General features: G+C 70.9%; 41 protein-coding genes and 4 pseudogenes (2 of these 45 running past the window's edge). 32 read left to right on the top strand and 13 right to left on the bottom strand.

Annotated features, from left to right (window positions below; translation table 11 throughout):
* Positions 1–250, top strand: partial view of a hypothetical protein gene (locus ACIQPR_RS34500; protein ID WP_403656423.1) — the end only. It extends 614 nt beyond the left edge of the window; only the last 250 of its 864 coding nucleotides appear in the window; its start codon lies off the left edge, out of view; the stop codon is at positions 248–250.
* Between the two features lie 127 nt (positions 251–377).
* Here ACIQPR_RS34500 and ACIQPR_RS34495 read toward each other — a convergent pair.
* From ACIQPR_RS34495 to ACIQPR_RS34485, 3 genes and pseudogenes are all read right to left on the bottom strand, one after another.
* Positions 378–1,355 (bottom strand): annotated as a pseudogene (locus ACIQPR_RS34495) (dihydrolipoamide acetyltransferase family protein); the annotation flags it as partial.
* Positions 1,356–1,532: 177 nt separating this feature from the next.
* Positions 1,533–2,501, bottom strand: a pseudogene (locus ACIQPR_RS34490) (alpha-ketoacid dehydrogenase subunit beta); the annotation flags it as partial.
* Position 2,502: 1 nt separating this feature from the next.
* A complete protein-coding gene (locus ACIQPR_RS34485) occupies positions 2,503–3,633 on the bottom strand; it encodes a thiamine pyrophosphate-dependent enzyme (protein ID WP_403656420.1) in 1,131 nt (376 codons plus the stop codon).
* Positions 3,634–3,904: 271 nt separating this feature from the next.
* Between ACIQPR_RS34485 and ACIQPR_RS34480 the strand changes: the two genes are divergently transcribed.
* The 10 genes from ACIQPR_RS34480 (at position 3,905) to ACIQPR_RS34435 (ending at position 30,229) form a co-directional block, all read left to right on the top strand.
* Complete coding sequence (locus ACIQPR_RS34480; protein WP_403656417.1) at positions 3,905–5,203, top strand: cysteate synthase; 1,299 nt, start codon at positions 3,905–3,907, stop codon at positions 5,201–5,203.
* Positions 5,200–12,843 (top strand): amino acid adenylation domain-containing protein, encoded by a 7,644-nt coding sequence (locus ACIQPR_RS34475; RefSeq protein ID WP_403656414.1) that lies wholly within the window; start codon positions 5,200–5,202, stop codon positions 12,841–12,843. The genes ACIQPR_RS34480 and ACIQPR_RS34475 overlap by 4 nt, the downstream gene beginning before the upstream one ends.
* A gap of 6 nt (positions 12,844–12,849) precedes the next feature.
* The gene (locus ACIQPR_RS34470; protein ID WP_403656411.1) at positions 12,850–19,176 is read left to right on the top strand and encodes an amino acid adenylation domain-containing protein; all 6,327 of its coding nucleotides are present in this window, start codon (positions 12,850–12,852) and stop codon (positions 19,174–19,176) included.
* 84 nt (positions 19,177–19,260) lie between these two features.
* Positions 19,261–23,187 carry an amino acid adenylation domain-containing protein gene (locus ACIQPR_RS34465; protein WP_403656408.1) on the top strand — a complete coding sequence of 1,309 codons (3,927 nt, stop codon included), beginning with the start codon at positions 19,261–19,263 and terminating at the stop codon, positions 23,185–23,187.
* 66 nt (positions 23,188–23,253) lie between these two features.
* Positions 23,254–23,481 (top strand): MbtH family protein, encoded by a 228-nt coding sequence (locus tag ACIQPR_RS34460; protein WP_403656406.1) that lies wholly within the window; start codon positions 23,254–23,256, stop codon positions 23,479–23,481.
* 44 nt (positions 23,482–23,525) lie between these two features.
* On the top strand, positions 23,526–24,245 hold the full coding sequence (locus ACIQPR_RS34455) for a thioesterase II family protein (RefSeq protein WP_403656403.1): 720 nt from the start codon (positions 23,526–23,528) through the stop codon (positions 24,243–24,245).
* Positions 24,246–24,319: 74 nt separating this feature from the next.
* Positions 24,320–25,144 carry an SDR family oxidoreductase gene (locus tag ACIQPR_RS34450; protein WP_403656400.1) on the top strand — a complete coding sequence of 275 codons (825 nt, stop codon included), beginning with the start codon at positions 24,320–24,322 and terminating at the stop codon, positions 25,142–25,144.
* 144 nt (positions 25,145–25,288) lie between these two features.
* Entirely contained in the window at positions 25,289–27,919 is a 2,631-nt protein-coding gene (locus ACIQPR_RS34445) for an amino acid adenylation domain-containing protein (RefSeq protein ID WP_403656498.1), read from the top strand.
* A 94-nt stretch (positions 27,920–28,013) separates the two neighbouring features.
* Positions 28,014–28,613 carry a TetR/AcrR family transcriptional regulator gene (locus tag ACIQPR_RS34440; RefSeq protein ID WP_403656397.1) on the top strand — a complete coding sequence of 200 codons (600 nt, stop codon included), beginning with the start codon at positions 28,014–28,016 and terminating at the stop codon, positions 28,611–28,613.
* Positions 28,610–30,229 carry a CocE/NonD family hydrolase gene (locus ACIQPR_RS34435; RefSeq protein ID WP_403656394.1) on the top strand — a complete coding sequence of 540 codons (1,620 nt, stop codon included), beginning with the start codon at positions 28,610–28,612 and terminating at the stop codon, positions 30,227–30,229. The genes ACIQPR_RS34440 and ACIQPR_RS34435 overlap by 4 nt, the downstream gene beginning before the upstream one ends.
* Before the next feature lie 149 nt (positions 30,230–30,378).
* Here the strand turns inward: ACIQPR_RS34435 and ACIQPR_RS34430 are convergent, their stop codons facing one another.
* Positions 30,379–31,896, bottom strand: a complete 1,518-nt coding sequence (locus ACIQPR_RS34430) for an alpha/beta hydrolase domain-containing protein (RefSeq protein ID WP_403656391.1) — start codon at positions 31,894–31,896, stop codon at positions 30,379–30,381.
* Between the two features lie 228 nt (positions 31,897–32,124).
* Here ACIQPR_RS34430 and ACIQPR_RS34425 point away from each other — a divergent pair, with 228 nt between their 5' ends.
* Positions 32,125–32,619 (top strand): hypothetical protein, encoded by a 495-nt coding sequence (locus ACIQPR_RS34425; RefSeq protein ID WP_403656388.1) that lies wholly within the window; start codon positions 32,125–32,127, stop codon positions 32,617–32,619.
* 300 nt (positions 32,620–32,919) lie between these two features.
* On the opposite strand, the pseudogene ACIQPR_RS34420 reads toward ACIQPR_RS34425, so the two are convergent.
* Positions 32,920–33,210: pseudogene (locus ACIQPR_RS34420) on the bottom strand (SDR family NAD(P)-dependent oxidoreductase); the annotation flags it as partial.
* A gap of 814 nt (positions 33,211–34,024) precedes the next feature.
* On the opposite strand from ACIQPR_RS34420, the gene ACIQPR_RS34415 reads away from it, so the two are divergent.
* Positions 34,025–34,348 carry a pYEATS domain-containing protein gene (locus ACIQPR_RS34415; protein ID WP_403656495.1) on the top strand — a complete coding sequence of 108 codons (324 nt, stop codon included), beginning with the start codon at positions 34,025–34,027 and terminating at the stop codon, positions 34,346–34,348.
* Positions 34,349–34,390: 42 nt separating this feature from the next.
* Here ACIQPR_RS34415 and ACIQPR_RS34410 read toward each other — a convergent pair.
* Together ACIQPR_RS34410 and ACIQPR_RS34405 are read right to left on the bottom strand one after the other, a co-directional pair.
* Positions 34,391–35,074, bottom strand: a pseudogene (locus ACIQPR_RS34410) (transposase); the annotation flags it as partial.
* Between the two features lie 65 nt (positions 35,075–35,139).
* Positions 35,140–36,123, bottom strand: coding sequence for a DUF5937 family protein (locus ACIQPR_RS34405; protein WP_403656385.1), 984 nt, complete (start codon positions 36,121–36,123; stop codon positions 35,140–35,142).
* 141 nt (positions 36,124–36,264) lie between these two features.
* Between ACIQPR_RS34405 and ACIQPR_RS34400 the strand changes: the two genes are divergently transcribed.
* The 3 genes from ACIQPR_RS34400 (at position 36,265) to ACIQPR_RS34390 (ending at position 38,704) form a co-directional block, all read left to right on the top strand.
* The gene (locus ACIQPR_RS34400; RefSeq protein WP_403656382.1) at positions 36,265–36,714 is read left to right on the top strand and encodes a peptidase inhibitor family I36 protein; all 450 of its coding nucleotides are present in this window, start codon (positions 36,265–36,267) and stop codon (positions 36,712–36,714) included.
* A 504-nt stretch (positions 36,715–37,218) separates the two neighbouring features.
* Entirely contained in the window at positions 37,219–38,007 is a 789-nt protein-coding gene (locus tag ACIQPR_RS34395) for a class I SAM-dependent methyltransferase (protein ID WP_403656492.1), read from the top strand.
* A gap of 565 nt (positions 38,008–38,572) precedes the next feature.
* The gene (locus tag ACIQPR_RS34390) at positions 38,573–38,704 is read left to right on the top strand and encodes a hypothetical protein (protein ID WP_403656379.1); all 132 of its coding nucleotides are present in this window, start codon (positions 38,573–38,575) and stop codon (positions 38,702–38,704) included.
* Between the two features lie 557 nt (positions 38,705–39,261).
* Here ACIQPR_RS34390 and ACIQPR_RS34385 read toward each other — a convergent pair.
* Positions 39,262–39,657, bottom strand: a complete 396-nt coding sequence (locus ACIQPR_RS34385; protein WP_403656375.1) for a luciferase family protein — start codon at positions 39,655–39,657, stop codon at positions 39,262–39,264.
* A 434-nt stretch (positions 39,658–40,091) separates the two neighbouring features.
* On the opposite strand from ACIQPR_RS34385, the gene ACIQPR_RS34380 reads away from it, so the two are divergent.
* From ACIQPR_RS34380 to ACIQPR_RS34370, 3 genes are all read left to right on the top strand, one after another.
* Positions 40,092–40,679: an RICIN domain-containing protein gene (locus tag ACIQPR_RS34380; RefSeq protein WP_403656372.1), complete on the top strand. Its 588-nt coding sequence runs from the start codon at positions 40,092–40,094 to the stop codon at positions 40,677–40,679.
* Between the two features lie 147 nt (positions 40,680–40,826).
* Complete coding sequence (locus tag ACIQPR_RS34375; protein ID WP_403656369.1) at positions 40,827–42,080, top strand: sensor histidine kinase; 1,254 nt, start codon at positions 40,827–40,829, stop codon at positions 42,078–42,080.
* A gap of 24 nt (positions 42,081–42,104) precedes the next feature.
* Complete coding sequence (locus tag ACIQPR_RS34370; protein WP_403656366.1) at positions 42,105–42,782, top strand: response regulator; 678 nt, start codon at positions 42,105–42,107, stop codon at positions 42,780–42,782.
* Positions 42,783–42,871: 89 nt separating this feature from the next.
* Here the strand turns inward: ACIQPR_RS34370 and ACIQPR_RS34365 are convergent, their stop codons facing one another.
* Positions 42,872–43,921: a LacI family DNA-binding transcriptional regulator gene (locus tag ACIQPR_RS34365; RefSeq protein WP_403656363.1), complete on the bottom strand. Its 1,050-nt coding sequence runs from the start codon at positions 43,919–43,921 to the stop codon at positions 42,872–42,874.
* Between the two features lie 231 nt (positions 43,922–44,152).
* Here ACIQPR_RS34365 and ACIQPR_RS34360 point away from each other — a divergent pair, with 231 nt between their 5' ends.
* The 10 genes from ACIQPR_RS34360 to ACIQPR_RS34315 all read left to right on the top strand — a co-directional run bounded on the left by ACIQPR_RS34360 (position 44,153) and on the right by ACIQPR_RS34315 (position 53,243).
* Positions 44,153–45,103 carry a dihydrodipicolinate synthase family protein gene (locus ACIQPR_RS34360; protein ID WP_403656360.1) on the top strand — a complete coding sequence of 317 codons (951 nt, stop codon included), beginning with the start codon at positions 44,153–44,155 and terminating at the stop codon, positions 45,101–45,103.
* A gap of 7 nt (positions 45,104–45,110) precedes the next feature.
* Positions 45,111–45,980: an ABC transporter substrate-binding protein gene (locus tag ACIQPR_RS34355; protein ID WP_403656357.1), complete on the top strand. Its 870-nt coding sequence runs from the start codon at positions 45,111–45,113 to the stop codon at positions 45,978–45,980.
* A gap of 32 nt (positions 45,981–46,012) precedes the next feature.
* Positions 46,013–46,732 (top strand): amino acid ABC transporter permease, encoded by a 720-nt coding sequence (locus ACIQPR_RS34350; protein ID WP_403656354.1) that lies wholly within the window; start codon positions 46,013–46,015, stop codon positions 46,730–46,732.
* Positions 46,729–47,484, top strand: a complete 756-nt coding sequence (locus tag ACIQPR_RS34345) for an amino acid ABC transporter ATP-binding protein (protein ID WP_403656351.1) — start codon at positions 46,729–46,731, stop codon at positions 47,482–47,484. Before ACIQPR_RS34350 ends, ACIQPR_RS34345 begins: the two co-directional genes overlap by 4 nt.
* A 29-nt stretch (positions 47,485–47,513) precedes the next feature.
* Positions 47,514–47,786, top strand: coding sequence for a (2Fe-2S)-binding protein (locus ACIQPR_RS34340; protein WP_403656348.1), 273 nt, complete (start codon positions 47,514–47,516; stop codon positions 47,784–47,786).
* Positions 47,779–49,188, top strand: coding sequence for an FAD-dependent oxidoreductase (locus tag ACIQPR_RS34335; protein ID WP_403656345.1), 1,410 nt, complete (start codon positions 47,779–47,781; stop codon positions 49,186–49,188). The genes ACIQPR_RS34340 and ACIQPR_RS34335 overlap by 8 nt, the downstream gene beginning before the upstream one ends.
* Entirely contained in the window at positions 49,185–50,345 is a 1,161-nt protein-coding gene (locus ACIQPR_RS34330; protein WP_403656342.1) for an NAD(P)/FAD-dependent oxidoreductase, read from the top strand. The genes ACIQPR_RS34335 and ACIQPR_RS34330 overlap by 4 nt, the downstream gene beginning before the upstream one ends.
* A 12-nt stretch (positions 50,346–50,357) precedes the next feature.
* Complete coding sequence (locus ACIQPR_RS34325) at positions 50,358–50,738, top strand: gamma-glutamylcyclotransferase (protein ID WP_403656339.1); 381 nt, start codon at positions 50,358–50,360, stop codon at positions 50,736–50,738.
* Between the two features lie 41 nt (positions 50,739–50,779).
* A complete protein-coding gene (gene hydA / locus ACIQPR_RS34320) occupies positions 50,780–52,210 on the top strand; it encodes a dihydropyrimidinase (protein WP_403656336.1) in 1,431 nt (476 codons plus the stop codon).
* 346 nt (positions 52,211–52,556) lie between these two features.
* Positions 52,557–53,243: a hypothetical protein gene (locus tag ACIQPR_RS34315; RefSeq protein WP_403656334.1), complete on the top strand. Its 687-nt coding sequence runs from the start codon at positions 52,557–52,559 to the stop codon at positions 53,241–53,243.
* A gap of 109 nt (positions 53,244–53,352) precedes the next feature.
* Here ACIQPR_RS34315 and ACIQPR_RS34310 read toward each other — a convergent pair whose 3' ends face one another.
* The 3 genes from ACIQPR_RS34310 to ACIQPR_RS34300 form a co-directional block, all read right to left on the bottom strand.
* Positions 53,353–53,850 carry a DUF6624 domain-containing protein gene (locus tag ACIQPR_RS34310; protein ID WP_403656331.1) on the bottom strand — a complete coding sequence of 166 codons (498 nt, stop codon included), beginning with the start codon at positions 53,848–53,850 and terminating at the stop codon, positions 53,353–53,355.
* Positions 53,851–53,958: 108 nt separating this feature from the next.
* Positions 53,959–54,327: a DUF4440 domain-containing protein gene (locus ACIQPR_RS34305; RefSeq protein ID WP_403656328.1), complete on the bottom strand. Its 369-nt coding sequence runs from the start codon at positions 54,325–54,327 to the stop codon at positions 53,959–53,961.
* A 116-nt stretch (positions 54,328–54,443) separates the two neighbouring features.
* On the bottom strand, positions 54,444–55,040 hold the full coding sequence (locus ACIQPR_RS34300) for an NADPH-dependent FMN reductase (protein ID WP_403656325.1): 597 nt from the start codon (positions 55,038–55,040) through the stop codon (positions 54,444–54,446).
* A gap of 112 nt (positions 55,041–55,152) precedes the next feature.
* On the opposite strand from ACIQPR_RS34300, the gene ACIQPR_RS34295 reads away from it, so the two are divergent.
* On the top strand, positions 55,153–55,989 hold the full coding sequence (locus ACIQPR_RS34295; protein WP_403656322.1) for a helix-turn-helix domain-containing protein: 837 nt from the start codon (positions 55,153–55,155) through the stop codon (positions 55,987–55,989).
* Between the two features lie 146 nt (positions 55,990–56,135).
* The gene (locus ACIQPR_RS34290; protein WP_403656319.1) at positions 56,136–56,273 is read left to right on the top strand and encodes a hypothetical protein; all 138 of its coding nucleotides are present in this window, start codon (positions 56,136–56,138) and stop codon (positions 56,271–56,273) included.
* Between the two features lie 111 nt (positions 56,274–56,384).
* Here the strand turns inward: ACIQPR_RS34290 and ACIQPR_RS34285 are convergent, their stop codons facing one another.
* Positions 56,385–57,212 carry an alpha/beta fold hydrolase gene (locus ACIQPR_RS34285; protein WP_403656317.1) on the bottom strand — a complete coding sequence of 276 codons (828 nt, stop codon included), beginning with the start codon at positions 57,210–57,212 and terminating at the stop codon, positions 56,385–56,387.
* A 65-nt stretch (positions 57,213–57,277) separates the two neighbouring features.
* On the opposite strand from ACIQPR_RS34285, the gene ACIQPR_RS34280 reads away from it, so the two are divergent.
* On the top strand, positions 57,278–57,671 hold the 5' portion of the coding sequence (locus ACIQPR_RS34280; RefSeq protein ID WP_403656313.1) for a MarR family winged helix-turn-helix transcriptional regulator. 62 nt of this gene lie beyond the right edge of the window; the window shows 394 of its 456 coding nt (coding positions 1–394); it begins with the start codon at positions 57,278–57,280; the stop codon falls past the right edge of the window.

Genomic DNA, 57,671 nt, shown 5'->3' with positions numbered 1-57,671 from the left:
CACGGACACGTCGGCGACTTTTGAATTGCCGGATGATTGGGGGGACTTGCATGAAAGGGAAGGGACGGGCGAAGAGCCGACTCCCGGGGCTGCCGACGACGACGGCGTGGACTGGGACGCCTCCGAGCGCAGCACCTACGGACCGAAGCAAGGGATCCCGGCGAACGACGCACGCTCGGGCAAGGCGTTGGTCTTCCGTACGAGCGCGCTCCAGCACCCCTTCAAGAACGAACTCACCAAGCTGATCTGAGTCTCGAGTCCGGGTCGTCGGCGGGCACACCATCCACGAAGCCCTGACCAGCCAACGCCGAACCACACAGCCAACCTCCGACCAGGTCGCCTTGTGCCTCGCCCACGGAGCCTCTTCCACCGGTCCTTCAGCCCATACGGGAGTCCTCACGGTCTGCGGTTCCACCATCGCGACGCCCGCACGTAACGGATGCGCCGACATGGCGGAGGAATCCCGCCGCCGTGGCTCCGTCGCACACACGGTGGTCGAAGGTCAGTGAGAGGTGAACCGTCTTCCGCACCTCCACGCGACCGTCCACCGCCCAGGGCCGATCGATGAGGCGGCCGACTCCAAGCATCGCCGTCTGGGGGTGGTTGAGGATGGGGGTCGCGCCGTCGACGCCGAGGACACCGTAGTTGTTGAGGGTGAACGTGCCGCCGGTCAGATGTTCCGTGGGGAGCGCGCCCTGCCGGGCGAGACCGGTCAGCCGCTCCAGTCCGGACGCAAGGTCGTCCGGCGGCAGCCGGTCCGCGTCACGCAGCACGGGGACGATCAGCCCGTGGTCCGTCTGTGCGGCGAAGCCGAGGTGGACCCGCGGCATGCGGACGATCTCGGCGCGGTCGGTGTCCACCCGGGCGTTCAACGCGGGGAAGGCGGCGAGGCCGTCCAAGCATGCCCGGGCCAACAGCGCCAGAACTCCCGTGCCTTGGGCCGCCCGGGTCGCGAGCAGTCCGGTGGCGTCGACGTCCGCCCATATGGTGACGGCGGGTGTGTCGCGGTGCGCGCGGACGAACTTCTCGGATGCCGCGTCCAGGGGGATGCGGGTGCCCGGTTGGCCCGATCGCGACTCCGAGGCCGGTGCCGTGGACCGTACGAGACCGGCCCTTCCCCTCGTCCCGTATCCCGTGAGCACCGCCCCCGAGCGCTCGCTCTCCTCCTCTCCTGAGCAGTTCTCCGACAGTGCCCTCGACACCGACAGCAGCGGCGCTCCGACCTTCACGATCTCCCCCGCGCCGCAGTGCAGGGCGGTCACCGTACCGGCGTGGGGACTTGGCAGAGTCACCACCGACTTGGCGGTCTCGACCTCGACGACGACCTGGTCGTACGCCACCTCGTCCCCCACGGCGACCAGCCACTCCAGCACCTCTGCCTCCGTCAACCCCTCCCCCAGATCCGGCAGTCGGAAGGCCCCGTCGAGGACACGCGCCCCCTGCTCGGTCCCGGCCTCGGTCGCCGCACCGATGCCGACCTCAGTGACGACCGGCTCCCGACGCGCGATCCGGCTCGGTCCGTCATCGCACACCAGTCGGCGCAGTCCCTCCAACACCCTGTCGACGCCCGGCAGATGAGCGTGCTCCAGCAGCGGCGGCGGATAGGGGATGTCGAGGCCCGTGACGCGCAGCACCGGTGCCCGCAGGTCGTCGAAGCAGCGTTCCTGCACGCGGGCCGCGATCTCGGCGCCCACCCCGGCGAAGCCCTGCGCCTCGTGCACGACCAGGCAGCGTCCGGTGCGTCGTACCGAGGCGGTGAGGGCTTGGTCGTCGAGCGGGACGAGGGTGCGCAGGTCCAGTACCTCGACGTCCAGGCCCTCGTCCGCCGCGTGGCGAGCGGCGTCCAGGGCCACCGCGACCGACGGGCCGTAGGCGACGAGCGTGGCGTCGCGGCCCGGGCGGCGGACCGCGGCGGTTCCGAACGGCTCGGTGCGGAGCGGGAGTTGGAGGGGTTCCTTGCTCCAGTAGCGGCTCTTGGGCTCCAGGAAGATCACCGGGTCGGGGTCGTCGATCGCCTCGCGGAGCAGGGAGTACGCGTCCGCCGCCGTCGCCGGGGTGACGACCTTCAGGCCCGCCGTATGGGCGTAGTACGCCTCACTGGAGTCGCTGTGGTGTTCCACGCCGCCGATGCCACCGCCGTAGGGGATGCGTACGACCAGGGGCAGCGGGAGGGCGCCCCGGGTGCGGTTGCGCATCTTGGCCATGTGGGAGGCGATCTGTTCGAACGCCGGGTAGGCGAACGCGTCGAACTGCATCTCGACCACGGGCCGCCATCCGGCCATCGCGAGGCCGATCGCGAGGCCCGCGATGCCGGCCTCGCTCACGGGGGTGTCGAAGCAGCGCCGCTCGCCGTGGGCGTCGCGAAGGCCGTCGGTCACCCGGAAGACGCCGCCGAGGCGTCCGACGTCCTCGCCGAGGACGACGACCCGTTCGTCCCCGCTCAGCGCGTCCCGCAGGGCGGAGTTGAGGGCCTGGGACATCGTCATGCCGTGTGCGCTCATGTCAGCGGCCTTCCGACTCGGCGTAGCGCACGGGCTGTTGGGCCGGCCGGTGCGCGGGCGGTGCGGCGAAGACGTGGTCGAAGAGGGTCTTCGTGTCCAACTCCGGGTCCAGGGACAGGCGTTCGCGTACGTCCTCCGCGTAGGCCGCCGCTTCGGCGGCCACCGTCTTGACGTCCTCGTCGGTCAGCAGGCCGCGCTCGCGCAGGGCCGACTCCAGCCTGGCCACCGGGTCGCGTCGGCCCCACCGGTCGGCCTCGGCGGGCGACCGGTAGCGGGCCGGGTCATCGGCGCTGGTGTGCGGGGCCATGCGGTAGGTGCGCGCCTCCACCAGCCAGGGTCCGCCGCCCGCGCGCGCGTCCTCGACCGCCGTGGTCAGTACGGCGAGTACGGCCGCGGCGTCGTTGCCGTCGACCTGCTCGGAGCGGATGCCGTAGCCAACTCCCTTGTACGCCAAGGACGGTGCGGCGCACTGCTCGGCGATCGGGACGGAGATCGCGTAGCCGTTGTTCTGCACCAGGAAGACGACGGGAGCGCGCAGCACGCCCGCCAGATTGAGGGCTTCGTGGAAGTCGCCCTCGCTGGTGGCGCCGTCGCCGACGAGGGCCAGGGCGACCGTGTCCGTGCCCTTGAGCCGCTCGCCGTGTGCCAGGCCCACGGCGTGTGCGGCGTGGGTCGCGAGCGGGGTGCACTGCGGTGCCGTGCGGTGCCGTACCGGGTCGTAGCCGCAGTGGGCGTCGCCGCGCAGCAGTGTCAGGGCCTCGACCGGGTCGATGCCGCGGCTGACGAGTGCGACGCAGTCGCGGTAGGTGGGGAACAGCCAGTCGGTCGGTCTCAGTGCGAGTGCGGGCGCCACCTGGCAGGCCTCCTGGCCGAGGCTGGAGGGGTGGACCGCGAGTCTGCCCTGCCGGGCGAGGGCCGTCGCCTGCTCGTCGAAACGGCGTCCGAGCACCATCTTGCGATAGGCCGTCAACAGCGATCCGGACGACGGCTCGGCGTACGTCCGCTTCTCCACGCCTCGGGCATCGGCGAATTCCTCTTCGTCGACATTCGACGGCAGAAGGGAAACCGGAACAGGAGAGGGAAGCCAGATCGAGGGTTCTACCCGTTTCTCAGCAGTCGCATGCTCCGGCATAGGGACCATGTTTCGGCCATCCTTTCGTCACGGCTCAGGCGCTTTGGATGCTCTCCGCAGTGAGCGCTTACTCAATCGCCGCGCAGATACGGGCAGATGAAGCGGACCTGAACAGTCCACCACCTGACGCTTCTTCACAAAAGCAACACAGAAACCGCTTCCATCCCGTCAACTATGCGTTGGACAAAGGCAATTTGCAGTACGCCTGTGCTTCCCGAAGTGCTGGTTCCAATTGATCAGTGAATCGCGGCACTGCGGAAGGCGACCAAACATGTCCGGAGTACGCCCGGGAACGCGTCACTACACCGTTGTCTGTTCCTCATGCGAAACTCGGTACGAAGACGACGGCCTCCTCCTGGACTGTTCGCGTCGGCATGAACCGGCGTTCCTGCGCACCGAGTACGACGGAAGCGGAACCCGTTCCGGGGAAAGTCACGGCCTGTTTCGGCATGCATCGCTGCTCCCGGTGGTGCGCGTCTTTCCGGAGACTCCCGGTCCCGTCGTTCACCCTGCCGAACGGCTCGGGCGACGCATCGGCCTCGACCGGTTGTGGATCGCCTTCAACGGCTACTGGCCGGAGCGCGGTGCGCAGTTGCCGACCTGTACGTTCAAGGATCTTGAGGCCTACACCGTGCTCGGCCGGCTGCCCGCGGACCCGCCCGTCCTGGTGATCCCCTCGGCGGGCAACACCGCCGCGGCCTTCGCCTGGGCCGCCACCTGCCACCAGGTCCCCTGTCTGCTGGTCGTGCCCGCCCCGGCCATGGAGCGGATGCGCTTCCCCGCTCCCCTCGCCCCCCACGTCCGTATCGTCGTCCTCGACGGCACCGCCACGTACAGCGACGCCATCGCCGCCGCCGACCTGATCTCCGCTCTGCCCGGCCACCACGCCGAGGGCGGTGCCCGCAACGTCGGCCGCCGGGACGGCCTGGGCACCGTCATGCTGGCCGCCGCCGACGCCCTCGGCGGCCTGCCCGAGACCTACGTGCAGGCCGTCGGCAGCGGCACCGGAGCGATCGGCTGCCACGAGGCCGCCCGCCGACTGCGCTCCGACGGCAATGCCCTGCCCCGGCTTCTGATGTGCCAGAACGCCCCGTTCGCGCCCCTGCACGAAGCCTGGCGGTCCGCCGGTCCGGCCCCCGCCGAGCGCGAACACGAACCGCTGGCCCGTGAACTGACCAACCGGCGGCCCCCGTTCACCGTGCGCGGCGGGGTGCGCGACGTGCTCACCGAGAGCCACGGGGACGTCCTGTGCACCGACAACCTCGCCGCGCTCGACGCGATGGCCCTCTTCGAGGAGGTCGAGGGCATCGACATCGAACCGGGCGCCGGAGTGGCGCTGGCCGCCCTCGCCCAGGCCGCCCGCGACGGCCGGGTCCGGCGCGACGAACTCGTCCTCCTCAACGTCACCGGAGGCGGCCGGGCCCGGCAGGCCCGCGACCTGGCGCTGATACCCGCCCAGCCGTGGCTGCGGGTTCCCTGGCCCGGCCGGGATACGGGTCCCCGGGCCGTCGCCGAACTCGTGGCCGAGCGCTCGGCCGGCCTCGCGACCGCCTCGGAGGCCGCCCGATGACGGTCTCCCAGGTTCTGGACGTCTCCGCCGCCCAGCGCTCCATGTGGTTCGGGCAACGGCTCGATCCAGCGGGCCCGGCCTACAACGTGGGCGAGTACACCGAGATCCACGGCCCTGTCGATCCCGTCCGCTTCCGGGCCGCCCTCGCGCGGGTGGTGGCGGCCACCGAGACCCTGCGGGTCGGTTTCACGGCGGACGCCGACACCGTGCGCCAGACGGTGCACGCCGACCCGGCCTGGGAACTGCCGGTCGTCGACCTCACCGACGAGAGCGACCCCCGCTCGGCGGCCGACACCTGGCTGGCGACCGACTTCGCCGCGCCGTTCGACCTGGAGTCGGCCCCACTGTTCCGGTACGCGCTGCTGAAACTCTCGGACGCCCACTGGATCTGGTACCAGCGCTACCACCACATAGCCGTCGACGGGTACAGCTGTTCCCTGATAGCCGGCCGGGTAGCCGACGCCTACAGCGCCCTCGTCTCCGGCACCGACCACTCCGTGCCGCCCGCGCCCCTCGCGCCCCTGGTCGCGGCTGACTCCGCCTACCGCGCCGGTGAACAACACCAGGCGGACCGGGAGTTCTGGGCGGACGCGCTCGCCGACCGCCCAGAACCGGTGAGCCTGTCCACCGCGCCGCCGGAGGTCACCGGCCGCTTCCTGCGCCGCAGCGGCCATCTCCCGCCCGCCGCCGGGGACTTGGTGCACTCGGCCGCCGAACAAGCGGGCACCCGCTGGTCCCGCGTCCTGCTCGCGGCGACCGCCGCCTATCTGCACCGGCTCACCGGAGCCCAGGACATCGTCCTCGGCCTCGCCGTCACCGCCCGCGAGAGCGCCGTCGAACTCGCGACTCCGGGCATGGCGTCCAACGTACTTCCGCTGCGGCTGACGGTACGGCCCGACACCCCCGCCCATGATCTCGTAGGCCAAGCCGCCCGCGCCACCAGGGAGTTGCTGGCCCACCAGCGTCACCGCGGCGAGGACCTGCGCCGGGAGCTGAACTGGCCGGACGGAACACGGCGGTTCTTCGGCCCCGTCGTCAACATCATGGCGTTCGGGCCCGAGTTGCGGTTCGCCGGGCACGCGACCACCCGCCACAACCTGTCCACGGGGCCCGTCGAAGATCTGGCCCTCAACGTGTACGACCGGTCCGACGACCACGGCATCCGCATCGACCTCGACGCCGCGCCCACCCACTACACGGAGCCCGAACTCAGCGCGCACCACCGGCGTTTCGCCCGCTTCGTCGCACGGTTCGCCGCAGCGGTCGGCGCCGGAGACCCGGTCGGCCGGATCGAGGTGACGCTCCCTCAGGAACAGCGGCACGCGCTGCTGACCGGCCCCTCCGCGATCGGCCCCGGCGCGACCGTACCCGCGCTCTTCGCGGCCCAGGTGACGGCCGCACCGGACGCCACCGCCGTCGTACAAGGCGAACGCGCCTTCGCCTACAGGCAGTTGAACACGCGGGCCAACCGGCTCGCACACCGGCTGATCACCCTCGGCATCCGCCCCGAGGACCGGGTGGCGGTCCGGATGAACCGCTCCGACAGCCTTCTCACCGCACTGTTGGCCGTACTCAAGGCGGGCGGCGCGTACGTCGGCCTGGACCCGCGCGCACCGGCCGCCCGCACCCGGCAGATCCTGGACGGGACCGGCGCGACCGTCCTGCTGACCGACACCACACAACTCGGGCCGTACGACGGGCTGGTCGTGGTCACAGCAGACGACCCGGCGCTCGCCGACCAGCCCGACACGGACCCGGCGGTGTCCGTGCGTCCGGACCAACTCGCCTACGTCAGCCACACCTCGGGCTCCACCGGCGTGCCCAAGGGCGTCGCCGTCACCCATGCCGACGTGACCGCCCTGGCGACGGACTCCGCGTTCGGTTCCGGTGCGCACACCCGGGTGCTGGTGCACTCGCCGACCGCGTTCGACGCCTCCACGTACGAGATGTGGGTACCGCTGCTGAACGGTGGCACCGCCGTGGTCGCCGGCCCGGACGAGGACGTGGACGCCGCCGCCGTGGCCCGGCTGACCGGGCGGCACGGGCTGACGGCGCTGTGGCTCACGGCGGGGCTGTTCCGGCTCGCGGCGGAGCAGGACGCGGGCTGCTTCGCGGGGCTGCGCCAGGTGTGGACCGGCGGCGAGGCCGTCCCCGCCGACACCGTGCGCCGGGTCCTGGCGGCCTGCCCCGGTCTGACGGTCACCGACGGCTACGGCCCGACCGAGACGACCACGTTCGCCACCTGTCGCCCCTGCGGGCCTGGCACACCTGTGCCCGACCCGCTGCCGATCGGCCGCCCGCTGGACGGCACACGCGCCTACGTGCTCGACTCCGCGCTCCGGCCGGTTCCGCCCGGCACGGTCGGGGAGTTGTACGTCGCCGGACGGGGCGTGGCCCGCGGCTATCTGGGGCTGCCGGGCGCGAGCGCGGGACGCTTCGTCGCCGACCCGTACGGTCCGCCCGGTGGCCGTATGTACCGCACCGGCGACCGGGCCCGTGTGAGTGCCGACGGCGAGCTGGAGTTCCACGGCCGCGTGGACGGCCAGATCAAGCTGCGCGGTTTCCGCGTCGAGACCGGCGAGATCGAAGCGGTGCTCGCCGCCCACCCGGAGGTCGGTCACGCGGTGGCCGTCGTCCGGGAGGACCGCCCCGGCGACCGGCGGCTGGTCGCCTACGCGGTACGCGCGGACGGCGGCGATCCCTCCCCGGACGTCCTGCGGGCCCAACTCGCCGCCCAACTGCCCGACTTCATGGTCCCCTCCGCCGTCGTGGTCCTGGACCGGCTCCCGCTGACCACCAACGGCAAGCTCGACCGGGCCGCGCTGCCCGCCGCGCCCGCACTCGGTACGGCGGCACAACCGGACACCACCCCTCGTACCCCCGACGAACAGATCCTGTGCACGCTCTTCGCCGACGTGCTCGGACTGCCGGACGTCGGCCCGCGCGACGACTTCTTCGCCCTCGGCGGCCACTCGCTGCTCGCCCTGCGTCTGGTGGGCCGGATTCGTACCGCCCTCGGCGTCGAACTGACCCTGCGGGACGTCTTCCAGGCGCCCACCCCGACCGGACTCGCCCCGCTCCTCGCCGACACCGACAAGGCCCCGCTGCCCGCCTCCCGCCCCACTCCCCGCGAGCGCACAAACATCACGCCGATGTCGTCGGCCCAACGGCGGCTGTGGTTCCTGCACCGGCTGGAGGGCCCGAGCGCGGCCTACAGCATCCCTCTTGCCGTACGACTGACCGGCGCGCCCCTCGACGTCGACACCCTGCGCGCGGCCCTCGCCGACCTGGTCGCCCGGCACGAGATCCTGCGCACCGTCTACCCGGACGCCGACGGACTGCCGCTCCAACGGCTGCTGGACCCCTTCGCGCCACACCTGGACGTCCTCGACGCCGTGTCCGCGACCGACCTGCCGCAGCGACTGGGGACGCTCTCCGGGGAAGGGCTGCGGATCGACGTGGAAGCGCCCTTGCGCGCGCACCTCCTCGTCCTCGGCCCCGAGGAACACGTACTGCTCCTCGTCCTGCACCACATCGCCTGCGACGGCTGGTCCCTGGACCCGCTGCTCCGCGACCTGTCGCTCGCCTATCGCGCCCGTCTCCAGGGACGTGAGCCCAACTGGGCACCGCTGCCCGTCCAGTACGCCGACTACGGCGTGTGGCAGCACGAGGTGCTCGACGCGGAGCGGGACCGTCAGCTCGAACACTGGCGTACGGCGCTCTCGGGCCTGCCCGACGAACTCCCGCTTCCCGCCGACCGTCCACGGCCCGCCCGCGCCACTCACCGGGGCGGCGACATCCCGGTCCGGTTCGGCGCGGACCTGCACGGGCGGCTGCGCACGCTGGCCGCCGAGACCGGCACGACGGTGTTCATGACCGTGCAGGCGGGTCTCGCCGCGCTGCTCACCCGGCTGGGCGCGGGCACCGACATCCCGCTCGGCACCCCCGTCGCCGGTCGCGCCGACGAGATCCTCGACGATCTGGTCGGCTGCTTCGTCAACACGGTGGTCCTGCGCACCGACACGTCGGGGAATCCGGGCTTCCGGGAACTGCTCGGCCGGGTCCGGGAGACGGATCTGGCGGCCTACGCCCACCAGGAGCTGCCGTTCGAGCACCTGGTGGAGGCGCTGAACCCGCCCCGCTCGCTCGCCAGGCACCCGCTCTTCCAGGTGATGCTCGCGTTCCGCCCCACCGCCGAACCCCGCCTCGACCTCCCTGGACTTGAGGCCCGCACGCTGCCCGTGGAGACCGGCGCCACCAAGATCGACCTGACCTTCAACCTGGCCGAGCAGCACACGGCGGACGGCTCGCCGGACGGCATCGAGGGCACCCTCCAGTACAGCGCCGACCTCTTCGACCGGACCACCGCCGAGGAACTCGCCGCCCGACTGGAACGCCTGCTGCGGGCGGCCGTCGACGCTACCGAGCAGCCCATCGGCTCCCTCGGCATCCTCACCGACCGCGAACTCCGCCGCCTGCTCGTCGAGTTCAACGACACGGCACGCGACGTCCCGGACACCACCTTCCCCCGGCTCTTCGAGAAGCGTGCGGCCCAGACGCCGGACGCCGTCGCGGTCGAGGACTCCGCGACCGCGCTGACGTACCGTCAACTCGATCTACAGGCCGACCGGTTGGCCCGCGTGCTGGTCTCGCGGGGTGTCGTTCCGGGGCGGATCGTCGCGTTCTCGCTGCCCCGGTCGGTCGATCTCGCCGTCGCGGTGCTCGCCGTGCACAAGGCCGGCGGCGCGTATCTGCCGCTGGACCCGGAGCACCCGGCCGAGCGCACCGCCTCCCTGCTCGCGGACGCGGATCCCGTGTGCGTGATCGCCAGGGACCGGACCGGTCTGCCGGCGGGCTGTCCCGTGGTCGATCCGGACGCGGCCCCGGACACCCCGTCCGCGCCCCTCCCCGAAGCCCGGCCCGCCGATCCCGCCTATCTGATCTACACCTCCGGCACCACCGGCCGGCCCAAGGGTGTCGTAGTCGAGCACCGCAACCTCACCACCTACCTGGCGCGTTGCGCCGAGACCTATCCCAGCCTGGGCGGCACCTCGCTGCTGCACGCCACGATGTCGTTCGACGCCACGGTCACGACCCTGCACGGGGCGCTCTGCGCCGGGGGCCGGGTGCACATCGCCGGTTTCCACGATGCGGGCGCGGCACCGGTGACCGGCGGCTACTCCTTCCTCAAGGCGACCCCCAGCCACCTCCCCCTGCTGCCCGCGCTCCCCCACGACCTGTCCCCGGCCGAGGAGTTCATGCTCGGCGGCGAGGCCCTGGTCGGCGAAGCCCTGCGCGACTGGCGCCGGGACCACCCCGCCGTACGCCTGATCAACCACTACGGCCCGACCGAACTCACCGTCGGCTGCACCGACCACCGCATCGAACCCGGCGACGACCTGCCGACCGGCCCCGTGCCCGTGGGCCGCCCCATGTGGAACACACGGGCGTATGTGCTCGACACCCGTCTGGAGCCTGTACCGGTCGGTGTCGAGGGCGAGTTGTACGTCGCCGGGGACCATGTGGCCCGCGGCTACTGGCGGCGGCCCGGTCTGACCGCCGAGCGGTTCGTCGCCGACCCCTTCGATCCGTCCGGCGGGCGCGTGTACCGCACGGGCGACCTGGCCGTGTGGCGGGCCGACGGCACCCTGGAGCTGCGGGGGCGGGCCGACGGCCAGCTCAAGATCCGGGGCCTGCGGATCGAGCCCGGCGAAGTCGAGGGCGTGCTCACCTCCCATCCCCTGGTCGCACAGGCCGCGGTGGTCGTGGCCGAGGACCCGGCGGGCGTACGGCGGCTGGCGGGATACGTCGTCGGGCCCGCCGAGGCCGACCGTCCGGCCGTGCTCGCGCACGCCGCCCGGCACCTGCCCGCCCACATGGTGCCCGAGGCGCTCGTCGTGCTCGACACCCTCCCGATGACACCCAACGGCAAGCTGGACCGGGCCGCGCTGCCCGCGCCCGCCGCTCACGCGGAGCGCACCGGCCGTGCTCCGCGCACCGCCGGGGAGCGGGAACTGCGGGCGGTGTTCGCCGAGGTGCTCGGGGTCCTCGCCGACGACATCGGCGTCGACGACGGCTTCTTCGACCTGGGCGGCGACAGCATCACCTCCATCCACTTGGTGAGCCGCGCGCTCGCGGCGGGGCTGCGGCTGACCCCGCGTGACGTGTTCGAGCAACGTACGATCGCTGCTCTCGCCGCCACGGCGGCGGACCGTCCCGCCACCGGCTCGGTCGGGGAGCATGACGCGCCGACCGGCACGCTGCCCCTGACCCCGGCCATGCTCCGGCTGCTCGAACGAGGCGGCCCGATCGGCGCGTTCAGCCAGTCCGTGCTGCTCGTCGCACCGGCCGACGCGGACGAACGGCGGCTGACGGCCGCACTTCAGACGGTCCTCGACCATCACGACGTACTCCGGCTGCGCCTGACGGCAGACGGATCGACGGCGGAGATTCCGCCGCCCGGGGCCCTCGACGCGGCCAGTCTGCTGGAGCGCGCCGACGGACCGCTGGACCTCACTGATCTGCCGTTTCGGTCCGCTTCGCAACTCTCTCCGGAGAAGGGTGAGTTGGTACGCGCGGTGTGGTTCGACGCGGGTCCCCACGAGACCGGCCGACTCCTGCTGACGGTTCATCATCTGGCCGTGGACGGCGTGTCCTGGCACATCCTGCGCTCCGATCTGGCCGCGGCCTGGCGCCAGGAGGAACTGCCCGAGCGGGGGACCTCCTACCGGCACTGGGCTCGGCTGCTGGAGCGGGAGGCCGGAACACCGGGCAGGAAGTCCGAACTGGACGCCTGGCGAGGGGTGTTGGACGTAGCGGGTCCGGGGCTGGGCATCCGGCAGCTCGATCCCCTCCGGGACGTCGTCGGAGTGATGCGCCATCTGACCCGGGCCCTCCCGGCCGAGGCCACCACGGCCCTGCTCACCACGGTCCCCGCGGCCTTCCACGCGGGTCCCGAGGACGTCCTGATCGCCGCGCTGGCGGCGACCTTCGCCCGTCGACGGCGCGACCCGGCACTGGTGCTGGACATCGAGCGGCACGGTCGCGAGGAGATCGCCGAGGGCATCGACCTGTCCCGAACTGTCGGCTGGTTCACCAGCGTCGTCCCCGCGCGGCTCGACCTCTCCGGTGTCGACACCGGGGACTCGGCGCAAGTCCTCAAGACCGTCAAGGAACAGCTGCGGTCCGTTCCCGACCGAGGCATCGGGTACGGCCTGGTGCGCCACCTCGACCCGGACAGCGGCCCGCTCCTCGCCTCCCTTCCGGCTGCCGAGGTGGGCTTCAACTACCTGGGGCGGAGCGCCCGTTCGGACGGCGGCGACTGGTCGCCCGCACCGGAGGCGCTGCGCGATCTGGGTGCCGTGCACGATCCCGCCATGCCCGTGGCCCACGGTCTGGAGATCACCGCCGTGGTCACCGGGGACGGCCGGCTCGACGCCACCTGGTCCTGGGTGCCCGGCATCTGGTCCGAGGACGAGGTGAGCGCACTCGCGGACGACTGGTGCGCGGAACTGGCCGCACAGGCCGACGGCGGCCCCGGCACGACGGGCGGGCACACCCCGTCCGATCTGCCTTTGGTGTCCCTGTCCCAAGCAGAGATCGACGAACTCGAAGCCGAGTTCGGCAATGAGTGGAGGTAGTCCACGGTGACCCGGTCCGGTTCCCCCATCGCCGACATCCTGCCCCTGTCGCCCTTGCAGGAAGGCCTGCTCTTCCACGCCCTGTACGACGACGAGCGCTCCCCCGACCTCTACACCACCCAGCAGGTTCTGGAGCTGAGGGGCCCCGTCGACCCCGCCGCCGTACGCGCCGCTGGCCAGGCCCTGCTCGACCGGCACCCCAACCTGCGCGCCTGCTTCCGTCGGCGGGATGCCGGACAGACGCTCCAGATCGTCCCCACGGACGTCGTACTCCCTTGGGCCGAAGCCGACTTGTCGATATTGGCCGAGGAGGAGCGCGCCGGGCGGTGGCAGCAGTTGCTGGACGAGGAGCGGGCCCGCCGTTTCGATCTGGCGAGGCCGCCGCTGCTGCGGTATCTGCTGACCCGCTGGGACCAGGACAGCTACCGCCTGCTCGTGACGAACCATCACATCCTGCTGGACGGCTGGTCGAAGCAGCTCCTGGTACGCGAGTTCACCGCCCTGTACACGGGCGAGCACCCGGCCGCGCTGCCGCCGACGCCCGCCTACCGCGACTACCTGGGCTGGCTCGGGCGACAGGACCGGGCCGCCGCCGAGACCGCCTGGCACGACGCACTCGCGGAGTTGGGCGAGCCCACACCGCTCTCCTCCGGCCCGACCGACGTGACCACCGTCCTGCCCCGTGAACTCGTCGTCGAACTGCCCGAGCAACTCACCAGGGACGCGGAGACCACCGCCCGGTCGCTCGGGGTCACCCTCAACTCCCTGGTGCAGGGCGCCTGGGGCGTGCTGCTGGGCCGGCTGACCGGCCGCACCGACGTGGTCTACGGCCAGACGGTGACCGTGCGTCCGCCGGAGCTCGCGGACATCGCCTCGATGATCGGTTTCTGTATCAACACCGTTCCCACGCGCGTCCGTTGGGACGAGGACGGCACGGTCACCGACCTGCTCGTCACGCTGCACCGGCGACAGGCGGCCCTGCTGCCGCACCAGCACCTGGGTCTCGCCGACATCAGGCGGGCATCCGGCAGCCGCGGTGAACTCTTCGACACCCTGCTGGCCTTCGAGAACCACCCGGGCGCCGACGAGGCCGAGGGGGCCGAGGCATCGCCGGTCACCCAGCTCACCGGCCGCGACGCCACCCACTACCCCCTCACCCTCGCCGTCCTGCCCGGCCACCGCCTCGCCCTGCGCCTGTCCTACCGGCCCGATCTGTACGACGACTCGGCCGCACGGCGGCTCCTGGACCGGTTCGCCACCGTCCTGGAGGCCTTCGCGACGCGTCCGACGCGCCGCGTGCGGGAGATCGACGTCCTGCTGCCCGGCGAACGGGAGCGGCTGATGGGCGAGGCCGACGACACGGCCGTACCGTCCTCGGCTACGCTCCCCGAGTTGTTCGCCGCCCAGGCCGCCCGCACCCCGGACGCCACGGCCGTAGTGTATGAGGGCGACCGGCTCACATACGCCGAGTTGGAGGAGCGGGCCAACCGTCTCGCGCACCTGCTGGCGGCTCGCGGCGCGGGCCCGGAGCGGCTGGTGGCGCTCGCGCTGCCGCGTTCGCCGGAGCTGGTGGTGGCCGTGCTGGCGGTGCTGAAGACGGGTGCCGCGTATGTGCCGATGGACCCCGAATACCCGGCGGACCGGCTGGCGTTCATGCTCACCGACGCCGATCCGGTACTGCTGGTCACCACGGCCGAGACGGCATCGCGTCTGCCCGCCGGCGAGATCCCGATCGTCACCCCGGACGAGTCGCGTACCTGTCCGGCCACGGCACCCGAGACGCCGTCGCCGAGCGGCGACCACCTCGCCTACGTCATCTACACCTCGGGCTCCACGGGCCGTCCCAAGGGCGTCGCGGTCCCGCACCGCAACGTCGTGCGGCTCTTCTCGGCGACCCGGCGGTGGTTCGACTTCGGACCGGACGACGTGTGGACGCTGTTCCACTCCTACGCGTTCGACTTCTCGGTGTGGGAGCTGTGGGGCGCGCTGCTGCACGGCGGCACTCTCGTGGTCGTCCCGCACGAAGTGAGCCGCGACCCCGAGGAGTTCCTGCGGTTGCTGGCCCGCGAGCGCGTCAGCGTGCTCAACCAGACCCCTTCGGCCTTCGGTGAACTCCTGCGCGCGGACGCCTCCTTGCCGGACGTCGGGCGCCAACTGGCCCTGCGGTACGTGGTCTTCGGCGGTGAGGCGCTCGACTTCGCGCGGGTCGCCGAGTGGTACACCCGGCACCCGCAGGACGCGCCCGTGCTGGTCAACATGTACGGCATCACCGAGACCACGGTCCATGTCACGGCCCTGCCGCTGACCGGCGTGACCCGGGCCGGTGGCATCGGAGACGCTCTCCCCGACCTGCGCGCCCACGTCTTGGACGCGGGTCTCCGCCCGGTGCCGCCGGGCACGACCGGCGAGCTGTACGTGGCGGGCGCGGGTCTGGCACGCGGCTACCTGGGCCGCCCCGGGCTGACGGCCGGGCGCTTCGTCGCGGACCCGTTCACCACCGGGCCCGGTGCCCGCATGTACCGGACCGGCGATCTCGTACGACGGTCCGCCGACGGCGAGTTGGAGTATCTGGGCCGTGCCGACGACCAGGTGAAGATCCGGGGTTTCCGCATCGAACTCGGCGAGGTGGAGGCGGCGTTGGCCGGTCACCCCGACGTGGCTCAGGCGGTCGCCGTCGTACGGGACGAGCGGCTGGTCGGCTACGTCGTCGGGCGGGGCGTGGACGCGGACGCGCTGCGGCGCCACGCGGGACGCACGCTGCCCGACCACATGGTCCCCTCCGCCGTGGTCGTCCTCGACCGGCTGCCCCTGACCGGCAACGGCAAGCTGGACCGCGCCGCGCTGCCCGCGCCGACCGTGGAGAGCGGGGGACGTGCCCCGCGCACCCCGCAGGAGGAGATCCTGTGCGGGCTCTTCGCCGACGTGCTCGGCCTGGAGGCCCATCGGGTCGGCGCGGACGACGGCTTCTTCGACCTCGGCGGCGACTCCCTGCTCGCCATGCGCCTCACCGACCGCGTCAGGACCGCGCTGGGCGCCGCGTTGCCCGTACGGGCGGTGTTCGAGGCGACGACGCCCGCCGGCCTGGCCGCGCGCGTCACCGAGGGTGAACACGGCTTGCGGCGAGCGGAGTTGACGGTACGGGAGCGCGGGCACGAACCGATTCCGCTGTCGTACTCCCAGCAGCGGCTGTGGTTCCTGAACCGGCTCGACGCCGCCAACACCTACACCGTGCCCTGGGCTCTGCGGCTCACCGGCCTCCTGGACCGTCCGGCGCTGGAGGCCGCGCTCGCCGACGTCGTGACCCGTCACGAGCCGCTGCGCACCCTCCACCCCGACTTCCAGGGCGCTCCGTACCAGCGCATCCTGGACCCCGAGGCGGGGCGTCCGAAGCTCACCGTCGTTCCCGCCACCGAGGCCGAACTCCCCGCGCTGCTCACGGCCGCCGCCGGACACCGCTTCGCCCTGTCCACCGAAACACCGCTGCGCGCCACCCTGTTCACGCTCACCGACGACACGCACGTCCTGCTGCTGCTCGCCCATCACATCGCCGTCGACGGCTGGTCCATGGCACCGCTGATGCGCGACCTGGAGACGGCGTACGCGGCCCGCCTCACCGAACGTGCCCCGGAATGGCGGCAACTGCCCGTGCAGTACGCCGACTTCGCGCACTGGCAGCGACAACTGCTGGATGCGGAAGAGACCCAAGGCGTGCGGGAACGCCAGACGGCATTCTGGCGGGAGGCGCTGGCCGGCGCCCCGGAGGAGCTGCCGCTGCCCACCGACCGGCCACGGCCCGCCGAACCCACCGGAACCGGCGCCCGCACCGCACTCACTCTCGACGCGGACCTGCACACCGCGCTCGCGGGCCTCGCCACCGCCTCCCGCAGCACCCTGTTCATGGTGCTCCAGGCCGGGTTGGCGGCGACGCTGACCAGGGTCGGTTCGGGCGTCGACATCACCATCGGGACACCGATCGCCGGACGTGGCGACGGCAGGCTGGACGACCTGGTCGGCTTCTTCGTCAACAGCCTCACTCTGCGCACGGACACCTCCGGCAACCCGACCTTCCGTGAACTCCTGGACCGGGTAAGGGATTTCGACCTGGCCGCCTACGCGCACCAGGACGTGCCGTTCGATCTCCTCGTGGACGCCCTGAGTCCCCGGCGCAGCCTCGCCCGCCATCCGCTGTTCCAGGTGGTGCTGGCCTTCACCGGTCACACCGCCGATGTCCCCCTGTCCCTGCCCGGCCTGGGAGTGGTGCGCGAGCCCGTCGAGACGGGCGCGGCCCGCTTCGACCTCTGCCTCTACCTGAGCGAGCGCCGCCACGACGACGGCACCCCGGCGGGTGTCGACGGCATCACGGAGTACAGCACGGACCTGTTCGACCCGGCGACGGCCGAGTGGCTCACCCGGCGGCTGGTCCGGTTCCTGAGCGCCGTCGCCGCCGACCCCGACCTGCGGATCGAGGACGTGGATCTGCCGGAGGACGAAGGTCGTCCGCTACCGCCCGCCGGTCCGCAGGATCGCGGGCCGTCACCGGACACCGTCCCCACGCAGGAGCCCGAGGCCGACGACCAGACCGGCGGGCAGGAGCCGACAACTCCCGCCGAGCACATCCTCGCCGGACTCTTCCGCGAACTGCTCAAGCTGCCCCAAGTCCCTCTTGACGAGGACTTCTTCGCGCTCGGCGGTGACAGCATCTCCTCGATCCGGCTGGTGAGCCGGGCGGGCGAGGCCGGGGTCGTGATCACTGCCCGGGACGTCTTCAAGCACCAGACGGTACGGGAACTGGCGGCGGTGGCCCGTGGTCCGCTCGGTGGCCGCGGCGACGGCGCGGGCGATGCGTCCGCGCTCGCCCACGACGCCGACGGAGTGGGCACGGTCCCGCTCACTCCCGTGATGTGGTGGCTGCTCGAACGCGGTGGCCCGATCGGGCGGTTCAGCCAGTCCGTCCTGCTCACGGTCCCGGCGGACGCCGGTCAGTCCCGGCCGGCCCAAGCCCTCCAGGCGGTCCTGGACCACCACGACATGCTGCGTGCCCGGCTCACCCCTGCCCTTGAACTCGATGTCGCACCGGTCGGCGCCGTCCGCGCCGCCGATCTGCTGGACCGCCGTGACATCCTCGGCCTGTTCGGCCCGGACGACCTCCACGCGTGCGTGACCGCCGAGTTCGACCGGGTCGTAGGCCTGCTCGATCCGGCGGCCGGCGCGATGGTCCGGGCCGTGTGGTTCGACGCCGGGGCGGATCGGGACGGACGGCTGCTGCTGGTCGTCCATCACCTGGCCGTCGACGGCGTGTCCTGGCGGGTCCTCGTCCCCGATCTGAAGGCCGCCTGGGAGGCCGTCGCTTCGGGCGGTAGCCCTCAACTGCCGCCTGTCGGAACGTCGTTCCGAAGCTGGTCCACCGCGCTGGGCCGGGAGGCGCGGACGCCTGCGCGGGTCGCCGAGGCCGAGTTGTGGCGCCGTATCGGCGACGCTCCGCGCGCCCGGCTGGGCCGGCGTCCGCTCGACGCCGAGCGCGACACCGCCGCCACCACGCGTTCGCTGCGGCTCAGCCTGCCGCCCGCGGCCACGGCACCGCTGCTCACCGGAGTACCGGCCGCCCTTGATCTCGGTGTCCAGGAAGTCCTGCTCACGGGCCTCGCGTTGGCCGTGGCCGACCGGCAGGGCTCCCCGCATGTCGTGCTCGACGTCGAGGGCCACGGCCGCGAGGAACTGGCAACCGGGCTCGAACTCTCCCGGACGGTCGGCTGGTTCACCTCGCTCTACCCCGTCCACCTCGACCTGGAGGGAGTGGACGTGGGCGACGCGCTGGCCGCCGGGCCCGCCGCCGACCTCGCCGCCGCACGGGTCGCCAAGTGCCTGCGGGAACTGCCCGACCACGGCGCGGGACACGGCCTCCTGCGCCACCTCAACCCGGACACGGCAACCGAGTTGGCCAAGGCGCCCACACCGGCGATCGGCTTCAACTACCTCGGCCGCTTCGACGCCCCCGGCTCCACTGCCACCGCCACCGAACCGTGGGCCTTCGCGCCCGAGTCGGAGGCGCTCGGCTCCGGGCGCGATCCCGGTCTCGCCACGGCCCATGTCCTCGAAGTCAACGCGGTCGTCCACGACACGATCACCGGACCACGGCTCGTGGCGGACTGGGCCTGGCCCGAAGACGTGCTGACCGAACCGGAGGTGCGGGCGCTGGCCGAGTCCTGGTTCGCCGCGCTCACCGCACTCGTGTCCCGGGTGGACGACGGCACCGACGCCAGTGCCGGTGCCGGTGCGTCGGTCACGGACCTGTCCCGGGACGAACTCGACGAACTGACCGTGGGCCTGGAATAGCCCCGCCCCAACTCCGCCTCCCCTCCTCCCCCTTAGAACACCGAGCAGCACCTGCCGAGCCAGAACTCAGCGAGACGAGACGCCATGACGCAGCCCGGGCCGGTCGACGTACTGCCCCTCACCCCGCTCCAGGAGGGTCTGCTCTTCCACGCGCTGTACGAGCGCGAACGGGACGCCTCCGACATGTATGTCGTGCAGCTGGTCTTCGAACTCGAAGGCCCGGTGGACGGCGACCGCCTCCGTGCCGCCGCGCAGGCGCTGCTGGACCGCCACCCGAACCTGCGGGCGGCCTTCCGGCGGCGCCGCGGGGGTCAGCCGGTGCAGGTGATCCCGAGCCGGGCGACGCTGCCGTGGGCGGAGGCCGATCTGACCGAGGAGGCCGTCGACCCCGAGAAGGCGTGGACCGAACTGGTCGACCGGGACCGGGCCCTCGGGTTCGATCCGGCCACCCCTCCCCTGCTGCGCTGCACACTGGCCCGCATCGGCGAGCGCCGCCACCGGCTGCTCGTCACCCACCACCACATCCTGCTCGACGGCTGGTCCGTGTCCGTACTCCTGCGGCAACTGCTCGCCCTGTACGGCGCCCACGGGGACCCGGCCGTACTCCCACCCGCGCCGCCGTACCGCTCCTTCCTCACCTGGCTGGCCCGCGCGGACCGTAGCGCCGCCGAGGCCGCCTGGCGGGACGCCTTGGCCGAGGTGACGGAAGCGACCCGGTTGGCACCGGTGGGACCTCCCGGTGCCACCGAACCGGCGCAGGCGCGGGCCGAGTTGTCGCCGGAACTCGGAGCAGCCCTGACGGCACGCGCCCGCAGCCTGGGCGTGACCATGAACACCCTCGTCCAGGGCGCCTGGGCGCTCCTGCTCGGCCGTCTGACCGGTCGCGACGACGTCGTCTTCGGTGCCACCGTCTCCGGCCGCCCGCCCGAGCTGCCCGGTGTCGAGACGATGGTCGGGCTGTTCATCAACACCGTCCCGACCCGGGTCCGGCTGCGGCCCGGCGACAGCCTGGGCACCCTGCTCCGCCAGATCCAGGAGAGCTACGTCCGTCTCCTCGATCACCACCATCTCGGGCTGGCCGACATCCAACGGGCCGTGGGTGTACCGGAGTTGTTCGACAGTCTCGTCGTCTTCGAGAACTACCCGGTGGATCCGGAGGCCACCGGGGAGGGGCGCGACGGCGACGACGACCACGACCGGGTGCGCGTCACGGGATCGAGCGGCCGGGACGCCACCCACTATCCCGTGACCCTGGTGGCCGTCCCGGCCGCCCGGCCCCGTTTCCGACTGGGCTACCACCCGGGCCTGTTCGACGCCGACTGGGCCGACGCCACGCTCGCCCGCCTGGTGCGCGTCCTCGAAGCCATGGCGGCCGATCCGGAACTGCCGCAGGGTCGCCTGGGGCTCATGGCAGCCGGGGAACTTCCGGAACGGCCCCCGCTCGCACCGCCCGCGACCCGCACCCTCACCGACCTCTGGTCGGCCCAGGTGACGGCCACCCCGGACGCCGAGGCCGTGGTGGACGGCGGCACCGTAGTGGACGGCGGCATCCGCCTCACCTACCGCGAACTCGACGCCCGTGCCGCGCTGTTGGCCGCTCGTCTCACCGCTCTCGGGGCGGGCCCCGAACGGATCGTCGGCATCGCCCTGCCCCGGACGGCCGAGCTGGTCGTCGCCGTTCTCGCCGTACTGAAGTCCGGTGCCGCCTATCTGCCGCTCGACCCCGCCTATCCGGCCGACCGGTTGGCGTACATCGTCGCCGACGCCCGACCGGTCGTCGTCCTCGCTACCGCGCAGACGGCGGAGGTGCTGCCGGAAGGTACCCCGTTCCTCGACCCCGGCAGTGAGGTGACGGAGCATCAAGTCCCAGGTGTGGCCAGCTCTTTGCTGCCGGACAGCCTCGCCTACATCACCTACACCTCCGGCTCCACCGGCCGCCCCAAGGGTGTTCTGGCCACGCACCGCAACGCCGTCGAGTTCGTCGAGTGGACCCACACCGAGTTCGGCCCCGAACGGCTGGCCAAGGTGCTGTTCTCCACCTCGCTCAACTTCGACGTGTCCGTGCTGGAGATCTTCTCGCCGCTGTTGTGCGGCGGCCGTATCGAGTTGGTGGAGAACCTCCTCTCCCTCACCGAAGGCGTCGCCCGGGACGTAGGGCTGATCAGCGGTGTGCCCACCGTCATGGCCACCGTGCTCGCCGAGCGGCCGGCCGTCTCACCGCACACGGTGGCCCTCGGCGGCGAACCCGTCTCCGAGCAGCTCCGCGCCCGTATCGAGGCGGCTTTCCCCGAGGCGCGGCTCGTCAACTTCTACGGGCCCACCGAGGCGACCATCTACGCGACCGCCTGGATGTCCGACACCGGGCCCCAGGACAAGGCGGGCCCGCCCATCGGCCTGCCCCTCGCCCGCAACGTCGTCCACCTCCTCGACCACGCGCTGCATCCGGTGCCGGACGGGGCCGTGGGCGAGGTGTACGTGGCGGGCGGCGGTCCGGCCCGCGGGTACCTGGGGAGGCCCGGTCTGACGGCCGGCCGGTTCGTCGCCGACCCCTTCGGCGGACCGGGGCAGCGCATGTACCGCACGGGCGACCTCGCGATGCGCGGCTCCGACGGGCACCTGCGGTTCCTGGGCCGGGCCGACCAACAGGTCAAGCTGCGCGGCTTCCGCGTCGAACTGGGCGAGATCGAGGCCGTGCTCGCCACGCACCCGGTCGTCGCCGAGGCGGCGGCCAAGGTGTCGGAGGAGCAGGGCGGTGAGAAGCGGCTGGTCGCCTATGTCGTGTCCGGGGAGGGACGGGCCGCGAGCGCCGACGACCTGCGCGACCACATCGCCCGCGCCCTCCCCGCCCACATGGTCCCCTCGGCGTTCGTCACCCTCGAAGCGCTGCCGCACACCGCCAGCGGCAAGCTCGACCGCAGGGCGCTGCCCGCACCCGACGCGCCGCTCGCCGCGAAGACGGCCCCGCGCAACGGGCGCGAGGAGACCCTGCGCGCGATCTTCGCCGAGGTGCTCGGCCTTCCGCCGGAGCGGGTCGGCGTGGACGACGGCTTCCTCGATCTGGGCGGCCACTCGCTGCTGGCGCCCCGCTTGACCGCGCGCATCAAGGCCGAGTTGGGCGTCGAGGTACCGTTGCGCGCCCTCTTCCAGAATCCGAGCGTCGCGGCGCTGGCCCGGCATCGGGCCGAAGGGGACCGCCCCGCGCAGGAGCGGGAGGCGGGTACGGCACCGCTGGGCCCCCTCCTCCCGCTGCGCACCCGAGGAGGCCCGCAGCCGCTCTTCTGCCTCCCCCCGGCCTCGGGCCTCGCGTGGGGCTTCGCCGGGCTGGCCCGCCACATCGACCCCGATCGCCCGTTGTACGGCCTCCAGTCCCGCGGTCTGATCCCGGGTCAGGACCCGGCCGCCCGCCTGGCCGATGCGGTCGCCGAACACACCGCGCTGATCCGGGAGACGCAGCCGCACGGCCCGTACCACCTGCTCGGTTACTCGATGGGCGGCCTGGTCGCGTACGAAGTCGCCGTCGGTCTCCAGAAGGCGGGCGAGCAGGTCGCTCTCCTCGCGCTGCTCGACTCCTTCCCCGGCGCCTGGATCCGACAGGGCCCCGCCGAGTCGGACCGGCCGGCGCTGCTGCGCAGCCTGCTCACCATCCTCGGCCGGCCGCTGCCCGCGGACGACACGGAGCCGTCGACCGAGGGCAGGTTCGCGGAACTGGTCCGCCGCGTTCCCGACATGCCCGGCAGTCTCGACGACGCCGAACTGGCCGCCCTGGTCGACGTGACGGCCAACAACCGCCGTTTGATGGGTGAGTTCAAGCCCGGGCCGTACCACGGGGACCTGTTGGTCTTCACCGCCGCACAGGACCCGGACGCGCTTCCCGGCCGACACCGCTCCTGGCAGCCGTACGTCGAGGGGCGCGTCGACAACCACGACATCGCCTGCACACACGGAGAGATGACCCGGCCGGCGTCGCTGGATCGCATCGGGCCGCTGTTGGACCACCGCCTCCGCAAGTGACCCGCCCCGCAACCATCCATCCATCCACCTATGCGCCATCCGCCCATCCGCGACAGGAGAGACGCCATGAGCACCAACCCCTTCGACGACGACACCCTTGAGCACCTGGTCCTGGTGAACGAAGAGGGCCAGCACTCCCTGTGGCCCGTCTTCGCCGAGGTCCCGGCCGGCTGGACCGTGGTCCATGGCCCCGCGAGCCGACAGTCCTGCGTGGACCACGTCGACGAGCACTGGACCGACATGCGCCCCAAGAGCCTGATCAGCGCCATGGGCGAGGATCCGACGGCCCGTTGAACACCGGCCCCGAACACCCCCTTCGCAAGGAGAGAGCAGCAGCCATGCCCACGGATCCCCCCACCCGCACGACGAAGCTGGTGTGCCTTCCGTATGCCGGAGCCGGTGCCTCGTTCTACCGTCCCTGGACCGCTCTGGCCGGGGCCTCGGTGGAGGTCGTGCCGCTTCAACTGCCCGGCCGTGAAAGGCTGATCGACGAGCCGCCCCATCGTGATGTGCACGAGGCGGTCGACGGACTCCTGCCCCAACTGCGGGACCGGCTCGGCGAGGGCGAGCACAGGGTGGCCCTCTTCGGGCACAGCCTCGGAGCCGTGCTCGCCTACGAGTTGGCGCACCGTCTGGTCGCCGAGCCCGGTGTCGACGTCGTCCACCTGTTCGTCAGCGGGTCGCCGCATCCGAGCCGAGGCCGGGAGCGCCGGGCCACCGGTCTGTCCGACGACGAATTCCTCGCCCGCGTGGGCGAGTTCGCGGGCTACCACCACCCGGCGTTCGACGACCCGGAGATGCGCGAACTCCTGCTGCCCACCCTGCGCGCGGACGTCGACATGCACGAGGCCTACGCCCCGAGCGTCCTCCTGCCGCTGGACGTGCCCCTGACGGTCATCAGGGGCACGGACGACACGCTGGTCGGCCGGGACGACGCCGCGTCCTGGAGCAAGGCGACCGGCCGCGACTTCGAGCACGTCGAGGTACCCGGCGGCCACATGTACCTGACCGAGTCCACTGCCGCCCTGGTCGACCTGATCGTCTCGAAGCTGGCCTAGGTCCTGCGGGATTTCGACACCAGGGGCCAGCCCCCACCCCGTCCCACGACTCTCCAGGAGTACAGGAGTATCCGATGCGTCTGCACGGCAAGTCGGTCCTCATCACCGGCGCGGCCCGCGGGCTCGGCCGGGCCGCCGCGGTCGCCTGCGCGACCGAGGGTGCCGACCTCACCCTGCTGGACATCTGCGCCGACCTTCCCGGTGTGCCCTATCCGCTGGGCACACCGGGCCAGTTGGAGCACACCGCCGCACTGTGCCGGGACGCCGGCGCGGCCGTTCTCACCACGGTGGCCGACATCCGGGACACGCGTGGCCTACGGGAGGCGGTGGCCCGGGCCGAGGACCGGTTCGGCCGGATCGACGTCGCCGTCAACAACGCGGGCATCGCCGCGCCCTCGGGACGGCCGGTGCACGAGATCGAAGAGGACGAGTGGTCCCTGATGATCGACGTGGACCTCTCCGGGGCCTGGCGGCTGATCCGCGAGGTCGGCGGGGCGATGAGCGCCCGGCGCGCCGGCAGCATCGTCAACGTCGCCTCCACCGCCGGGCTCGTCGGCTACCGGCACTTCGCCGGTTACGTCGCCGCCAAGCACGCCGTGGTCGGTCTCACCAAGGCCGCCGCGCTCGACTTCGCGCCGACGAAGGTACGGGTCAACGCGGTGTGCCCGGGTTCCGTGCGCGACGACGCCTGGGCCGAGGGCAGGATGCTCGCCGAGATCGCCAGGGCGCTGGAGGTGCCCGTCCACGAGCACGAGAAGACCTTCGTCGAGGCACAGCCCATGAACGCGCTGATCGAACCCGAGGACGTCGCAGCCGCGATCGTCTTCCTGGCCTCGGACGAGTCCCGGCAGATCACCGGGTCGGTCCTGACCGTGGACGGGGGGTTCAGCGCCCGCTGAGCCGCCCGTCCCCACAAGACTCCGCACAGACAAGGAGTACAGCCCGTGTCCGCGCCGCTGCCCCAGCCCCTCCCCCACGCGTCCCACTGCCACGCGCTGCGCGTCCGGTCGGGCCACCCCGCCGACCTCGCCGGGCGACCGGGCATGTGGATCGAGGACGTCCCCGTGCCGACGACGCACCCGCTCGCCGAGCGCCGCCGCGCCGTCGAACTCGCGCGCCCGAGCCGCGGTCCCCGTACCGTGCTCCTGCGCTACGCCGACGGCCCGGCCGACCTCGTCGTCGTCGCCCCGCGCGGACGCTGGAACCGTACGGCCCTCGACCGGATCGCGGCCGGAAAGCCCGGGTCGGCGGACAACACCCGGCCGGACCCCGAAGTCTTCCCGCTCGCGCCCGCGCCCGGCTGGGGGCTCGGCGAGGACGGCCCCAGCACTCCTCATGCCATGCCCCTAGACCGCGCCGGCGACGAGGCCGGCTGGCTCACGGCACTCGCCGTCACCCTGCGCCGCTACGACCCGGGCACCCCGCCGACGATCGGCACCGACCACGGTGTGTTCACCGTCGACCCGGCCGCCACGCTCGGCGAGTCGAAGCCCTCCCGCACGACAGGCCCCGCACTCGTGGGTCTCCTGTTCGACGATACGGCCGACACCGCCGACACCGACAAGACTTCGGACCTCGAAGACGGCACGGACGGCAGCGCACTTCCGCCCGCCCAGGAGACCGAGTACGTGCCCTGCCTGGCGCCCCCGTTCCCGCTCACCGTTTCCGTCCTGCGGGACTCGGGCGGCCTGCGGCTGCGCTGCCAGCACCTGAACAGCCACTTCTCCCAAGAGCTGGCGGCCCAGTTCGTACGGCACCTCGTGCATGTGCATCGGCAGGTCCTGGACCGTCCGGAGACCGCGCCGGACGACGTCGAACTCCTTGACGCGACGGACCGCGCGCGCATCGCGTCGCTCGGCCGTTCCCTCCGCTCCGTGGCTGGCGAGCCGATGAGCGTGCCGGGGGCGCTCGCCCGCGTCACGGCGGCGGCACCGGACCGTATCGCCGTGACCGACGGCGACACCGGCCTGTCCTACCGCGAACTCGACGAGCGGGCCGCCCGGTCGGCGGCCGGCCTCAGAGCCCGCGGGGTCGGTTCCGGAGACCGGGTGGGCGTGTGCCTGGAGCGCTCCGCCGAACTGGTCGTCGCTCTGCTCGCCGTGCTGAAGGCCGGCGCGGTCTACGTGCCGATCGATCCCGCCAACCCCGCGGACCGGATCGCCCACACGGCACAGGACGCGGGTCTGGGCGTGGTGATCACCCGGCTCCCCGACTTCCCGGACCTGGTGGACCGCGTGCGGGTGACGCCGGACGACCTGATGGGCGAACTGCCGGGCGAACGGCCTTCGTTGGAACATACGGCGAGCGCTCCGCTCCTGGCACCCGACGACGCCGCCTACGTCATCTACACCTCCGGCTCCACCGGTCGGCCCAAGGGTGTCGTCGTACCGCACCGGAACGTGCTCGCGCTGGTCGACGCGACCCGTGACGAATACGGGCTCGGCACGTCCGACGTGTGGACGTGGTTCCACTCCAGCGCCTTCGACTTCTCGGTGTGGGAGATCTGGGGCTGTCTGCTGACCGGCGGGCGGCTGGTCGTGGTGCCGTACTTCGTCTCGCGGGAACCGGACCGCTTCCGCGACCTGCTCGTCGCCGAGCGGGTCACCGTGCTCAGCCAGACCCCGTCGGCCTTCGCCCAGCTTCTTGGCGTCGACCACCGTGACGTGTCGGTCCGGCTCGTCGTGTTCGGCGGCGAACCGCTGGACACCCGGATGCTGTTGCCCTGGTTCGACCGGCACCCCGAGCCGTCCTGCCGCCTGGTCAACATGTTCGGCATCACGGAGACCACCGTCCACGTCACCGAGCAGACCCTCACCCGCCGACTGGCGCTCGCGGACACCCGGTCCGTCGGGCGCGCCCTGCCCGGCTGGCACCTGTACGTGGTGGACCCGGCCGGACGGCTGCTGCCGCTGGGGGTGGCGGGCGAGATATGTGTCGGCGGTGCCGGTGTGGCGCTCGGCTATCTGGGCCAACAGGAGCTGACCGCACGGCGGTTCGTGCCGGACCCGTTCACCGGCGGCACGATGTACCGCAGCGGCGACCTAGGACGCCTGCGCCCGGACGGACGGCTCGATCACCTCGGGCGGATCGACAGCCAGGTCAAGATCCGCGGTTTCCGCATCGAGCTCGACGAGATCCGCTCCGTACTCCTGGAGGCGCCCGGGGTACGTGCCGCGGCGGTCGTGGTCCGGCGCGACGACCCGGCCGACGCAGCCACTGCCAGGATCGACGCCTACGTGGTCCTGTCGCCAGGGGGCGATCCCGCCGGAATCCGGCAGCGGGCCGCGGGCATCCTGCCGGAGTACATGCTGCCCGCCACCGTCACCACGCTGGACACCCTTCCGTTGACGCCCAACGGCAAGCTCGACGCGGCGAACCTGCCCGCCCCGGCCGTCCCGCGCTCGCTCCGCGCGGACACCGCCTCGGCGGTCCCGGCCGAGGACGACCTGACGGCGACTCTGACCGCCGTATGGAGCGACGTGCTGGGCATCCCCGTGGCCCCGGACGACGACTTCTTCGAACTCGGCGGCAACTCCCTGTTCGCCATCCGCATCGGCGCCGCCCTCCGCGCCCGTGGTCTGCCCTCCCTCCGGCTGCGCGAGCTGTACCGGCATCCGACCGCCCGAGGAACGGCGACGGCCCTCATGAACACGGACGCGCCCCCTCGAAATTGAGCCGGAGCCAGCCACTCACCTGCTTCCAACTCCGCTGGGCTCACGCCTTGTTTGACACTTGTCCGTTTATTTACAGGTGTCTAGCATCTGTGTCATGCACACCGACACGCCGTCGACGGACCGACGCGTCCGCCGGTCTCGCGCGGCGCTGATGGCCGCCGCCGTCCGCGTCGTATCCGAGCGCGGTACGACCGCGGTTGCGGTCACCGATCTCGCGGAGGCCGCGCAGGTCAGTCGGCAGCTGGTCTATCTGCAGTTCGGGGACCGGGACGCCCTGCTGGTGGCGGCGGCTGCCGACCTGGTCCGGCGGGAACTCGCCCCGCACACCGAGACCGGCTCCGATCCCGTCTCCGGCGCTCTGGCACTGACCCGGCACTTCGCGGAGCACCGGGACTTCTACCGCGCGATGCTGACCGGATCGTGCGCCTTCGCCATGACCCGGACCCTGAACGACCTGTTCGGCGTGCTCAACCGCAGCCTCGTGCGGGAGCGCTTCGGCGTGCTCGACGAGGCGACCGTCGACGACGTCGCGGCCTTCGTCGCCGGCGGAACCGGCGCCATCGTCAACGCCTGGCTGCTCGGCACCGACGATCCCCTCGATCCTGAAGACCTCGCCGCACGTCTGCGACGACTGGCGGCCGTCTTCCGATTCACCGCCGTGCCCGCTGCTCCTCCGGAGGTGCCTTCCCGATGAGCCTCGCCAGCCGCCTCGTGGAACGCGTCCTGCGGTTGCCACCGCCCATCACCCGGGACCTCGTCGTCGAACGGGATCTCAAGGTCCCCATGCCGGACGGAACGGTCCTGCTCGCCGACCGCTGGGCGCCCCGGACCGGAGGCAAGGGCCTGCCGACCGCGCTGATGCGCTCGCCGTACGGCAGACGCGGAGTGCTCGCGCTGGGCTCGGTGAGGCCTCTCGCGGAACGCGGCTACCAGGTGCTCGTCCAGTCCGTCCGGGGCGGCTTCGGCTCCGGCGGCACCTTCGACCCCATGCGCCAAGAGCGCGCGGACGGCCTGGCCACCCTGGACTGGCTGGTCGCACAGCCCTGGTGCGGCGAGTCGGTCGTCCTGTTCGGCACCAGCTACCTGGGATACGTGCAGTGGGCGGTAGCCGACAGCCTGCCGCCGCAGGTCAAGGCGATGATCCCGCACATGACGGAGTCCGCGCTGACCCTGGAGTTCCTGCGCAAGGACGGCATGTCGCTCCAGACACCGTTCGGCTGGGGCTACATGGTCGCCAAGCAGGAACGCCCGTTCGCCATGGTCCGCCAGCCCCTGGAGCTGAAGAAGCTCCGCAGCGCCCTCGACACACTGCCCCTCGCCGACGCCGACGTCGCCGCCCTCGGCCACCGCTCGGACTACCTCCAGGCCATCCTCAGCCACGACGCCGACGACCCCTACTGGGCAGCCGCCGACCACCGCGACCGGGTCACCGCCACCACCGTGCCGGTCAGCTCCGTCGGCGGCTGGTACGACATCTTCCTGCCCGGCCAGCTCCGCGACTTCCGCGCGCTTCAGGAAGCGGGTCTGCCGGCCCGGCTCACCGTCGGCCCCTGGACCCACACCTCGCCCGACAACACCGTGTTCACCGAGGCTCTCGGCTTCGGCCTCGCCCACGCGCGCGGCGAGGAACCGCCCGAACGCGCTCCGGTACGGCTGTTCGTCACCGGGGAGGAACGCTGGCGGGACTTCGAGTCCTGGCCGCCGAAGGGCTACGAGCCACGTCGCTTCCACCTACAGCCCGGCGGCGCGCTCGCCACGGCGACGCCCGAGCCGTCCGCGCCGGACACCTACCGCTACGACCCCGGCGACCCGACACCGGCGGTCGGCGGCGTCGCCATGCCGCCGGGCGCCGGACGCGTGGACAACACCGGGCTGGAGGCCCGCGCCGACGTACTGACGTACACCACACCGGTGTTGGAGGCCGACGTCGAGGTGATCGGCGAAGTGCACGCGGAGATCCACTTCCGCTCCAGCCTCCGGCACGCCGATGTCTTCGTGCGACTGTGCGACGTCGACTCCAAGGGTCGCTCGACCAACGTCTGCGACGGCCTGACCAGCCTCACCCGAGCCGACGAAGTCACCCTCGCGAGCGTCCGGTTGTGGCCCACCGCCCACCGCTTCGAGCGCGGCCACCGCATCCGCGTCCAGGTCTCCAGCGGTGCCTTCCCCCGCTACGCGCGCAACCCCGGAACAGGTGAACCGCTCGCCACCGCAGTGGAGTTGAGGGTCGCGGACCAGGAGGTCAGGCATGACCCCGAACACCCGTCGGCATTGATCCTGCCGGTGGAGGCGGCGGACCGGCCTGCGTGACGAAGCAGTCGGCCGGCGCCGGGGGCTCCGCCCGGTCAGGTCGGGATCCGGCCCTGGCTGTTGTCTCGTACGTGCCTGAACCCACGGCGGTCGCAGGCCTGCCCGGCCGTGGGGAACGTATGCGGCCGGGCAGGCGTGGTGTCGGGTGGTCAGTCGCCGACAGTGGAGGTGGCCGCGGCTTTGACGAGTGCTGCGGCGTCGGCGGGCCGGATGTATCCGGCCAGCGCGGCACGGGTCGTGCTGGCGGCCCAGTTGGCGACGAACTGAGCGTGCGAGGGATACAGCTCGGCGAGTTTCGCCGCGCTGAAGGGCACCGTCGTACCGAACAGGGTGCAGTAGAACGAGCCCTCCTGGCCGAGGCCGGAGAGGGTCGCCACAGGGGTGTCCACGGAGGGGGTGCGGATGCCGCCCTTGACGTTGCCGTTCGCGTCGAGGACGAACGCGGGGGTCCCGCTGGTGGTGGTGATCTCCAGCCGGGGCGCCGGCGTGGGTGCCACCCCGGTGGTCATCCATGTGTTCAACGCGTGGACCGCGCCCTCCAGGACGTAGTGGGCCTGGCCCGCGTTGATCGGTGTGGGGCAACTGACCTGAGGGTGCGTCGGGTCGGGGGTCGCCGGCGGATCGATCAGGGTGTTGAACGCGGCGACGTCCCCCTGTCCGTCACCGGTGTCCGTGGGGCCGACCGGAGTGATGTAGGTGTCGGCGTGCGCCGTTCCGGCCACCTCCCAGAGACGGAAGCGGGCCGAGTCGGGCTGGCGTGCGGCCAGGTAGCCGAGGTCCAGCAGATCCGTCTCGGTCTCGAAGGTCAGGACGGGCACCTGGAGGTCGGTGCGGATGAGCAGACCGTCCGGAACCGGTACGTCGGCCTGCGGAGCCTGCGAGAGCGGTGCCGTGACGGGTGCGACACCGCCCCGGCTCTCCAGGAGTATGCCGTCGTAGGCGTGGGCGAGGGGCTGGACGGCGTCGGCGTAGGTGGTGAGCCGGAACGCCGACTGCGATTCGCCGATGGCCATGAGAGAGCGTAGGTGCAGTCCGCCGAGGACGGTGGCCGCGGAGTCCCGGACCGCCTGCCCGGCCTGGGAGAAGATGTCGTACGAGTAGCTGTCGCCGGGGTGCGAGAGGGCGGCGTATCGGGTCGGGTCGGCGGTCTTCGCCGCGTTGACACCGACCGCCTGGGCGGAGACTCCCACCCAGGCGTAGCCCTCACGGACGAGTTCGTTGTGGGCCTGGATCCAGGCCGTGGCGACATCCAGTCCGCCGGTGACATTGAGCCACTCGACGACCACGGTGCCGTTGAAACGTCTGGGGTCCTTCGGGCGGTCGACCACGAGGCGCGTGGTGTAGGCGGCGGTACTCGCTGGCGCCACGGACCATCTGCCGTCCGCGGTGAGGGAGTTGACGGCCGTGTAGCTGCTGGCGGTGCCGGAGACGAAGTACTCCGACTGCTCGTAGCCGACCTGGGCGGGGTCGAAGGCCGTGCCGTACATCTGGACGGCGCCCGCGCCGCCCGTGACGGGTCCTGTGACGACGGGGCTCGCGGCCGAGGAGGCCACGGCCGGCTCACCGGCCGCGTAGGAGACGCCCGCGGCTGCGAACAGGAAGGCCGCGGCGGACGCGACCAGCCGCGTTAAGGAAATCCGCACCGATCTGCGACGTTTCGTCTTCATGGACCAGCCTTTCGTGGGGGTGGTGATACCTGGCCGCATGAAAGGTAGTCACATTCTCGAAACAGTCAACATCTGTTTCCATATCCGGAAACCGGATTCTCGCACCGAGCGACTACCGAGCGACTGCCGATCCCGAAGGAGGCCGGGGACGACCCCGGGAACGCGTCCATTTACTCAATTCATGCTTGATTCATAGGTAGTTCATGGGATCCATGGACTCTGGCGATCATGACTTCTCGCAAAGCCTCGAAGAGGCTCGCTCTGCCCATGGGAATCGCCGCCTTCACGCTGAGCGTCGCCGGCGCTCTGACCCCCGCGTCCGCGGCGGGAGCCGATTGGGTCTTCTACAGCGGTGCCGACAACCTGAAGTGCCTCCACGGGTCGACCGCGAGCGACAGGGTCTGGGTGGAGGAGTGCGGCTCCGGCGCGGGCCCCCTCTGGCACTGGGGCACGGAGTCGAACCAGTGGGACGGGCACACCATGAAGCGACTGGTGAGCAACGCCAACGGTGGCTGCCTCACCACCGACTCCGGATCCGCGTCGAACGACGTCTACGCGGCGCCGTGCGGGAACGGCCGCAGCGGACAGTTCTGGACGGCCGACGGCAAGTACCTGCAGAACCAGAACCACTCGTACCTCAGCTTCTCCGGCTCTGGCGCTGCCGTCTACACCGTCACCACGCTCAACGACGACACATGCAAGTGGTTCGACTACGTGGTCTGACACGGACCTGTGGCGGCCCCGGCACCTCGCTGCGAGGCACCGGGGCCGTGTCCGTTCTCGACGGCACCCAGGGGAAGGGACGGGACGTCGGTGCCCGAAAGAGCCCGTCACCATGGCCTCCGGGAGCGCCGAACGGTGCCGTGGGGAAGCCGTACTGCCGGGGTGAGCCCCAGAGCTGCCTCGGCCTGTCGGATGCGTTCGTGGGCGAGGACCTGCGTCCTGCCTGCCTCGACGACGGCGAAGTCTGCTCGGCAACGACGTCCGGAGTGTTCTTGGGGCCGGGCCGGTGACATGGGCGGCCATGTCCGTCTCGATGCATCGGCAGTGCACGCCGACGACTTGTACGCCAGTGTCGTGGAGTTCACTGCGGAATCCGTTGTTCAGGGCCCAGGCGGCGGCCTTGGAGGCGCGGTAGGAACCCGTCGCGGGGTTGGTGAACCAGCTCGCGATGGACAGCACGTTGACGACGGCGGCGGGCGAATTGCCGCTCTGCGGGTCGACACCGTCACCTCGACGTCCTCCACCTCCCGAGCTTCGCCTGTAGGCAACCGAACACGCGCGAGCCCTGCTCGGTGACCAGGAACTCGGCACTGCCGGCCCTGGCGGCCTCGATGATCCGGAGGAACGCGGTGTCGTGGAAGACCGCTCGGTCGGGCCGGTCGCTCGTCACTGACCCGCTCAGCAGACGGTGGATGCCATCGGCGTCCGAGACGACAGCCTCGCGGACGGATGTCCTGCCGACCTGTCGACCGGGAGGACGGCGGTCAACACCGCAGCGCCTCCCGCAACGGCTGCCAGGAGCTGCGGCGCCTCGGCGGACCCCGACCTACGTCAGCAGGTTCACGCGACCGCAACTACCTTGCCCCGTACGGGAGTTGATCAGGTTCGCACAGCAGATGCCCCGTCTCAAACGACCTGACGACGGATCAAGTCTGTGCCCCGCAGTGACCGGACGCGGAGGTGAGCCCGGTTGATCCGGTCCGGCCCCGCCACTCCGAACCGATGCCAAGTCAGATGGTCACCCACGGCTGATGGCGTCGTCGCGGGCCAGGTCGACGAAGAGGTGCCGGACACCGCACAGATCCGCACAGGGGGACGGGGGTTCAACGCTTCGCCTGTTGGCACGGATCTGGCCGCGGGTGCGGGGGGGGGGGGAGAGAGAACGATGAAGGACTGGATTCCCTTTCTACAGGCATTGATCTGGCCAAGCGTCGTGCTGACGCTCGTCCTCACGTTCCGCGGTGGGCTGGGGCGGCTCATCGATGCGATCAACCGCCGAGTCGAGCGCGGCGACCCCTTCGAGGCAGGGGCGTCAGGGATAAAACTCGGCCCCGCGGACTCCGACCGGGGTCGAGCCACAGCCGGGCGCGCAGCCCGTCCTTGAAGTACCGCCACCGCTGGCGAACTGACCGAAGGCTCGAACGGCGCCGCTCCCCGAGTTCATCTGGTCCACACGGCGCACCGCGACAGCGGGCTCGACAAAGACGGCCACCGGTACTTCCGGATTCGCATCGCCCTTGAGGACGACAGGGACTCCGATCTCGACCGTGTCGCCAGGGTCGTCTACCACCTGCACCCGACGTTCCGGGATCCCAACCGCACCGTCACGAATCGCTCGACCGGTTTCGCGTTGACCACGGCGGCGTGGGGGAATTTCAGCCTGACCGCCGAGGTCTACGTCAAGGGCGACACCGAGCCCATCCGACTGGAGCGGTACCTGGATTTCTGACCAGCGGCGCACCGGCGCAGTCTTCTCGGTAAAGCAAGGTGACCTGCGCAGCATGCCCTCGATGATGGGGAGTTCACCGGCGTGGTTGGTCCAGGCTGAGCGGGTGGTCAGCCGCAGGTGGAGGCGGTCCCAGGACATCGCGCGGGCGGTGCCGTACCGGTCGGTGATCTGCACGGTTGCCGCGTCCGGCTCGCCCAGGTCCCGGCCTTGGCGAAGCGGAACTCCTTGCCGTGCTTCGGCGGTCGCCCGTCCTGGGGATGGGCCAGGGTCGTACTCCTTGAGCGTGGGTGTCGGCCGTCGTAGCCGGCCCCGAAGACGATGAGGATCGTCCTCGGGGCCGAGACGGACGGCGTCCAGGAGCTGGTACCAGGACGTCCAGCCTGATTCGCGGGCGGCGACGAAGGAGTACGGCCAGCCGGGGACGAATTGGTCCGAGGAGCGTCCGCTGCGGCCGTAGGCGTGGCAGAACAGGCAGTCCGCGCTGGTCGGCGCGTTGGGACGGGGCCAGTTGCTGACATCGACCGCCAGGACCAGGCGCCCTTCGGCGGCCAGTGGCATCGGCAGCCCGGTCGGCACCTGCCGCAGCCGGGGCACCTCCACACTCCCGCAGTTCAGCGCCTCGTCCATCGCGCCGTGCCCATGCCGGTGCTCGGCCACCAGCGTCAGGTCCACAGGCGAAGTCACCCGACCGTCCGCACACAGCAACGCGTCCACCAGCTCGAACAGTTCGTCCCCTCACTCCCGCGAGGGAGAATTCCCGCTGCCGGCAAGAGTGTCGGGAGCCGGCGGCGTCAGTGGCCGCCCCGCCCCGTGCGCAGCAGGGCGGCGCCGAGCGGGGTCAGGGTGTGCAGGACCTTGTTGGCGTGGCGGTGGCTTGTGATCAGGCCCGCGTCGCGCAGGACGGCCGTGTGATGGCTGGCCGTCGTGGGTGTCACACCGGCCAGGCGGGCGGCCTCGGTGGTGGTGGAGCCGGTCGCGCTGGCTCTCAGGATCGCGGCGCGGGTGGGACCGAGGAGCACGCTCAGGGGCGGGGAGGCGGTGTGCGATTCCGTCTCCGGCCGGTGATGGAGGGGGTAGAGCAGAACGGGCGGGAGCCCGGGGTCGGCCAGGGCGACGGGAGTGTGCCAGCAGAAGTGGGAGGGGATCAGGAGGAGCCCCTGCCCGTCGAGGTGGACGTCGCGGTGGTCCGGATACGGATCGATCTCCAGGACGGGCGGCCGCCAGCGGATCGTGGGGCTCAGTCCGTTGAGCATGCCTTCGGTCCCGGCGCGGAACAGGGTGTGGGCGTGCCGGGACCGCTCGGCGTGCAGACGTTCCTGGATGGCCTCCTCGTGAGGGGCGATCACGGCGCGGTGGTAGGCGCGCAGGGCGTCAACGAGCTGTTCGCGTAGGTCCCGCTCGGTGAGCCGGCCCGCCCAGGCCGGGGCACCGACGGTCCGGGTGAGCATGCCGACCTCGCTCGCGACCCGCTCGTACGGTGTCGCCAGAACGGCCTCAAGGCCGGCGTCCAGCCCGTGGGTTCCCTCCGGTGGCGTGAGGAAGTCGGGGAAGTAGCTGGCGCGCGGGAAGAGCGGCAACAGGAAGGACTTCACCGTCCGTTCGAGCCCGGCCTGCCGCAACGAGTCGCGCGCGGTGCGGAACCAGGGCGCGTAGGCCCAACGGCCTTCACGGGTCTGGAGACGGTGCAGACTGACCGCGATCTCCCAGAGCGCGTGCGGCTCGGTCGCCACTCTGACCTTGGTGAGGTCCTCCTGCGTGAAATGAAAGCGGAGCATCCGTTTCCCCGTCGGCCCCCGTTGTCGACCTGCGAAGTGTCATCGCATTCGCATGAGGATGACAGGGACATAACCAGCCCAGGAACATGAATTCCCGCCAGCGGCTGGCCAGTTGGCACCCTCCACGAGAAAGGCCACGGGATGTCCTCGTACGCGAAGGAGCACGACCGGAAGTCCGGCCGCACACCCCGGCGGGGCCGCAGAGCCTTCTTCGCCACGGCGATCACCTTCGCCCTGGCGGCCCTGGGCCTGATCGCACCGAGTTCGGCGAGTGCCTCGGCGCAGGCGGCGTGGGACTGTCCGAGCGGCGATCTGTGCATCTGGACCGGTACCGCCGGCACGGGCAGCCGGTGCACGTGGACGAACGCCGACACGGACTGGTACAGCGCTCCCGTCGTGTGTTCCTGGGCCGACAACCAGGTCGTCGGGTCGGCCAAGAACAACGGCACGTCGTCCTCGTACGACTGGGTCGTTCTCTACGACGGTGCGAACTACGGCGGTAACACCTGCTACTTCATCGCGCAGCACGGCGGCACCTGGTCGAACCTCAACTACAAGCTCCGCTCGCACCGCTGGTCGTCCATCTGCTGACCGGCGGATGACGGAACGGCGGGCCCCGGAACGCCGGGATCCGCCGACCCGCGAGGCCGGCGGCGGGCGCGTCGGGCTCGGGCCGACTGCCGCCGGGGCCCGACGTGCCCTTCGGCCAGTACGAGTCGTTGCCGGGGTGACAGGGGCCGCACTCGGCTGCGTCCGTCCAAAGCGGCGAGACGCCGTCCCAGCCGTCGGCCGCGATGACAGTCGCCGCCTGCATCACCGAGCCGTTGTTCTTCATATCGAACCCGACAACCACCCGGCATCGCGGTCGCACGATCCGCCAACTCCGCCCCGCCGACTCGGCGCCCTAGACCGTCACCGACAAGGGCCGGACCCAAGAACTACTCACTTGGGAACGCCGTCTGCGCCTCTTGCTGAGGCCGACACGACATGACGGTGGTCGTGACGCTTGAACGAACGGCTCGCTGGATCTTCAGGACTGTGAGGGCAACCGGGAGGGTCAGGAACCGATCTGGTGCGGCACACGTCTCCCGCACCATGATCTCAAGCGAGCGCCAAGAGCACGCGATTTCCAGCAGGTTGGTCTCGCCGTCCGCGGTGGGTGCGGATCCGTCGAAGGCCAACGACTACAACGGCTTCGCCGAGGCGTACGCGGCCGCAAACGACTCCAACCTGGTCAATGCCTACTACGAGCGGCCCGCGATGCTGACCCTCGCCGGAGACGTGACCGGCCGGCGGATCCTCGACGCCGGCTGCGGCTCGGGGTCCCTGTCTGCCGCGCTGCGCGACCGCGGCGCCCTGGTGAGTGGCTTCGACGCGAGCGCCGGGATGGTTCAGCTGGCCCGCCAGCGGCTCGGCGACGGTGCGGACCTGCGGGTGACGGAATTGGGCAGCCCGCTTCCATACCCTGATGACACGTTCGACGATGCAGTCGCGTCCTTGGTGCTGCACTACCTGGAGGACTGGGGGCCGGCCCTGGCCGAGCTGCGCCGCGTACTCAAGCCCGGCGGTCGGCTGATCGCTTCCGTCGACCATCCCTTCGCCATCAACCTCATACACCGTGAGGCCGGCCGCGAGGCCGAGTGCAACTACTTCGACACCACCAAATGGACCGTCGAGTGGACCATAGGCGACCACACCGCCCTGGTGAGCAGATGGCACAGGCCACTGCACGAGATGATCAAGGCTTTCACCGAGGCCGGTTTCCGGATCACCGTCATCAGCGAGCCGGAGCCTGATCCCGCCGCCCGCGAGATGTTCCCCGAGGCCATCGCGGCCGAGCCGCGCTTCCTGTGCTTCCTGTTCTTCGTCCTGCAGGCCGACTAGCAGGGCCTGTGTCAGATCCTTGCCTGACACGTCGAAGAATCTGTTGATGCAGTTCAGGGGCTCGCCGCATCGGGCGGCACCATCCCAAGCGACGAATGGGCCGCAGGCACCGCCCGCCGTACGGTGGGTATGTGGCCAGGGACGGAGTGCCCCGGCTGTGTCTGGTCGTCGGCGAAGTCGACGGCGGTGTTCCGTGAGGCGGGCTGCTGTTCGAGGCACTGGCGGCGGATGCGCCGAACGAGGGCTCGGGTCGAGGCGGTGAACGCCCGCGTGACAGCTTCGTGTCCGCAGTGCGGGGTGGGCGTGGACGGTCGGGGTGGGCCGTCCGGTCTCGGCGGTGTTCTGCTCTCCTCCCGCCTGCCTCAAACGGGCCTGGCATGCGCGGCGCGCGTGGTCCGGCGAAGCGTGAGCCTTCGCGTGCGCCGGATGCGGGGCCGCTTCGGGCACCGGCGCCATACGCCCATCTCTGCCGGACTAGGTGGTCGGATGGTGCGAAGCGACAGGCCTCCAGGGCGAGTTCGGCACGCAAGGGTGTTGTCCCCGGGGCTGTGCAGGTGGTGTCCGGATGACCGGCAGTCTGACCCGGCAGCGCTACGACTGGCTGGTCGAGCTGGGACGGGACTGGGTCGAGACCATGAGTAGCGTCCAGTGGCGGCTCGGAGACGCGGCCATGGAGATCGAGTCGATGCGCTCCTAGGGAGGCACCAACCGGTCGGGAGCGAGGAATTGTTCACCTCAGGGAGGCGATCTGGATGTTCGACACGGACGTCGGCCTGGCGTATTCGACGGTCCGGGACTACCGGTGGGTGGCTTCGCGCTGGCCGAAGGAACACCTGCAGGCTGACGTTGCCCGCACCATCCACTAGATCCTCCGACTCCGTGGGGTACGGCAACCCGTGGGCCCCGCGCCACTGACGGCGGCGGCAAACCACCATTGCCGCCAGCCGCGCACCTGCACGTGAAGACGCCGGCGCCCGCCGCAGTGCCGAAACCCTCCCGGCCCCGTACGCCCACCAGGCTCGAAAAACGACGGCCTGCGAACCGCTACGACATGGGCCTGCTCCTGGCCACCGGCGAGCCCGACCGCGCACCAGCCTGCCACGAGGTCGGCACCGGACCACGCCGCACCGGACACATCACAAGCTGAGGAGGGAGCGTGTTCGGGCTTCGACGTGGGCGGGACCGAACTCGTGCACCATCCCGGCCGTGAAAGGCGCGTGGATCTCGGCGACGGACGCGTGGATCGGAAGCCGCTCAGCTTCCGCCGAGATTCTCGCGTGGTCGTACCTCGCTGTGATGATCATTGCAGGGGCTTTGCGAGGCATCGCCGGGATTTGGCCATCGCTGATGAGCCTGGAGAGCGAGGGTGACCAGGGTCGTCAGCAGATGGACGTCGGCGGGGGTGTCCAGGTGGACCGTCACCCAGGCGGAGCCTGGCACCACTTGAACGGCGCGCGCGGCGTCCAGATGGTCTTCGAACCGCCGGATGGCCCGCACGGTGAGGTGGAGGTCGACGGCGCGGTCGGAGTGGAAGTGGATGATCTCGCTGTGGGCCGTGCCGAGAGCCCGGCCCGTGCCGCAGCTCGGGGTGACCTCGGCAAGGTCCGGCCACCCGGCGAGCTGGGTGAAGGCGTGCGCGGCCAGCGTCATGCGCCCATCATGCCCAGGTCACCCCACCGACACCAGGACATGAGGAATCCGTAATCACAGCACAGGCGACGAATGTGTCCGGACGCAGACGGGCCTCGTCTGGACTGGCGTGGCGATGCCGGCGGGGCGCGGTGCTCTCGCCGCGAGGGCAGCAGGCGGCGATCTCCATCAACGGCCCCGGCCACGGGATCAAAGACCGCCTCATGCGGATCGCCCCGGCCCACGACCTCGGCACGTACGAACGACGGAATCCCCCGCCTGGCCCGCGCGCGCAGCCGCGCAGCCGCGCTGACAGCATGCAACCCCCGGTGCAGACCGGCTACCGCAGGGGTTTACCCCCGACATCAACTCCACGTCTGTCGTCCTGCCTGTGGCTCCGGCGCCACACTCCCTGAGGTCGGAAAGCGTTCGGACAACGGGAGGAAGAGATGCTCATGCATGGGGGAAACGCGAGGAGCGGTTCGGGTTCGGAGAAGAAGGTGCGGCGCGGGCTGCTCGCCATGGCGGTCGCGGTCGGAGCGTTCTGCGCGACGACCACCGGCATGAGCGGCTCGGCGCAGGCCGCACCCGCCGTCTCCGTCGCGGCGAACAAGTGCCTGCACAAGGACACCTTCCAGAACTTCAGCGGTCTCAAGTACATGAACGACGCGGGCTACGGCGGCAAGGGTGCCTGGGTGATCACCTCGCAGACCTCGGGGCGCGCGCAGTCGAACGAGGTGTGGTGCATCGAGAAGGCGAAGGAGGGCGGCGTCTACTTCCACCCGTCGTTCAACACGAGCCTGTGCATGGATGTGCCTGGCGCCAAGTACAAGAGCGGTGTCGGCCTGGTGATCTGGACCTGCAACGGCCGTAAGAACCAGCGCTTCACCACCTACACGACCGATCACCGATTCCCGGGCACCGACGGTCTGTTCATCCTCCCGGTCGCCAGCAGCTCCATCTATCTGAACCTGACGGGCGGCGGATACGACACCCAGGTCAAGCTCGGCGGCCCGAAGTACCCGCAAAGCCTCTGGGAGTAGCGCCTCGGGAAGTTGAGCCTCCGGCGGCCGGACGGTGGGAAACCGTCCGACCGCCGGAGGCGGTCTGCGTGCCCGCGACTTCCGCGACGGCGGGGGTCGACCGCGAGGTTGATGACCGATCGCGCGGGGACGCCGTACCCTGACGCGATGGTCACCAGGGCGTCGCTGAGCGCCCGGCTCAGCGGAACGAATCCGCTGCTTCCCGATGCGGTGCTGGCCGTGGGGCTGGCCGCCGCCGCGGCCGTCGCAGGCAGTCAGTACCACCCTGAGCCATGGCCCCGGTTCGACGCTCTCGCGTACACGCTGTGCGTGCTGGTCAACCTTCCGCTCGCGCTGCGCCGACGTGCTCCCGTCCAGGTGCTGACGGCCTGCTGTGTGGCCTTTGTCGGGTACCTGGCTGCCGGATACCAGCCGTCGCTGAACTTCTGGGCCCCCGCGATCGCGCTGTACAGCGTCGCAGCCCATCGGCCTCCTCGTACGGCTCTGGCGGGGGCGGCGCTGACCGCCGCCGTGATTTTCTACAGCGGCCTGGCCGACGGGTCGGTCGGCGTTCCGCTCTCCGCCGTACAGGCCTTAGGGGTACCGGCCGTTGTCTGGTTGGTCGGGAACGGCACCCGCCGACTGGACGACCGCAACCGGCAGTTGGTGGCCGTGACCGCGCAACTCCGGCGCGAGCAGGAGAAGTTGGCTCAGCAGGCGATCACCGAGGAACGGGTCCGTATCGCACGCGAGTTGCACGACGTGGTCGCCCACCACCTGTCCGTGATCTCGGTGCAGGCCGGTCTGGCCGGTTACGTCTTCACCGCCGATCCGGCGACAGCACACGGCGCGCTGGACACGATCGCGGCCACCAGCCGGGAGGCGCTGGAGGAACTGCGGCGCATGCTGACGCTGCTGCGGGTCGACTCCACGGACCCGGAGAACAGTGCCGGTGATACCAGTGATGCTGGTGACGGCCGTTCTTACGCCCCTACGCCCGACCTCGGCGGGCTCGGTGAGCTGGCCGAGCGGGTCAGCGCCGCGGGTGTACCGGTCCGACTGCTGACCGAGGGGACGGTACGGCGACTGCCGGCCGGGGTGGGCCTGTGCGCCTACCGGGTCGTCCAGGAAGCCCTGACCAACGTGCTCAAGTACGCCCGCCCGTGCACGGCGACCGTGCAGGTGGTGTACGGCGGTGACGTGCTGGTGATCCGTGTCCAGGACGACGGGCACGAGCCAGTTCAGGCCATCCGCACGGGATCGGGCGGCCACGGGTTGATCGGCATGCGGGAGCGGGCCAGGATTCTCGGTGGAACGGTCGTCGCCGGGCCACGGCCGCAGGGCGGATTCGCGGTCGAGCTCACTCTGCCCGTTCCGACGGCGGCCGAGGACCCCCGCGGCAGCGGGTCCGGGTCCCGGTAGCCGTGCGGGGAAGGGAAATCGGGGATGCCAACGGTACTGGTCGTCGACGACCAGGTGCTCATCCGGGCCGGTCTGGCGGCACTGTTGCGCGCGGCGCCGGGCATCGACGTCATCGGTGAGGCCGCCGACGGCGAGGCGGCCGTCCGGCTGGCCGCGACCGGCAGGCCCGAGGTGATCCTGATGGACATCCGCATGCCGGGCACCGACGGGATCACCGCGATCGAACGCATCCTGGCCGAGGCGGACGATCCGCCTCCTCGCGTCATAGTCCTGACCACCTTCGATCTCGACGAGTACGTCTACGCGGCGCTGCGTGTCGGTGCCTGCGGCTTCCTCCTCAAGGACACCCCGCCGGAGCGGCTGCTCGCCGCCGTCGGCACCGTCGCCTCGGGCGACATGCTCTTCGCGCCCAGCGTCACCCGGCGGCTGATCGAGGCTTACGTCCCGAGCCCCGGGCCGGTCGTCGCCACCGGGGCGGCGACGGAGTCGCTCACGCCCCGCGAGTGCGAGGTGCTGCGTCTGGTCGGCACCGGCCTGTCCAACACCGAGATCGCCGAGCGGCTGGTCCTGAGCACGGCGACCGTCAAGACACACCTCAACCGGACGATGACCAAACTCGCCCTGTCCAGCCGCGCCCAGGCCGTCGTCCTCGCCTACGAGACCGGCCTGGTCGTCCCCGGCCCCAGCCGACCGCCATGGTGATCGACGCACAGGGCATCAAGACCTCGGCGGACGTCCCCGCCGCCGACCGTCCATGCTCACCGCGCCTGCGGGTGGGCAAGAGGTGATGTTCATGCCGAACGTGTCGGCGCCGCCGTCGAGTCGCGCAGGACCAGTCGCGAGCCGACACGGATGAGCCGACCGACGGCCTCCGCCGGGGAACCGTCGGAGTCCGTGCCGCTCTCGGGCCGGTTGCCGATGCGGCGCAGCAACTGCTCGGCGGCGAGTTCGCCCAGGTCCCGGGCGCCGTTGTCGACGACGGTGATCGGCGGGTGCCAGTGCGGGAACCAGGGTGCCTCCTCGTGGCAGACGAGGGAGAGCTGGTCCGGTACCCGGACGCCGAGCTGGACCAGGGAGCCGAGTACCCCGAACGTCGCCTCGTGGTTGGCGCTGTACAGCGCGGTGGGCGGACGCTCCGCGGACATCAGCCGCAGGGCCGCCTCCGCGCCGAACGGCACGGTATACGGGCCGCGTTCGCACAGGGCGGGGTCGGGTTCGAGTCCGGCGGCGGTCAGTGCCGCGGCGAATCCGGCGTACCGGTCGCGCCCGGAGTCGACGTCCGGCGGTCCGCCGATGAAGGCGATCCTGCGGTGTCCGAGGTCGAGCAGGTGCCGTCCCGCGAGTTCGGCGCCTTCCCGGTCGGCGGCCATCACGGAGTCGCCGGGGGCGTTGTCGGGCGTACGCATGAGGTTGACGACGGGGATACCGGCCGCGGCCACTTCGCGGACCGTCGCCGTGTTGGCGCCGGTGCCCACGATGACCAGGCCGTCGACCCGGTGGTCCAACAGCATGTCCAGGTAACGGCGTTCACGCTCCGGGTCGGAGTCGGTGACGCACAGCAGGACCTGGTAGCCGCACTCGTCCAGCCGCTGCTGGAGCACGCCGGTGATGGTGTGGAACGAGGCGTTGACCAGGTTGGTGATCACCAGCCCTATGAGGTTGCTGCGCCGGGTGCGCAGCCCGCTGGCGATGCGGTTCGGGCGGTAGCCGAGGCGTTCCGCCGCCGACTGCACCGCTCGTCTGGTCCGGTCACTGACCCGGGTGGAACCGCTCAGCACCCGCGAGGCCGTGCTCTTGGAGACCCCCGCCGCCTCGGCAACCTCGTCCAGCGTGACTGCCACCGGTCCCACCCCGATCATGAAATCGATGCCATGCAGCCCTGGTCATCCATCGGGCCGTGATCGCCATCATGCCAGAGACGGTGAATTCCGTGGCGTAAACAGTGCGTTTCAGCGCCACTTTCCGGCCAGATCGAGGTTGACCACGGCCATGAGCGACTGCGACGGTGCTGTGCAATCGATCCCACAAAGTCGATCCCACACAGTGTCGGCAGGCACTCGATTGGAGCTCACATGGACACCCCGGGTGCCGTCTCCTGGCGCGGCTACTGGCCGGCCGCGCCCACGCCGTTCGCGGCCGACGGCTCGCTCGACGAGGACGCCTGGCGCGCACTGCTGCGGCTCTACGCCGAGCAGGGCGTCCACGGGGTGCTCGTGAACGGCACCACCGGCGAGTGGTTCTCCCAGACCCCGGAGGAGCGCCGCCGGCTCGCGGAGATCGCGGTCGCCGAACTCTCCGGCCAGATACCGGTGGTGATCGGCTGCGGCGCGTTCACCGCGGCCGAGTGCGTACGGTACGGCGAGCACGCCCGCGCCATCGGCGCCGACGGCATCCTCACCACCCCGCCGCCGTACGTCCACCCGTCCCAGGACGAGATCCACGCCTTCTACCGCACGCTCTCGGACGCGGTGGACCTGCCGCTCATGGTCTACAACTGGCCGCGCGGCACCGCCGTCGACATCACCGTCGACACGCTGGTCCGGCTGGCCGCGCTGGACACGGTCGTGGCCGTCAAGGACAGCTCCGGCGACGAACTGAAGGTCGCCGACACCTGCGCGGCCCTGGCCGGCGAGGTGCGGGTCTTCGGGCGCTTCATCCACCGCCGGGGCATGGCCGTCATGGCCGAGTTCGGCGGCGCCGGGAACATCGACGGCGGCGCCCTGGGCGCTCCCTTCGCCGTCCCCTTCTACGAGGCCTACTGGGCCGGTGATCTCGACCGGGCCCGGAACTGGTCCGCACGCTACGAACGGCTTGTGAACCTGCTCGTCAACGACGACTACAGCTCCAGGTTCGCCTCACCCACCTCGCAGCTCAAAGCCGCCATGCGGCTGCTGGGGCAGCCCGGGGGCCATGTACGTCCCCCGCTGCTCCCCCTGGAGGACCCGTCCGCGCTGCTCCGTCTGTCGGAGGCGCTCGACGAGGCCGGGCTGCACCCCTGTTCCACCAGCACCGGAAAAAGGTGAACCGACCGTGCGCAGACTCCTCATCGCGGCCTCCGCCGCCCTGCTCCTGACCGTGGCGGCCTGCGGCAGCGAGGACTCCTCCTCCACGTCCGCCGCCGCGTCCCCGACCGGCTGCACACCCAAGGTGGGCAAGGCCGACCTGGTCAAGGCGGGCACGCTGACGATATCGACCAACGCCACCCTGCCGCCCATGCAGTACCTGGACTCCTCCAACAAGATCATCGGCATGCGGATCGACCTCGGCGACGAGATCGCCAAGCTGCTCTGCCTCACCCCGAAGTTCGTCAACATCCCCTTCGACGCACAGATCCCCGGTGTCCAGTCGGGCCGCTGGGACATGATCGACACCGGCATGTTCTACACACCGGAGCGCGCCCAGACCATCAAGCTCGTCCCGTACGAGATCCAGGGCGTCGCCGTCTCCGTCGCCAAGGGCAACCCGAAGAAGATCACCTCCGAGGACGACCTGTCGGGCCGGGCCATCGCCGTGGAGGCCCCGGGATACGAGTTCGACACCCTCACCGCGCTCAACAAGGAACTCAAGGCGGCCGGGAAGAAGCAGGTCACCATCCGTTCCTTCACCACCACCGCCGACGCCTACCAGGCACTGGCCGCGGGCCAGGTCGAGGGGGTGGCCATCGTCGAGGCGGTCACCAGCTACTACCAGAAGGACGGCGCCTTCGAGACGGCCGTCAAGGGCATCAACCCGGCGCCGCTCGCCCTGGGCTTCGGCAAGGACAAGCCCGCCGAGGCGGTCGCCCAGGCGCTGAACACCCTGCGCGCGAACGGCTATCTGGCCGCCCTGTTCAAGAAGTACGGCGTCACCGCGTACTCCGGCGCGCTCAAGGTGACCACCGGCGCGGTCGGCGCCAAGTAGCCACACCTCCCACGACGGAAAGGGCGAGAGCCATGTGGTCCTGGGAAGCCTTCTTCTCCTTCCTCCACAACCCCCTCATGATCCAGGGAGCCTGGACGACGGTCTGGCTGACCGCGGTCAGCATGGCCCTCGCCCTTCCGCTCGCCGTGCTCGTGGCGCTCGGCAGGGCGTCGCACCTCGCACCGGTCCGGCTGCTCGCCGGCTTCTACGTGTGGCTGATGCGCGGGACCCCGCTGCTGGTCCAACTGGTCATCATCTACACCGGGTTGCCCCAGCTGGGGCTGCGCCTCGGCGTGATCAGCTCGGCGCTGACCGGTCTGGTGCTCAACGAGGCGGCGTATCTCTCGGAGATCGTCCGCGCCGGAGTGCTGTCGGTCCCGCGCGGCCAGTCCGAGGCCGCCCGCGCGCTGGGCATGCCGCCCTGGCGGGTGTTCCGGGTGGTGGTCATGCCGCAGGCGCTGCGGGTCATGGTCCCGCCGCTCGGCAACAGCTTCAACGGCCTGCTCAAGACCACCACGCTGGTCTCGGTGATCTCCGTCGAAGAGCTGCTGCGGCGCACGCAGTTCGCCGTCCAGACCAACTTCCGCGTCCTGGAGGGCCTGACGGCGGCGGCCCTGTACTACCTGGCGATGACCACCCTGTGGGGCCTGGTCCAGCGCTGGCTGGAGGCCCGTGTCGGCCGCGGACACCAGACCTCGCCGAGCGGTGGCCGCCGGACGAAGAGCGTGGCACTCGAACTGGAGACCCGATGACCATCGAGACCGTCGTCGCAGCACACCAGGTCCGCAAGTCGTACGGCGACGTCGAGGTGCTCAAGGGCATCGACCTGACGGTCCGCAAGGGCGAGGTCGTCCTCGTCCTGGGCCCGTCGGGCGGCGGCAAAAGCACGTTCCTGCGCACCCTCAACCACCTGGAGACCCCCGACTCCGGCACCGTCACCATCTGCGGCGAGCGGATCGGCTACGGCGAGAAGGGCGCCCTGCGCGAGCGCCGGATCGCCGTCCAGCGCAGACGTACCGGCATGGTGTTCCAGCAGTTCAACCTGTTCCCGAACATGACCGCGCTCGACAACGTGGCGGCCGGTCCGGTGCATGTGAACCGGGTGTCCAAGGCCGAAGCACGGGCGGCGGCGCGGGAGTTGCTGGCCATGGTGGGGCTGGCCGACAAGGTCGGCTCCTACCCCGCCCAGCTCTCCGGCGGCCAGCAGCAGCGGGTGGCCATCGCCCGTGCCCTGGCGATGCGACCGCAGCTGCTGCTCTTCGACGAGCCGACCTCGGCGCTCGACCCGGAGATGGTCGGTGAGGTGCTCGACGTCATGGTCCGGCTGCGCGCCGAGGGCATGACCATGATCGTCGTCAGCCACGAGATGGGCTTCGCCCGGGCGGCGGCCGACCGCGTGGTGTTCATCAGCGACGGCACGGTGGTGGAGGACAAGTCCCCGGACCTCTTCTTCTCGGCGCCGGAGCACGAACGCACCCGCCAGTTCCTCGACCGCATCCTGTGACACCCCCTACGACCTCTGTGAGCGCTGCCATGAGTACACGTCCTCTGCCGGAGCACGTCACCGTCACCATCGACGGCACCCCGAGCCGGGCCTGGGCCGGTCAGTCCGTGACCGCCGCCCTGGTGACGGCCGGTGTCTGGCCGGTGCGCCGCAACCAGGTCAACGGCGAGCCGCGCGGCCCGTTCTGCGGGATGGGCGTCTGCCTGGAGTGCGAGGTGACCATCAACGGCCGCCAGAACGCCCGCAGTTGCACGGCGCACGTCACGGACGGCATGGACATCCGGACGGCCGCACATGGCTGACCGCACCGAATCGGCCCAACCCGCCGACCTGGAAACGGATGTGGCGGTGGTGGGCGGCGGTCCCGCCGGACTGCACGCGGCGCTGGCCATGGCCCGAGGCGGCCTGGACGTCGTCCTGCTGGACGAGTCCGGCACGCTCGGCGGCCAGTACTTCAAGCGCCGGCCCGCACAACTCGCCGCCGCCTTCGGGGACTTCCGCCCGCGCGGTACTCAACTGATCGACGCGGTACGGGACGCGGGCGTCGACTGCCGTACCGGCACCCTGGTCTGGGGCGCCGAGGACGCGGGGCGCACCCTCTTCACCTCCGATGTGGAAACCGGCGCCCTCGGCCGCGTGCGCGCCCGGGTCACCCTGGCCGCGACGGGCGCGTACGAACGTGCCCTGCCCTTCCCGGGCTGGACCCTGCCGGGCGTGGTCACCCCCGGGTTCGCCCTGCATCTGGCCACCATGGACCGGGTGCCGGTGGGCAAGCGGGTGGTGCTCGCCGGGACCGGCCCGTTCCTGCTCCAGGTGGCCTGCGCCCTGCTGGAGGTGGGCGCCGGGATCGAAGCGGTGGTCGAGCTGAACACCCCCTACCGCCCCCGGCCGGGCATGATCGGCGACGCACTGCGCCAGCCCGCCCGGCTCGCGGAGGCGGCACGCTATCTGCTGACCCTCGCCCGCCATGGCGTGCGCGTCGAGCAGGGGGCGCGCGTGCTGGCCGCGCACGGCGACACCCAGGTCACGGCCGTGGACATCGCCGGTGCGGACGGCACCGTACGACGGGTCGAGGCCGACGCCCTGTGTGTGGGGTACGGCTTCCGCCCGAGCACCGAACTCCCCCGGCTCCTCGGCTGTCGCACCACACCCGACCCGACCGGCACGGAACAGCTCCCCGTCACCGACGCGGACGGCGCGACCTCGCTCGACGGACTGTACGTCGCCGGGGACTGCGCGGGCATCGCGGGCGTCCACGCGGCAGGCGTACGGGGGCAGTTGGCCGCGTACGCGATCCTGCGCCGACTGGCTCCGGAACGCGCCGGGCCGAGCGCCCGGCAGCTCGCGGCGGTGCGCCGCCGGGCCCGTTCCCTGGACCGGTTCGCCGCGCTGGCCGACCGTCTCTACCCGGCACCGGACATGGCCGACATCGCCGACACCACGCAGGTGTGCCGCTGCGAGGGCGTCACCGCCGGCGAGATCCGGCAGGCCCGGGCCACCGGCTGGAACGACCTCTCGGGCACCAAGGCCGCCACCCGCGCCGGCATGGGCCCCTGCCAGGGACGCGAGTGCGGCCACGTCGTCGCGGCGCTGGCCGGGCGCGGTACGGCGGAGTGCTTCGCGGCCCGGATGCCGCTGCGGCCCCTGCCGATGGCCGCCGCGGTCGACGGGGCGAAGGCGACGGAAGGGCGGGAGATCCGGTGACCCGGCCCGACGTCATCGTCATCGGCGCGGGCATCCTCGGTGCCAGTGCCGCCTTCCATCTCGCCGAACGCGGCCATCGCGTCGTGGTCCTGGAGCGCGGCGCGCCCAATCGCGAGGGCTCCGGCACCACCGCGGGCAATCTGCACATCCAGGCCATCCACACCCGGCGCCCCGGCCAGGACGTCCCGGTCGACAGCGCACGGCTACTCCCGCTGCAACGGCGGGCGTCCGAACACTGGTCGCGGATCGAGGAGCGGCTCGGCACCGATGTCGAACTGCGGCGCAGCGGCGGCTTCATGGTCGCCGAGACCGCCGCCCAGGAAGCGGAACTGCGGGAGAAGCACGACTGGGAACGCGAGGCGGGCATACCCACCGAGGTGCTCACCGGCGACGAGGCCCGCAAGGAACTCCCGCTGCTGTCGGACCGTGTACGCGCCGCGAGTTGGTGCCCGCTCGACGGCTACGCCAACCCGTTGCTGATCACCCCCGCCTATCTGGCCGCCGCCCGCCGCCACGGCGCCGAACTGCACCCCTTCACCCCGGTGACCGCCGTCGAGCAGGTCGGCGCGGAGTACAAGGTGCTTTCCGGGGACCGGAGTTGGACCGCGCCAATCGTCGTGAACGCCGCCGGGCCGTGGATCACCGAGATCTCCGCCATGGCCGGAATCCCGGTCCACATGTCCCCGGTGGCGATCCAGATGCACGTGACCGTGCGGGTGCCGCCGGTGCTGCACCACCTGGTCCAGCACATCGGCGAGGGCATGTCGGTCAAGCAGGTCAGCGCCGGCAATCTGCTGATCGGCGGCGGCTGGCCCGCGGCCGAGCTGGACATGGCGGGCCGCAGCACCGTCAGCGTGCGCAGCATGACCGGCAACCTCGCCCAGGCCGGCCGGATCCTGCCGTTCCTCGGCGGACTGCGGCTGCTGCGCATGTGGGCCGGGCCGCTGGCCGCGACCCCGGACGAGATGCCGGTGATCGGCGAAGTCCCGGGCCACCCCGGGTTCTTCGTCGCGGGCGGCACCTACGCCTTCACCCTCGCACCGGTGTGGGGCGACACCCTGGCCCGACTGATCGCCGGGGAGTCCCCCGCCGACCCGGTGGACGACCTGGGCCCCGGCCGCCTGTCGCTGGACACCACCACTCCCGTATCGCCCTGAAAGGCACCCCTCATGACGCTGAAGATGTTCGTCAACGGCCAGGCCATGTCCGGCGGCAGCCTCCACCACGCCCTGCGCGACGCCCGCCTGCTCGGTCCCGTCCGCACCGCACCCGACTACCGCTTCTTCTCGGTACGCGACGAGTTCCCCGGTCTGCACCCGGTCGCGGAGGGCGGCGCGGCGATCGTCGGCGAGGTGTACGAGGTCGGCTACGAGATCCTGCGCGAACGCCTGCTGCCCGAGGAGCCCGAAGAACTCGAACTCGGCGTCATCGCCCTGGAGGACGGCTCGGGGTCCCTCTCGATGCGGATGCGCGCCTCGGCACTGACCGCCCCCGGCGTCGTCGACATCACCGCGCACGGCGGCTGGCACGCCTACCTCGCCACCCGCTGACCCCGCAACTCCCCTCTCCCATCTTCCTGTTGGAGGCAGCCATGTCCCATCCCGCTACGATCGCCCGCACCGAGCCCGTCGACCTCGTCGTCCGCGGCGGCACCGTGGTCAACGCCGACTGGCAGGGCGCGGCGGACGTCCTGGTCGACGGCGGCAAGGTGCTCGGGGTGGTGGAACCAGGCGCGTACCGTGCGGCGCAGGCACCCGGCACCACCGAGATCGACGCCACCGGGCGCCTCGTCCTGCCCGGCGGGGTGGACCCGCACTGCCATGTCGGCTTCACCTCGGGGGACTTCACCTCCCTGGACGACTACCGGCAGGCCACCACGGCGGCCGTCTTCGGCGGGACGACCACGATCGTCGACTTCGCCATCCCCCGCCCCGGCGAGAACCCGGCCGACGTCGCCGCCGCCCAGCGCGCCAAGGCGGACCACGGACTCTGCGACAGCGCGCTGCACGCGTGCGTGGTCGAGTGGGACGACACCGTGCCGGAGCAGTTGCGGGCGCTGGCAGGCGACGGCATCGTCACGGTCAAGATGTTCACCACCTATCGCGGCGAGACCATGGCCGACGAGAAGACCGTCCTCAACGTGATGACGACGCTGCGGGACCTCGGCGGCATGGTGGTCATCCACTGCGAGGCCGACCACATCATCACCGACACGCAGGAGCGCGGTGCGGCAGCGGGCACGATCAGCGCCTGCCATCACGCCGATACACGGCCGGAGTTGGCCGAGAGCGCCTCGGTGGCCGAGATCCTCGCCATCGCCGAGTCCGTCGCGGCGCCCGTGTACTTCGTCCACCAGTCCACGCCGGAGGCCGTCGACCTGGTGGCCCGTGCCCGCGGCCGGGGCGTACGCGCCTTCACGGAGACGGTCGCCCACCATCTCGTCCTGGACGACAGCGCCTACGCGGGCCCGCACCCCGAGCGCTTCGTCTGCTGCCCCCCGCTGCGGGACGCCGACACCGTCGCCGGGCTGCGCTCACGGGTCCTGATGGGCCAAGTCGCCACGATCGGCAGCGACCACTGCTGCTACGACACCGCCCAGAAGGAGTCGGTCCGCCACGACGTACGGGCCATGCCCAACGGCCTGCCGGGAGTGGAGACCCGTATGCCGGTGATCTTCAGTGAACTGGTCGTCAAGGGCGGCCTGCCGGCTGGTCGCTTCGTCGAGGTCATGTGCGCGAACCCCGCCAAGCTCAACGGCCTCTACCCCCGCAAGGGAGTCATCGCCCCCGGCTCGGACGCGGACCTGGTCCTCTGGGACCCGACCCTCACCCGGGTCGTCGACAGCAGCGCCCTGCACATGGCCACGGACTACACACCGTACGAGGGCCTGACCGTCACCGGCTGGCCCGAGACCGTCGTCGTAGGAGGCCGACCGGTGGTGACGACGGGCCGCCTCACCGACCCGAACTCCCAAGGCCGCCACCTGCGTTCGGACCCATTGAGCCGGTCGTTCGTCTGCTGACGGAGCGCAGGAGGCCGATGTTCCCCGCACATGTACGGCAGGCGTCCGGCGCCCACTCGATCAGCAGCTGCGGGTGTGGCCCGACGGCGGGTGACACCGGGAGTGGCTGCGGCGGCAACCTGCCGTGCCAGTGATGCATCACCCCGTCCAGTAGGGATGCGGAAGAAGCTGTAGGTGATGATCGGCTTCGGCTCGGCACATTCGCGGCTCGCCCCGACTCCCTGGCGCCGTAGCGCCGTAGGCCCACTAACCTGAGCTTCCCGATGACCGGTTGGGGGGGATCATGGCGTGTCCGCAGTGCGGCTCTTCAGATCGGCGCGCTCTCTCCCCAGGCTGGTGGGAGTGCATGGGAACCGTCCTGACACTACAGGGTGGTCCCGGTTCGTACGGTCAGCCAGGTCCACCCGTCATCGAAGTGCGGCAGGCGTGCGCCCACCGCTACGCCGAAGGGTCGACCGTCTCACAGGCAGTGTGTGCCTGTGGTGCCTTCGCCATCGGTTTCTGCGCGCATCACGGAACACCGGTCTGCGGTGAACTGAGCTGCTCGGCCCGCGTGGGCAACCGGCTGCTCTGCGCCGGCTGCGCGGCCGATCACCAGCGGGAGGCCGAACGCAAGGCAGCGAAAGCCGCAGCCCTTGCGCAGCAGCAAGTGCTTGAGCGGGAGAATGCCGCAAAGGCAGCCGTCGAGGACGCGGCACGACGCGCCACGATCGCCCGTCGCGAAGTACAGGACCTTGCACGCCGGTTGAGTTCCGCGGGATCCCCGGGAATCCGCTACTGGAAGAGGCCACCACGCGCTTCTCGCTTCTCCCGGCGCCCCAGCGGGTGGGTCATCGGCACCGGAAGGACTGAGCGTGTCGGCACCTTCGAACGCACCATCACCTACGAGTACTTCGTCACCCCGGACGGCAGGATCGAAATAGCGGACGCGTGGATCGGAGACCGGTACCTTCCACGAGACAACAATGCCGACTTCTGGGAAAAGGCCCTACGTATCCTCCGGGCGAAAGCTTCCCAGTACGGCATCCGCTAGACATCCTCGCCCGGCAACGGGTCGGCGCGAGCGAGGTCACGTTGTTGAGCCCCATCAACGTCTGCGACATCGCGTCTCACGATCCTGCCTCCTTGAGACCGTCCGGAGGTCAGTGGCCGCGCATGCGCCGGTCGTACTCCGCCGCCGACTCCAAACCCATCGCGGAACGGCGCTCATCGAGCCGGTCAGGGTCGACAACGGGCTGAAGGCGCAGGTTCGAGCCCCCTCCGTCGTCGATGTACTGCGTCCCGTAGACCTGGGGCTCGCGGGCAGCGACCAAGACCCGGTCGGTGAGGTAGGCGAGGTGGCGAGGAGGGGCGTCTCCGGCCGCCACCGCAGCCCTCAGGAGTTCGAGGGCCCGGCGCTGGACAGCGGGAGCAAGATCCGCATGCTGGGCGAGAAGCCACGCGTCATCGGCTCCCTGCTCGCCCACCAACTCAATTCCTGGCCAGCCCAGTTCATCGAAGACCTGCTCCAGCCAGGCGGTGTTGTCGGCATCGATCCGACACATCGCGCTTCCGTCACGGGTCTTGATCGTGCGACGCCGCACGGCTTGATCCAATCCGGCGCGGTGGTGGAGTTCGGCAGCCAGGTCCTCGTTCATCATCAGCCGGATCCTCTCCTTCGGCACTCCGCGTCAAGCAGCCGTGCAAGTCAGCTGAAGCCCCCTCGTTCAGACGGCGCTTGCCGTCCCATGCGAGCGGCGGACGCCCTCTCAACCAGTCAAAGTGCCCTGGTGGAAGTACATCCGCCACCCCGTCTCCGACAGCCGCCACAAAGAACTGCGCCACGCCCGACGGCCCTGATTGTCGGCGAAGTACGTCAGATGAACGACACCCGGAGCAAGGACGACTCCAGACATGTCGCTGACCTCGACCGGAGACGCCTCAGACACCGAGCCGCCACTCGTCACCGTGAGGATCGACTCCACATCCCATCGGCGTCCAGAAGCCCCGAACTCGATGAACTCCGGGTCCAGAAGCTCCAGAACCAGGGCCGGTACGGCTCGCACCTCGGGATCGAGAAGCCGCATCTCCCCGTCGATGGCCGCCTGCACGGCATGCTCACGCTCATCATCCGCCATGCCGGAACCATACGAACTGGGCACTCCAGACAACAGCGAATTGGTCGCCCGCCGGCACGGTCAACGGACCGAGCGGCCTCTGTCTTCGGCGCTGGCCTCGGTAGGTCTCGCCCCAATCATGCCGGGTACGGGACGGTATCGCGTGCCGTACGGAGTGCGCCTGCCCACCAGGACAGCTGGTCGAGGAGCGTCTTGGCGTAGCCGACGGCCGCGTGATCGAGAGGGCAGCCGTCCTGCCACGCCGTGAAGCAGTTCGGGAAGGCGAGACCGTCACGAATCGTCACCGCGTGCAGTTCGGTCAGCACGTTCTCCAAGTGCAGCACCGCGTGCCGGCCGCCTGCCGTGCCGCCGTAGCTGACGAAGGCGACAGGCTTGGCCGTCCACTGAGTGAAGTGCCAGTCGATCGCTGCTTTCAGGGACGCCGGGTAGCTGTGGTTGTACTCCGGCGTCACTAGGACGAACGCGTCGGCACCCGCCAGGGCCGACGTGAGCGCGGCCATCCCGGCCGGACGGGGGTAGTCGTCACCGGCGTGCTTCGGGGACACGGCGGGCAGGGCCAACGGGATGTCGATCCCGGCCAGATCGACCACCTCAACCTCGAAACCACCGTGGGTGGTGGCCTGTTGGGCCACCCACTCGGCCACCACCGGTCCGAACCGGCCGTCCCGGACGCTTCCGACGACGATCACCAGCTTGTGCGTGTTCTTCTCCATGACCGTCACCATCCGGCGGCGCCGGGACGTCATTCAGACCGTGCTGAGACTGGCCCTCACAGGGCCAGTCTCAGACGCCTACCGAAGGCGAGCGGCAACTTAAGCTCGCCGCATGGGTACGCCGTTGGGAGACTTCGTCCGGGCCAAGCGTGACAGCATCCAGCCGGAGGCCTTGGGACTGCCCAGTCATGGCCGACGCCGCTCACCGGGACTGCGGCGCCAGGATCTCGCCACACGTGCCGGCATCAGCGTGGAATACCTGACCCGCCTGGAACAGGGTCGTGACCGCAATCCGTCCGTGGCCGTGGTGAACGCGCTGGCCGACGCGCTCAGCCTCGATCCGGCGGAGCGCAACCACCTGCGCCACCTCACGAAGATCACAGGTGGCGAGTGTGTCGCCGACTCGCGGCTCGTGCCTCCACGCCGTGAGGTCCGGCCCTCGGTCCTGGAGACGCTCCGCCTGCTCGAACCGGGCGTCGCCATGGTGACCAACCGGCTTGGCGACATCCTCGCCCGCACCAGCGGCTACGACGCCGTGATGAGCGCGTCCGGACTGCTCGACCCGGAGCGCCCGAACCTCACCCGCCATCTGTTCACCGACCCTCGCGCCCGTACCTTCTTCATGGACTGGGACGACCTCGCGGACCAGCAGACCTTCGACCTCTGGCTGGCTCCGTCCGGTGAGCATGCCGAGTGGGTCGGCGCGGAACTGGCTCTCGTCGGAGAGCCCGAGTTCACCAACCGACTCAACCACCGAGCGGTTCCGCGGAGAGGGACACTGCGCATCGACCATCCGTCCGTGGGTGAACTGCGGTTGCTCCGCGAGACACTCGAACTTCCTGGAGACGCACAGCAGTTGGTGGTACTTCTGCCTGCGGACGATCAGACTGTTCGAGCAGTCGACGAGCTCCGCCGTCCGCCGCGTGAAGGGCTCCGCGCGATCTCGTGACCCCGGATCACAATCACAATCACAATCACCACGGTCGGACACGAACAGAATGGCCGACGCCTCTCGGGCGTTGGCCTGACAGTGACGATGCGACTGGTGATACCGCTGATCAGCCTGACTCGCCCTGAAACAGGTTGTTATGTGCTGTGCCGGACAACCAGGAGGAGCGCCGGCTCGTCGACGTCACGGAGTTACAGGTCGTCACGGAGCCATGGGAGTGGGACGCATCGCGGGCGGTGGCCAAGGTGGAGAACTTGTTCGAACTCGATCTGCGGGGGCGGTGAGGTGCTCGGCTTCCCGTTCGGCCTTTGGTCGCCGTGCCGGGTATGGCTGGATGGTCAGTCTCGTGAGCCTGGCGACTCGGGGGGCTTGGAGATCGCCGGCGTCTGGCCCTGTCAGTCCAGGAACGTCATCAGTCGGTCGTTCAGCTGCTTCGGCTCGGTGAACGGCAGAGAGTGATGGGTGGCTGCGGGGAGCAACGTCGCCTCGCCCTGCGAGAGCATTCGGCGGGCTCGCGCGGCGACCTTGACGGCGTTGTGGGCGCGGCCGTGTTCCGCGAGCAGGACCAGGACCGGCATGCGGAGGTCAGCGGTCCGAGGGCGAAGGCCGGTGACCAGTTTCCGGCCGGGAACGGTGGTGGCCAGCGCGTAGAGGCGTTGCCAGGTCTCGTCCGGGTGTGTGCCTGCCGTCTCCCAGGCCAGGAACGCGCGAGCGCGGGCCTCGCTCGGACGGATCAGGGTGGGGAGCGCGTGCAGCAGGTAGCCGAGGCGGAATCCGGCGAACACCTGGGTGGGGTCCACGAGGGCGAGGCGGTCCACCCTCTGTGGTGCGTGCAGTGCGTACCGGGCGGCCAGCCAGGCGCCGTACGAGTGGCCGCACAGGTGCGTGCGGGTGAGCCCAAGGCCGTCCAGCACGGCGTCCAGCCAGGCCGTCAGATCGTTGGAGTTCTTCAACGGTGTACCCCGGCGTTCGGTGCGGCCCGCGTCACCCAGCAGATCCACCGCATGGACCCGGTATCGCTCACCTAAGGCCGGCGCGTTGGCGAACCAGACGAGGCCGGTGGCAGAGCCGCCCGGCAGCAGCACCAGTGGGCTGCCCTCGGCCGGGCCGTACACATGGACCCGGGTGCGCCCGTACGGCGTGGCGACATCGCGCTCCTGCGTGGACTCGGGCCAGCGGGCGCGAAGCTCGTCGTAGGCGAGGTCGAAGGCGGGCAAGGACATGAGCATTCCTCTCGCCAGGCGATAATCTCGTTCAACGAGATGTTACGGGACTTCGAGGAGCGTGCATGGACGATGAGAACCCGGTGATGGGACTGGTTCACCTGCTGCGCGCGGTCACCGTGGAGTTCGACCTCCTCGGCGCCGAGTTCGCCGCGCGCAACGGGCTGCATCCCACCGATGTGCGCGCGTTGATCCACCTGCTGGACGCGGCACGCGCCGGTCAGCGGGCCACGCCCGGATGGCTCGGCGAGCAACTGCGACTGAACTCTGCCGGAACCACTGCCCTGGTGGATCGGCTGGAGCGGCTCGGACTGGTCCGGCGCAACAGGGACACGGCAGACCGGCGACGCGTGCTGCTGGCGGTGGAGGAGAAGGCCATGGAACTCGGGTGGGCCTTCTTCGGACCGGTGATCGACGAGGTGGCGGTGGCCGCGGAAGGTTTCGAGACGGGCGAGCTGG

Source organism: Streptomyces sp. NPDC091280 (genome assembly GCF_044768565.1).
GTDB lineage: Bacteria > Actinomycetota > Actinomycetes > Streptomycetales > Streptomycetaceae > Streptomyces.
The sequence above is the reverse complement of the archived record's forward strand: the minus strand, read 5'-3'. Positions and strand labels throughout refer to the sequence as shown.

What these genes read in the sequence shown, in the direction of transcription:
- ACIQPR_RS34425 (WP_403656388.1), top strand. Translation starts at nt 32,125, where the DNA reads ATGACTTCTCGCAAAGCCTCGAAGAGGCTCGCTCTGCCCATGGGAATC.
- ACIQPR_RS34465 (WP_403656408.1), top strand. Translation starts at nt 19,261, where the DNA reads ATGACGCAGCCCGGGCCGGTCGACGTACTGCCCCTCACCCCGCTCCAG.
- ACIQPR_RS34310 (WP_403656331.1), bottom strand. Translation starts at nt 53,850, where the DNA reads ATGATGAACGAGGACCTGGCTGCCGAACTCCACCACCGCGCCGGATTG.
- ACIQPR_RS34440 (WP_403656397.1), top strand. Translation starts at nt 28,014, where the DNA reads ATGCACACCGACACGCCGTCGACGGACCGACGCGTCCGCCGGTCTCGC.
- ACIQPR_RS34335 (WP_403656345.1), top strand. Translation starts at nt 47,779, where the DNA reads ATGGCTGACCGCACCGAATCGGCCCAACCCGCCGACCTGGAAACGGAT.
- ACIQPR_RS34485 (WP_403656420.1), bottom strand. Translation starts at nt 3,633, where the DNA reads ATGCCGGAGCATGCGACTGCTGAGAAACGGGTAGAACCCTCGATCTGG.
- ACIQPR_RS34325 (WP_403656339.1), top strand. Translation starts at nt 50,358, where the DNA reads ATGACGCTGAAGATGTTCGTCAACGGCCAGGCCATGTCCGGCGGCAGC.
- ACIQPR_RS34305 (WP_403656328.1), bottom strand. Translation starts at nt 54,327, where the DNA reads ATGGCGGATGATGAGCGTGAGCATGCCGTGCAGGCGGCCATCGACGGG.
- ACIQPR_RS34380 (WP_403656372.1), top strand. Translation starts at nt 40,092, where the DNA reads ATGCATGGGGGAAACGCGAGGAGCGGTTCGGGTTCGGAGAAGAAGGTG.
- ACIQPR_RS34450 (WP_403656400.1), top strand. Translation starts at nt 24,320, where the DNA reads ATGCGTCTGCACGGCAAGTCGGTCCTCATCACCGGCGCGGCCCGCGGG.
- ACIQPR_RS34475 (WP_403656414.1), top strand. Translation starts at nt 5,200, where the DNA reads ATGACGGTCTCCCAGGTTCTGGACGTCTCCGCCGCCCAGCGCTCCATG.
- ACIQPR_RS34460 (WP_403656406.1), top strand. Translation starts at nt 23,254, where the DNA reads ATGAGCACCAACCCCTTCGACGACGACACCCTTGAGCACCTGGTCCTG.
- ACIQPR_RS34360 (WP_403656360.1), top strand. Translation starts at nt 44,153, where the DNA reads ATGGACACCCCGGGTGCCGTCTCCTGGCGCGGCTACTGGCCGGCCGCG.
- ACIQPR_RS34370 (WP_403656366.1), top strand. Translation starts at nt 42,105, where the DNA reads ATGCCAACGGTACTGGTCGTCGACGACCAGGTGCTCATCCGGGCCGGT.
- ACIQPR_RS34350 (WP_403656354.1), top strand. Translation starts at nt 46,013, where the DNA reads ATGTGGTCCTGGGAAGCCTTCTTCTCCTTCCTCCACAACCCCCTCATG.
- ACIQPR_RS34445 (WP_403656498.1), top strand. Translation starts at nt 25,289, where the DNA reads ATGTGGATCGAGGACGTCCCCGTGCCGACGACGCACCCGCTCGCCGAG.
- ACIQPR_RS34430 (WP_403656391.1), bottom strand. Translation starts at nt 31,896, where the DNA reads ATGAAGACGAAACGTCGCAGATCGGTGCGGATTTCCTTAACGCGGCTG.
- ACIQPR_RS34405 (WP_403656385.1), bottom strand. Translation starts at nt 36,123, where the DNA reads ATGCTCCGCTTTCATTTCACGCAGGAGGACCTCACCAAGGTCAGAGTG.
- ACIQPR_RS34435 (WP_403656394.1), top strand. Translation starts at nt 28,610, where the DNA reads ATGAGCCTCGCCAGCCGCCTCGTGGAACGCGTCCTGCGGTTGCCACCG.
- ACIQPR_RS34285 (WP_403656317.1), bottom strand. Translation starts at nt 57,212, where the DNA reads ATGTCCTTGCCCGCCTTCGACCTCGCCTACGACGAGCTTCGCGCCCGC.
- ACIQPR_RS34395 (WP_403656492.1), top strand. Translation starts at nt 37,219, where the DNA reads ATGATCTCAAGCGAGCGCCAAGAGCACGCGATTTCCAGCAGGTTGGTC.
- ACIQPR_RS34340 (WP_403656348.1), top strand. Translation starts at nt 47,514, where the DNA reads ATGAGTACACGTCCTCTGCCGGAGCACGTCACCGTCACCATCGACGGC.
- ACIQPR_RS34345 (WP_403656351.1), top strand. Translation starts at nt 46,729, where the DNA reads ATGACCATCGAGACCGTCGTCGCAGCACACCAGGTCCGCAAGTCGTAC.
- ACIQPR_RS34300 (WP_403656325.1), bottom strand. Translation starts at nt 55,040, where the DNA reads ATGGAGAAGAACACGCACAAGCTGGTGATCGTCGTCGGAAGCGTCCGG.
- ACIQPR_RS34385 (WP_403656375.1), bottom strand. Translation starts at nt 39,657, where the DNA reads ATGACGCTGGCCGCGCACGCCTTCACCCAGCTCGCCGGGTGGCCGGAC.
- ACIQPR_RS34480 (WP_403656417.1), top strand. Translation starts at nt 3,905, where the DNA reads ATGTCCGGAGTACGCCCGGGAACGCGTCACTACACCGTTGTCTGTTCC.
- ACIQPR_RS34375 (WP_403656369.1), top strand. Translation starts at nt 40,827, where the DNA reads ATGGTCACCAGGGCGTCGCTGAGCGCCCGGCTCAGCGGAACGAATCCG.
- ACIQPR_RS34455 (WP_403656403.1), top strand. Translation starts at nt 23,526, where the DNA reads ATGCCCACGGATCCCCCCACCCGCACGACGAAGCTGGTGTGCCTTCCG.
- ACIQPR_RS34400 (WP_403656382.1), top strand. Translation starts at nt 36,265, where the DNA reads ATGTCCTCGTACGCGAAGGAGCACGACCGGAAGTCCGGCCGCACACCC.
- ACIQPR_RS34315 (WP_403656334.1), top strand. Translation starts at nt 52,557, where the DNA reads ATGGGAACCGTCCTGACACTACAGGGTGGTCCCGGTTCGTACGGTCAG.
- ACIQPR_RS34295 (WP_403656322.1), top strand. Translation starts at nt 55,153, where the DNA reads ATGGGTACGCCGTTGGGAGACTTCGTCCGGGCCAAGCGTGACAGCATC.
- ACIQPR_RS34390 (WP_403656379.1), top strand. Translation starts at nt 38,573, where the DNA reads ATGACCGGCAGTCTGACCCGGCAGCGCTACGACTGGCTGGTCGAGCTG.
- hydA (WP_403656336.1), top strand. Translation starts at nt 50,780, where the DNA reads ATGTCCCATCCCGCTACGATCGCCCGCACCGAGCCCGTCGACCTCGTC.